We start from the raw sequence: 56376 nt of genomic DNA on the forward strand, positions 1-56376 counted from the left end.
CGGCTGGGCGCCGGCGAACTCCGCGCGCGTCGCCATAAGGCCGGGCATCTCGTGCTCGGCGAGCTGGATCTCCTTGCGGCCGAACGCCGCGAGGCCGATGTCGGCGACCTTGTAGTCGAGGGTCGGGGTGGCGGTCATACGGTCTCCGGGGTGGGGGTCAATGCGGCGAGGAGGCGCTGATGCTTCTCCTTCTCGAAGCTCAGCCAGTCGCCCGCCGCGATGCCGGCTGGGAGCTGTGCCTCGGCATCCAGCCAGGCGTCGGTCGCCTGGCGCAGGCCCGGCTCGCGGTTCAGCCGCAGCGCGAACGCGAGGTCGGAGAGCCCGATCTCGTGCTCGTCCAGCAGTTCGCGCAGCGTGCGCAGGCGCTGGAGCTCGGCGGGACCGTAGAGGCGATAGCCGGACGCGGAGCGCGCCGGCTCGACGAGCCCGACGCGCTCGACGTAGCGCAGCATCCGCGGGCTCCAGCCCGTGGTCTCCGCCGCCTCCTGGATCGTCAGCGCGTCCATCTGGACGCCAGTGTAGCGCTACCCTGACACAACTGTGTCAAGGTTGGCGGCGCTGTCTCGCCGAGACGAGCTCTGATCCGGTCATGATGGGCAGATGACCGCCGTCGCCGAGCCCGAGCATCACGTCGAGTCCGAGCAGAGGGTCACGCCGCTCGAGCTGTTCTTCGACCTGGTGTTCGTGTTCGCGATCACGCAGGTCACGACGATGCTCGCCGCCGACCCGACGTGGGCCGGGCTCGCGCGTGGGATGCTCGTCTTCTCCGCCCTCTGGTGGGCATGGGCGGCGTTCTCGTGGCTGACGAACTCGGTCGACGCCGAGGAGGGCCCGACGCGTGCGGCGATGATCGCGGCGATGGCGGCGGCGCTGGTCGCGTCGCTGGCGGTGCCGGGCGCGTTCGGGGACGAGGCGCTCGTGTTCGCGCTCGCCTACACCGCGTTGCGGCTGCTGCACATCGTCGTCTACGTGCTCGCGGCGCCGTCGGCCGACGTGCGCGGCGCGATCGCGCGGATGGCGCCCGGGTTCGTCATCTTCTGCGGGCTGCTGCTCCTGGCTTCGGCGTTCGACGGCTGGGTCCAGGGCGCGATCTGGTGCCTGGCGCTGCTGGTGCACATCCTCGGGCTGGTCGTGGTCGGCGTGCGCGGGTGGCAGGTCTCGCCGGCCCACTTCGCCGAGCGCCACGGGCTGATCGTGATCATCGCGCTCGGCGAGTCGATCGTGTCGATCGGCGTCGGCGCGGCGGGGCTGGAGGTCGACGGCGGCGTGATCGCCGCCGCGGCGCTCGGGATCCTCGCGACCTCGGCGCTGTGGTGGGCGTACTTCGACGTCGTCGCCCCGGTGGCGCAGCGGCGGCTGGAGCAGGCGCGCGGCGATGCGCGGACGCGCATGGCGCGCGACTCCTACACGTTCCTGCACCTGCCGATGCTCGCGGGGATCGTCCTGCTCGCGCTCGGCATCAAGAAGACGGTCTCGCACTACGACGAGGAGCTGAAGCTCGTCCCGGCGGTCGCGCTGTGCGGCGGCGTGGCGCTGTACCTGCTCGCACTCGTCGCGTTCAGGCTGCGCAACGTCCACACGTGGAACACGCAGCGCACGGTCGCCGGAGTCGTGTGCCTGGCGCTGATCCCCGCGGCGACCGCGGTGCCGGCGCTCGCCGCGCTGGCGCTGGTGACCGCGCTGCTCTGCGCGCTGATCGCCTACGAGGCGATCCACTTCGCCGAGGCCAGGGCGCGCGTCCGCCACGCCGGGCGGTAGGTTGCGGCCGCATGTCGCCGGGAGCCGCAGTCATGGTCGAGGAGCTGGAACGGGCGGGGGTCGAGGTCGCCTTCGGGCTCCCCGGCGTGCACAACCTCGCGTTGTGGGAGGCGCTGCGCTCGTCCTCCATCCGGCTCGTGGGCGTGCGCCACGAGCAGACGGCGGCGTACGCGGCGGACGGGTATGCGCGGGCGACAGGCCGCCTCGGCGTGGCGCTCACGACGACAGGTCCGGGCGCGGCGAACACGCTGGCGGGGGTCGGCGAGGCGTGGGCGTCGCGGTCGCCGATCCTCGTGATCGCGACCGACATTCCCTCCGGGCTGCGGCGGGAGGGCGCCTACCGCGGCATCCTGCACGAGACCGCGGGCCAGGCGGACATGTTCGCGCCGGTCGTGAAGGCGACGCACGTGGCGCACACGGCCGGCGCGGTGGCGGGGGCCGCGGCGGCCGCGATCCGCGACGCGCTCGCCGCCCCCACGCGGCCCGTGTACCTCGAGATCTCGACCGATCTGCTCGCCGCGGACGTCCCGGACGGCCGTCACGACGCCGGGGCCGGCGTCGCGCACGCGCCGGTGGCCGCGGGCGCCGCGCTCGCGGCCTCGACGTCGTCGCCGGCCGCCGGGCCGGCGATCGCGCTCGCCCCGCTCGACGGCGCGCTCGAGCAGGCGGTCGCGCGGATCGACGCTGCGGCGCGGCCGCTGATCTGGGCCGGCGGCGGCGCCCGCGACGCGGGCGATGAGGTCGCGCGGCTGGCCGGCAAGCTCGGCGCGCCGGTCCTCACCACCTACGGCGCCGCCGGGATCCTCTCCGGGCACCGCTGCCTCGTCGGGCTTCCGCCGCACGCCGAGCCTGCCGGGCGCCTGTGGGACGAGGCCGACCTCGTGCTCGCGATCGGGTCCGACCTCGACGGCGTGCAGACGCAGAACTTCGCCCAGCCGCAGCCGCCGGCGCTGATCGCGGTGTCGCTGGAGCCGGTCGGCAACTACCGCGTCGACGTCGCGCTGACCGGTGAAGCAGCGGCGGTCACCGCCGCGCTCGCCGACCGGGTGACGGCCCGCGACGCGGACCCCCGCGAGCGCATCGCCGCCGTCCGCGCCGAGGCGTGCGGCGCGCTCGACGCCACGGCGCTGCGCTTCCTCGACGCGATCCGGTTCGCGCTGCCGGGCGACGCCGTGCTCGTCGCCGACATGTGCATCCCCGGCTACTGGCTGGCCGGCTTCTACACCCCGGCCGTCCCGCGGCGCCTGCAGGTCCCGCTCGGCTGGGGGACGCTGGGCTACGCGTTCCCCGCCTCGCTCGGCCCGGCGCTCGCCGGCGGCGGCCCCGTCGTGTCGGTCTCCGGCGACGGCGGCTTCCTGTACGCCTGCGGCGAGCTCGCCACGGTCGCGCAGGAGCGCATCCCGCTCACCGCGGTCGTGGTCGACGACGGCGGCTACGGGATGCTCCGCTACGACCAGGCCAAGGCCGGCGGGACGAGCTACGGCGTGGACCTGCTCACGCCCGACTTCGCGGCCCTCGCGGCGTCCTTCGGGATCCGCGCCGAGACCGTCGAGGGGCTCGACGACGAGTTCGGCGAGGCGCTCGCCCGGCACGTGGCCGATCCCGAGCCCAGCCTGCTGGTCGCCAAGACGCCGGTGCCCCTGGTTCCGCCGCCGAACACCTCGCCTAATTGGTACCGGCGCACGTAACGTCGCACGGAGGTCAGCGGTGCCCGGCAACCGGCCACGCCCGACCCGGCAACACCGGCAACGATGACCGGAGGGCGAAACCCTAAATCCTGAAGTCTGGACTCCCCGGGAGCTCCACTACGTCCATCTGGGCCTTCTGGAGCTTCCCCGCGTAGTCCCAGTTCATCGACTGCCAGCGGGTGAACTGGTCGAGCACCCAGATGCCCGACTGGCGCGAGCCGTTGCCGGACTTCCCGTTGCCGCCGAAGGGCAGGTGCGCCTCGGCGCCCGAGGTCGAGTTGTTGACCGAGACCATGCCGGCGCTGATGCGCTCGCGGAAGCGGAACGCGTGCTCGCCGGAGCGCGTGTAGATCGCCGACGACAGCCCGTACCCGTGCCCGTTGGCCAGCTCCATCGCCTCGTCGAAGCTGCTGAACCGCGCGACGCCGACGATCGGGCCGAAGGTCTCGGTCGAGTAGAGGGCGTCCCCGGCCGTCACGCCGACGACCAGCGACGGGTGGTAGAAGAGCCCCGCCTCGGGGTCGCCGACGAAGCCCTCGCGCGGGTTTGCGGCGTCGATCCGCCCGCGCGCGGTCGAGCCGTGGACGGTGTGGTGGTCCTCGATCAGGTCCAGCCAGTCCTCGAAGCGCTCCGCGAAGCGCTCGTGGATCATCGGGCCGTAGAGGACGTCCCGGGTCGGGTCGCCGACGGCCGACGCGCGCAGCCGCTCGTCGAGCCGGCGGACGAACTCGTCATGGACGGACTCGTGGACGATCGCGGTGCCGAGCGACGTGCAGCGCTGGCCGGCGGTGCCGAAGCCGCCGAACAGCGCGCCCTCGACGGCGAGCGCGACGTCGGCGTCGTCCATCACGACCATCGGGTTCTTGCCGCCGAGCTCCAGGCACGGCGACTGCAGGTGGCGCCCGCACAGCTCGCCGACCTTCGATCCGACGGCGCTCGACCCGGTGAATCCGACCTTGTCGACGAGCCCTTCCTCGAGCGCCTGCGAGAGGCCCTTGAACGTCTCCTCGCCGCTCGCCTGCACCAGGTTCAGCACGCCCGCGGGGACGCCGCCAGCGTGGAAGAGCTTGACCATCGCGTCGCCGAGCGCGGCCGCGTACTCGGCCGGCTTCCAGACGACGGCGTTGCCGCACAGGATCGCCGGGACGAGGTACCACGCGGGGACGGCCACGGGGAAGTTGCCCGCGGTGATGATCGCCGCCACGCCGACCGGCATGCGGAAGGTGAACAGCTGCTTCTCGGGCATCTCCGACGGGACCGTCTGGCCGTACAGCCGCCGCCCCTCGCCGAGGAAGAAGTCGCACGTGTCGACGATCTCCTGCACCTCGCCGAGCGACTCGGCGTACGGCTTGCCGACCTCCTGCGTCACCAGCCGGGCGAGCGCCTCCTTGTTGGCCTCCACGAGCCGCCCGACCTGCGCGATCACGCGGCCGCGCGCCGGCGCCGGGACCTTCGCCCACTCGCGCTGCGCGGCCCGCGCGGCGCGCGCGGCGCCGGCGAACGTCGCCGCGTCGCCGAGCGCGATCTCCGCCACCACCTCCGCGGTCCGTGCCGGGTTCGTCGAGGTCAGGACGCCGCCCGGAGCGTCGCGCCGGACGTCGCCGCCGATGATCGAGCCCAGCATGGTGTCGGTGACGGTGGAGGACATGCGCATCACGCTACCGGGCCACGGCGCCGCCCGTCCGGGCCGGCTCCGCCGTCTCGTCGGCCGAACCGTCGTCGACGACGATCACCTCCGCGAGGTCGGGGTCTCCGAGCAGGCCGTCCAGGCAGGGGCCGATGCGCGGGGCTTCGTCGCGCGCCCGCGTCCGAGCAGTGATCGCCTTCAGAACGCCCGATGCGTCCAGCGACCGCGGGCGACGGTGCCGATGACCCGGGCGCCCTCGAGATCCGTACGCGGATCCCGGTCGAGGACGACGAGGTCCGCGGCGCACCCGGGCGCGAGACGGCCGTGGGTGGCCTCGCGCCCCTCGAGCCAGGCGGGCACCTCGGTCCAGGCACGCAGCGCGGTGTCGAGGTCGAGCGCTTCGTCCGGGCGCCAGTCGCGCAGGACGGCGGCGCGGATGCCGTCGAGCGGGTCGAGCGCCTCGACGGGTGCGTCCGAGCCGCCCGCGAGCCGCACGCCGGCGCGGTGCAGCGTCCCGTAGGCGTAGGAGCGCTCGATGCGGTCGCCCCACAGGCGCTCGGCGACGGCCTGGTCGGTGATCGCCATCGCGGGCTGGATCGAGGCGGTGACGCCGAGCGCGGCGAAGCGCGGGACGTCGTCGGGGTGCACGCACTGGGCATGCTCGATGCGTGGGCGCAGGCCGGCCCACGCGTCGCGCGTCGCCTCGAAGGCGTCCAGCGCGTCGCGCGCCGCCTGGTCGCCGATCGCGTGCACCGCCGTCGGCAGTCCGCGCGCCGCCGCGGCCCGGACGATCTCCTCGAACGCCTCGCGCGACGTCACCTCGACGCCGCCCCCGCCGATCATCCTCGCGGTGCGGGAGCCGAGCGTGCCGTCCATGAACGCCTTGACGTAGCCGGCGCCCGGCTCGTCCATCCGGTTGGCCGGGGTCGAGTGCCAGATCCGCAGCGGGAGCTCGCCGTCGGACGCCCGCAGCTCGCGCACCACGGCGATGCAGTCGAGCCACCCGTCCTTGTCGTGGATGGCCGTCACGCCGCGGCGCGAGAGCTCGGGAAGCGCCGCGCGCACCGCGTCGAGCTGCTCGGCACGGCTCGGAAGCGCGTAGCGGTCGCGGAACGCCCACGCGGCCTCCTCGCGCAGCATTCCGACCGGGCGCCCGTCCGCGTCGCGCTCCACGACGCCGCCGGGGACCTCCAGCGTCCGGTCCGCCAGCGCCAGCGCGGCGGAGTTGACCCACAGCGAGTGGAAGTCGTGCGCGAGCAGCGTGACCGGCACATCGCCGGAGACGGCGTCGAGCGTCTCCCGCGTCAGCGTGCTGTCGTCGTCGACGGCCCATCCGAAGCCGCGGACGAAGCCGCCCGCGGCTGCCTCGCGCACCAGCTCCAGCACGCGTTCCGGCGACGCGCCGCCGAGCTGGAGCTCGTGCAGCGACGACGACCAGGTCAACAGGTGCACGTGCGAGTCGGTGAACCCGGGCAGGATCACGGCGCCGTCCGGCAGCCGCTCGCCGCCCTCGCCGTCGAGCGCGGCGATCGCGCCGTCGCGGATGGTGACGCCGCTCGCGGCGGGAGCGCCCAGCAGGGTCCCACGCAGGATCATCGCGTCATCCTGCCAGCCCGGCCGCCTTCGGCGGCGCCTGCCACGAGTCGAGCACCCGGGACGGCCGCGGCGAGCAGGAGGGCGGCGGCGAGGATCAACGTCATGGCGCCCGCGTCGCGCGGCGCGAGCACACCTAGGTCGACGTCGCGCTCCACCCCGGCAGCAGCCGCTCGACCGCGCCGGGCAGCTCCGCCGGCGCCTCGGCGAACGCGTCCGCCGCCGCGAGCTCGTCCGCGTCGCCGATCCCCCACGCCACGGCGATCACCGGGATGCCGTTGGCGCGCGCGCCCTCGATGTCGTGCGAGCGGTCGCCGACCATCACCGCGGGCGGCCCGCCGACGCGCCCCAGCGCGTCGCGGACCGTCTGCGCCTTCGGCTCCATCTGCGAATCCAGCTCCGGGCCGGCGATCCACGCGAAGTGCCGGCTGAGCCCGAGCACGTCGAGCAGCGGGACGGCGAACGCGCGCGGCTTGGACGTCGCGACGGCCAGCCTGTGCCGGGCGCCGAGCGCCTCCAGCACCGGCTCGATGCCCTCGACCATCAGGCTGTCGCGCAGCGAGGCGACGGCGTAGCGCTCCCGATAGGCGGTCACCAGCGCGGCGACCTCGGGCGACCCGACGGGCTCGCCGGTCAGGTCCGAGAACGCCTCGAACAGCGGCGGGCCGATGTAGCGGTGCAGCAGCGCCTCGTCGCGCTCAGGATGGCCGCGCGAGACCAGCGCGTGGTTCATGCTCGCGCCGATCGCGGCGCGGGAGTCGACGAGCACACCGTCGAGATCGAACAGGACGGCGCCCGTCATGGGTGAGCATTCCAGCATGCGCTCGGCGGCGATCAGGTTCGACCGGCCTCGACTAGCGCGACGCGAGCTGGGTCTTCAGCCAGGCGATCGGCTCGATCTCGACCGGGTCGGCGCCGCGCAGGACCGCGACGTAGAGCGAGACGAGGTCGCCGAGCATGACCAGCGAGACGAGGCGCTCGAGCCGCGTCTCGCCGCGCGCGCTGACCTGGATCACGACCTCCGCGCCGGCCTCGGCGATCTCGGCCGTGAGCTCGGTGCGCAGCCGGTTGCGCGGCTGCGCCCCCGGATCATCGAGCAGGACCACGCCGAAGCGCCCGAGCTCGCGCGCCGCCGCCCAGCCGACGACCTCGTTGTGGCCGGCCTCCGGCAGCGCGAACGAGAACGCCGGCAGCGAGCTGTTCTCGTTGAACTGGCACTTCCAGCGATACGCCGCCGCGGCGGCGAGCTCGGCGCCGCCGATCACCGGCACGGTGCCGTCCAGCGCCCGCGCGAGCGCCTTGGCCTCGGAGTCCTCCGGGCCGTCCGGTCCCCACTCCGCCGCAAGCGTCTCGGCGAGGGCCGCCGCCGCCTCGACCTCGCCCTCCAGCCCAGGCGCGGCACCCGCCAGCGCGGCGGCCGCGAGCGCCGAGACGAGCGCGTAGCCGACCGCCGCCCGCGGCTGGAAGCCGCCCGGGACCGGGATCACCGGCACGCGGTCGCGCCGCGCGCGCTCGGCGAGCGAGCCGCCGGTGGTGGCGACGATCCGCGGCGCGCCGCGCTCGGCCGCGTCGTCGTAGCAGGCCAGCGTCTCCTCGGTCTCGCCCGAGTAGCTCGAGCACAGCACGAGCGTCTGCGGGCCGGCCCAGGCGGGCAGCTCGTAGCCGTCGGCGATCGAGAACGGGCGTGTCAGCCGCGGGCCGAGCGCAGCGGCGGCGAGCCTGCCGCCGACCGCCGAGCCGCCCATGCCGGCGACGATCACGCCGTCCGGCGCGTCGACCCGCGCCGCGCCGGCGGACTCGACCCGCCACAGCGCGTCGCGCAGGTGCGCGGCGAGATCGAGGGCCTCTGCCATCTGCGCGGTGCTGTCCACGGCGGCGACGCTGTCGCGGTCCAGGTTCATCAGAACAGCAGCGCCCGGTCGGGGAGCGTGACGCCCGGGAACACGCGCGCGCCGTTGGACACGACGTTGCCCGCGCCGAGCGTGACGCCTTCGCCGAGCACGCTCATGCCGTCCACGACGCAGTGGTCGCCGATCCGCACGCCGCCCGCGACGATGCAGCCGCGCAGCGTGCAGTTGGCGCCGATCTCCGCGCCGCGCATGACGACCGCGCTCTCGATCGTCGTGTTCTCGCCGACCGTCACGCCGTGCTCGAGCACGGCGCGGCCGCCGATGCGCGCGCCGTCGGCGATCCGGCAGCCGCTCTCGACCAGCGCCGACGGGACGATGCGCCCCTCGTTCTCCACGCCGTGCTCCACGCACAGGTACGAGGAGCCCATGCGCTCGGCGACCTGCGTGCCGACCGATCCCTCGAGGATGTCGAACGTGCCCTGCAGGTAGCGCTCGGGGGTGCCGATGTCCAGCCAGTAGCCGCGCGAGACGCAGCCGTACAGGCCGTCGCCCACCAGCCGCGGGAACACGTCGCGCTCGATCGACGCGGGCTCGCCGGCCTCCAGCAGGTCCAGGACGGAGCGCTCGAGCACGTAGACGCCGGCGGAGATGTTGTTCGTGTCGATCTCGTCCGGCGCCGGCTTCTCGACGAACTCGGTCACCGAGTTGTCGTCCGCCAACCGCACGAGGCCGTAGGGCGTCGGGTCCTCGACCGGCGTGAGCGCCAGCGTCGCCACCGCGCCGGTGCGCGTGTGCTGGTCGATCTGGGCGCTGACGTCGAGGTCGGTCAGCGTGTCGCCGTTGAGCATCAGGAAGCGCTCGTCCAGCAGTCGCTCGGCGAACTTCAGCGCACCGCCCGTGCCCAGGGGCCGCGGCTCCTCGACGTAGCGCAGGCGGATCCCCAGCGCATCGCCGTCGCCGAGCACGTTGCGCACGCCCGCGGCCAGGTGGCCGCACGACATCACGACGTCGTCGACGCCGTGCGAGCGCAGCCAGTCGATCATGAACGCGATGAACGGCCGGTCGACCAGCGGGACGACCGGCTTGGGCACCGTCGACGTGAGCGGTCGCAGCCGCGTGCCCTCGCCACCCGCCAGGATGAGCGCCTGCACGTGGCTCAGACCTCGCTGAGGTAGCTGACGGCGCGGCCCGCCGCCCGGCCGATCCCCTCATACACGAGTCCGGCTTCGCGCACGCGCTCGGGAGCGAGGAAGTTGCGCCCGTCGACCAGCAGGTTGCCGCGCATCGTGGCGGCCAGCTCGGCGAGGTCCAGCTCGCCGAACTCCGGCCATTCCGTGACCAGCACCAGCGCGTCCGCGCCCTCGGCGACCTCCGCGGCGGAGGACTTGAAGTCCACGCCGCGCGGGATCAGCTTGCGCGCCTCCTCCTCGGCCACCGGGTCATAGGCGCGCACGCTGGCGCCGACGCCCTGCAGACGGGCGGAGAGCACGAGCGAGGACGCCTCGCGCATGTCGTCGGTGTTCGGCTTGAACGCGAGCCCGAGCAGGCCGATCTCCTTGCCGACCAGCGTGCCAAGGTGCCGCTCCAGCTTGGCCAGCACGCGCCGCTTCTGCAGCTCGTTGACCTCGATCACCGAGTTGAGCAGCTGGAAGTGGTAGCCCGAGTTGCCGGCGAGCTGCTTGAGCGCCGTGACGTCCTTGGGGAAGCAGGAGCCGCCGAAGCCGATCCCGGCCTGCAGGAACCTCGGGCCGATCCGGGCGTCCAGCCCCATCCCCTTCGCGACCTCGACGACGTCGGCGCCGGTCTCCTCGCACACGTTGGCGATCTCGTTGATGAACGAGATCTTCGTCGCCAGGAACGCGTTGGACGCGAGCTTGACCATCTCGGCGCTGCGGATGTCGGTGCGCACCAGCGGCGCCTCGAGCGGCGCGTAGAGCTCCACCACCGCGTCGCCGGCCCAGTCGCCGTCGTCGCCCACGACCACGCGATCGGGCTTGAGGAAGTCCGAGATCGCGGAGCCCTCCTTGAGGAACTCCGGGCAGGAGACGTAGCGGAAGCCCTTCTCCTGCTCGGCGAAGACGCGCTTGATCGTCTCGCCGGTGCCGACCGGCACGGTGGACTTCATCACCAGCGCGTGGGCGTCGGACGCGGGCATCGCGTCGACGACGGCGTGGACGGCCGAGAGGTCGGCGTCGCCGGAGTAGGTCGGCGGTGTGCCGACGGCCACGAACAGCAGCCGCGCGTGCTCCAGCGCGTCCGCGAGGTCGGTGGAGAAGTGCAGCCGGTCGCGATGGCGGGCGACCAGCTCCTCCAGCCCTGGCTCCCAGATCGGGATCCGGCCCTGCTTGAGACCCTCGATCTTGGCCTCGTCGATGTCGATGCAGTAGACCTCGTTGCCGAGCTCCGCGAAGCCGGCCGCGGTCACCAGTCCGACGTAGCCCGTCCCGATGACGCCGATCGGTTCTCGATTCGAGTTCATGAAGGCGGTTCAGGTTACTGCGACCGTGCCGATGACCGGGCCATGCGCGCCCGGATCTCCGCTCTCACGGCCATGGTCGTGACGCTCCTGCTGCTCTCGACCGCCGTCGCGACCGCGAAGACGCCAACGAACGCGGCGGAGTCCCTCACGGGGACCGAGGGGGCCGACACGATCCACGGCCTCGGCGGCGCCGACCGGATCCGCGGCCTGGGCGGGAACGACGTCCTGACCGGCGACACGGGTCCCGACGACGTCGGCGGCGGGGCCGGGGACGACGACCTCGACGGCGGCTCGGGCGACGACGTGCTCGACGGCGGCGACGGCAACGACAAGGCGGCCGGCGGCTTCGGCCATGACACGCTGAGCGGCGGCGCGGGCGACGACGAGCTCGACGGCGGCGCGGCTCCCGACCGCCTCGACGGCGGCGACGGCAGCGACATCCTGCACGGCGGCTCGGGCGCCGACGACATCGCCGGCGGCCCGGGGAACGACACGATCTTCTACGACAGCGGCCCCGACCGGATCGACGCGGGCGACGGCGACGACGCGGTCTACGTCAACGGCGACACGGCGGTCGACACCGTCGACTGCGGCGCGGGCGTCGACACCCTCTACGTCCCGCCGGGGAACCTGCGTTACAACGCCAACCACCGGTACGGCGCCTACGACGGCCGGATCCGCAACTGCGAGAACGTCGTCGCGCAGGCGCCGGCGGAGGATCCGGCCAAGGGCATCAGCGACTCGGTCGGCGCCCACGGCGGCACGCGCCGCGGCACCGAGCGCAACGACAACCTGCGCGGCCAGCACGGCTCGGACACGATCTTCGGCCTCGGCGGCGACGACGTCCTGTGGGGCGACCAGAACCACGACAGCGGCGGCACGGCGGCCCGCCGGCAGCGCGACAGGCTCGACGGCGGCGCGGGCAACGACACGATCTACGGCGGCCGCGGAACGAACGCGATCAGCGGCGGCGACGGCGACGACTACCTGCAGGGCGGCGGCACGACCTCGAAGATCGCGGGCGGCGCCGGCAACGACACCATCCGCGTGACCTCAGGCGCCCGCACGACGGTCGACGCCGGCGCGGGCGACGACAAGATCACCGCGGTGATCCTGCGCGGCGGCGCGACGGTCTCCTGCGGTCCGGGCGACGACACCGTGTTCGTCTCCAAGTGGCCCGGCAATCGCAAGCGGGTCAAGGTCGCCTCCGACTGCGAGCACCGCGCGAAGCAGTAGCGCGCTACTGCTTCAGGCGCTTCAGGGAGCCGGCGATCGCGATCAGGCGGCTGTTCGGGATCGACTGCGTCAGCGTGTTCGTGACCCAGTAGACCGCGTTGCCGGTGCGCCACGCGACCAGGCGCAGGTGCGAGCCGTCGTAGTAGAGCCGGAGCCGGCGCCCGTCGACCCTGCGCGTGGCGTCGGGGTCGTCGAGCACCGGCGGGTCCTTCCAGGTCATCCCCTGGACGCCGTAGTACTCGCCGTAGGCGCCCGCGTAGAGCACGAGCCGGTAAGCCTGGTGCTTGTGCCCCTGCTCGTCCTCGATGTCGTAGAGCCGCGGCTCGTCGGACGCGTAGCGCGAGCCGGTCTTGCGCAGCGTGGGGTAGTAGAACGGGAAGTCGAGCTTCGGATCGGCGAGCACGGCCATGTTCTCGCCCTCGGTCGTGGTCTTCTCCAGCCCGGCGATCGAGGACGGCTTGTTGGTCTTGCGCTCGGACTTGCGGAACGGCGTGTCGGGCTGGCTCTTGGCCGCCTTGGGGCTCGCCGAGCCGGCGCCCGTCATGAACTCGCGATACGCCCGCTCGATCCCGCTCTTCGTGTAGTACAGGTACGTGTCGACCGCGGGGTTGTCGCTCTCGGTGGCCGGGAAGCGCACCTCGTTGACCGGTGCCTTGGAGCCCATCAGGAACAGGCCGGTCTTCGCCAGCCCGATCAGGTTCGAGGTCTTCAGGAAGCTCTTGTCGACCTCGAAGTAATGCCCGAAGATCCGCGCCAGCTCGTCGCGATTGCCGAAGTCCAGCAGCTTGCGCACGCCGTCCTGGTGGGAGATCTGGCGCAGGAAGTCCTGCTGGCGCGCGGCGCGGAAGAAGTCGCTGTCGCCGTGGCGGTAGCGGACGTAGTCCAGCGCATCCTGGCCCTTGAGCTTCTGGTAGCCGGGCTGCACGTCGATCGTCGCGTACTGCTCGCCTGGTCTGGCGGTCGTGTTGTCGTTGTAGTAGCGGCGGTCGACGTCGACGTAGACGCCGCCGACGTAGTTGACCGCGCGCCGGAAGCCGCCGAAGTTGACGTTGATCACGCCGTTGATCTCGAACGGCAGATCGGTCGCGTCGGAGAACAGCTTCTTGACGGTGGCGACCGTCTTGCGCGGCCCGCCGTCGGCGTAGGCGGCATTGATCTTGCCCGTCCCGATGCCCGGGATCGTCACCTTGAGGTCGCGCGGCAGCGACATCACGGCGACGCGCTTGGTGTCGGGGTCCACGCGGACGAGCATCAGCGTGTCCGAGCGCGGCTTGGCGCCGCTCTGCTTGTCGCTGTAGCGGGCGTCGGAGCCGAGGATCAGGAACGTGCGCGGGTCGCCGGCGTCGGCCGGCGAGATCTCCGGGATGGTGACGGCCGTGCGGCCGTCCTTGTTGAGGTTGTCCGTGAAGGACTTGACGTCCAGCAGCACCGCCGAGGCGACCGCGGTGGCCGACAGGCTGATCGTCAGCACGGCGGCGAGCAGCGCACGCCAGAGCACGCCGCGCCCGGGGCGCGGAGGACGATCGGGGTCTCTCACGCGAGGCCGCCGTCCACGGCGCGCAGGTCGGTCACGGTGTCCGCGAAGCGCTCCGGGACGCCGCGCGCGAAGTCCACCAGCGCCCGCCGGTAGAGCGCCAGGGAGTCGATCGAGACCCACTCGTCCGGGCCGTGATGGCCGCCGCCGGCGGGTCCGAACTCGACGGCCGGCACGCCGGCCTTCTGGAACGCGACGGCGTCCGACGCCCCGTCGCGGCCGACGCTCACAGACTCCCCGTCGGTGAGCCGCGAGGCGGCCTGGCAGAGCGCCAGCACGTACTCGTTGCGCGGCGAGACGCGCGCGGGCGGCCAGATGAACGCGCGCGCGACATTGACGTCCGGCAGCGCGCGGATCTGGGCCAGCAGCACGCCCGGGTCCTGCTCAGGGAGATAGCGGATGTCGACGTCCATGGCGCATTCCTCGGGCACCTTGTTCGGTGCGTCGCCTCCCACGATCCGGCCGAGGTTGACCGACGGCCGGTCGAACAGCTCCGAAGACTCCAGCGTGAACGGCATCGACTCGATTCGGCGGAAGACGTCGATCGCCTTCAAGACCGCGTTGTCCCCGAGCCAGGGCGTCGAGCCATGCGCGGAGGTCCCGAAGACCTGGATCCGGACCATCAGCACGCCCTTGGCCTGGACGCCGACGTGCAGGTCGGTCGGCTCGCCCGTGATCGCGAAGTCGCCGACGTGGCCGGCCTTCACGAGCGCGTCGGAGGTGCGCGAGTCGATCTCCTCGGACTCCTCGTCGGGCACGCACATGAAGCGCACGCGGACCTCGTCCTGGTCGGTCAGGTCGTGCAGCGCGCACATCATCGCCGCGAGGCCGCCCTTCATGTCATACGCGCCGCGGCCGATCAGGCGGTCGCCCTGCACGCGCGGCTCGAACTGCTCCTCGCGCGCGGGGACGACGTCGTAGTGGCCGTGGAAGACCAGCGTCGGCCCCTCCTTCGGCCCGACCTCGGCGGTCAGCGCGTACCGCTCGCCGTACTGGTGAGCGGTCACCGCGATCTCGCGGGCCTCCAGCCAGCCCTTGATGAACCCGGCCGCGCCGCGCAGGCCCTCGACGTTCGACGTGTCGTAGGTGATCAGCCGCTCCGCGAGGACCCGCTCGTCCATCCGCAGGAGAGTAGAGATCTCCACGTTCGGCGAGTTGACACGGGCCCCGCCGCACCGGAAAGTACCGGACGGGGGTGTCCGCTCGCAGGCATGGCGGGCGAATCCCAGGGTTGCTGTCTCAAACGGAGGGTCAGGGCTTATGAAGCCATGGATGGTCGCGCGCTCGCGAAGCGCGTGTCTCGGCGGAGCCGTCGCGCTCGCGCTGCTCGCGGCGCCGGCGATCGCGAGCGCCGACGACGGCTCCTCGGTGGTCACGTTCCGGCTTCCGAGCCGGGCCGCCATCGAGCAGCTCCAGAACCAGGGCGCGGATCTCACCGAGCGGGTGAAGCCGAACGCCGACGGCACCGTCGACGTCGACGCCGTCGTCTCGCCGGCGGAGCAGGCGCAGTTCGAAGCCCAGGGCTTCAAGGCGGTCGACACGATCGCCGGCCCGGACAACGGCGACGCGCTGCGCGCCGAGCGCAACGCGACGCTCGCGCAGGAGAAGGCCGCGCAGGAGAACGCCCAGGCGGGTCGCGCGGTCGCGAAGGTCAACGCCAAGAGCGCCGGCGCCACCGGCCTCGTCCGCGCCCAGCGCGCCGACTACTGGGAGAACTACGCCGGCCGCTTCCTCTCGATCGAGGGCTACTCGCCGGACGCGAAGTACACGAACTGCGTCGTCGCCAACGGCCGCGTCACGACATGCACCTACTCCGGCCCCTCGCTGTCGGCGAGCTGGCTGGACGCTGCGGGCAACGTGATCGGCACCACGAACATGAGCATCTTCCGCGACACGGACGCGAGCCTGAACCCGTGGGCGTACATGTACCACGACGCGTTCGTCCGGCTCGGCGACCAGGGCAGCGGCACGATGCCCAAGACGGTCCGGATCGCGAGCTCCGACGGCAGCGTCGACGAGATCGCCGTCAAGCAGTGGGTCAGCAAGGACGGGAGCCACCCGTACCCGCAGGGGTTCATCAAGGACTTCAACACCCACTACGTGGACCCGCAGGAGGGCTACAAGAAGATCTCCGACCTGGCGGCCGAGTTCCCGAACATCGCCAAGGTCATGGATCTCCCGAACAAGACGCCGGGCTACCAGCGCAAGGCGATGGGCCTGCTCGGCCTCAAGACCCCGTACGCGGGTGAGGTCGGCAGCCTCGCCGCGGTCGCCGGCAAGCCGGACGAGACCGCCGCGGCCCGCCAGGCGCAGGCCGTGGGCCTCACCACCAAGCTCTGGGGCCAGGACGGCGGCAACAACATCACCGCCCAGCTGAAGGACCCGGGCGCGCCCAGCTCGCCGCTGAGCGTGTCGGTCGCCGGCCCGGCCATCACGGTCAACCTGGCCACCGACGCCACCGGCGCGATCACCAGCACGGCCGGCCAGGTCGTCGACGCCATCAACGCGTCGCCGGCGGCCTCGTCGCTCGTCACGGCCCAGCGCTACCGCACCAACGCGGGCAACGGCGTCGTCGCCCCGGGCGCCGCGCCGGCCAAGCTGAGCGACTACCTGAAGGCCCCGGACACGTATCCGCGCGGTCCGCAGACGGTGAAGATGCTTCGCATCGGCACCCACCAGGACGGCTCCAAGACCGGCGTCTTCATCTACTGCCAGGAGCACGCCCGCGAGTGGGCCACCCCGCTGGTGTGCCTCGAGACCGCCGAGCGCCTACTGCGCAACTACGCGACCGATCCGGAGACGAAGAGCCTCGTCGACAACCTCGACATCTTCATCATCCCGACCATCAACGCCGACGGCGCCGCGTACTCGATGTACGACTTCAACAACCAGCGCCGCAACATGGTCAACTACTGCGCGAGCAATCCGCAGGGCAACAACGACCCGCTGGCGCGCAACACCTGGGGCGTCGACCTGAACCGCAACTTCTCGGCCGGCTCCTACTTCGACGGCTTCGTCGGCGGCGGCAACAGCTGCACCGGCGACACCTACTCGGGCCCGTTCGAGTTCTCGGAGCCTGAGACGCGCAACGAGAAGTGGGTGCAGGACACGTTCCCGAACATCAAGTTCGCGATGAACGTGCACTCCTCCGGCGGCCTCTTCATGTGGCCCCCGGGCGCCTACAAGCCGGGCGCGCGCGAGCCGCTGCCGTACCCCGCGTACGGCACCCTGAAGTACTTCGACCAGACCGCCGCCGGCGTGCTGGACCGGATCCAGAACTTCCGCGGCACCAGCATCCTGCCGTCCCAGACCGGTCCCGTGATCGACGTCCTGTACTCCGCCGCCGGCAACTCCGCCGACGAGGCGTACTACAACCACGGGATCATCGGCTACGACTTCGAGGTCGGCGCCGACCACTACTACTTCGACCAGGCCACGCAGACCTACAAGACGGCCGGACCGGGCTTCCAGCCGCCGTTCGCCGTTCCCGCAGCCGGCCAGAACCAGAACCTGCCCAACGAGGGCCATGACGAGGGGATGGAGTTCGCCAACGGCAACTACGCGCTGCTCGCCTCGGCTCTGGACTACCAGAACGACACCCAGGGCCCGCAGGTGGGCCTGACCGGCTCGGACATCTCGCCGACGCCGTTCGACGTCCGCTTCACCGAGAACGAGGCGGCGCAGATCTACTACACGACCGACGGCTCCACGCCGACGGAGAGCTCGACCGTCTACCAGCCGCCGCGCCCGCGGGCGCTGCCCGAGCCGATCCACATCGGCGGCACGACCACGATCAAGTGGCTGGCGAAGGACTTCAAGGGCAACACGTCCACGGGGTCCAAGACGATCACGATCGGCACGCGGGCCGACGGCGGCGTCGGCGGCACCGTGCCGCCGACCCTGTCGCTGACCCTGGGCGCGCCCGCCGCCTTCGGCGCGTTCACCCCGGGCAGCGACAAGTCCTACACGGCGCAGACCACCGCCAACGTCGTCTCGACGGCGGCCAACGCGGCGCTGAGCGTGTCCGATCCGGGCCATCTCACCAACGGCGCGTTCTCGCTCGCCGAGCCGCTGTCGGTGACCACGACCCCGTTCTCCTGGAACGCGCCGGTCTCCAACGCCACAGTCACGATCGGGTTCAGCCAGCACATCGGCGCCAACGAGGCGCTGCGCACCGGCACCTACTCGAAGACGCTGACGTTCACCCTGTCCACGACCAACCCGTAAGCAAGACGAACGTCAGTTGACGAAATCCGGCGCCGACGCAATAGTCGGCGCCGGGTTTCGGGTCACCAAGCAAGGGGTCGAAGGAAGATGAAGAGGCCATGGATGGGCGTCGTGGGGGTTGCCGCGGTCTTCGCGGCGCTGCCGGCGGCGGGCGTCGCGCAGACCGCGCCGGCGGACACCACGCCGCCGGTCATCACGATCGTGTCCCCCGTCGAGGGCGCGACCTACGTGAAGGACTCGCCATTGGCGGCCTCCTTCAACTGCACGGACGAGACCGATCCGGTCGTCTCCGACTGCGCCGGCACGGTCGCCAACGGCGCCGCGATCGACACGTCGGTCGCCGGGCCGGGCACCTTCACGGTGACCGCGCACGACGCGGCCGGCAACGCGCAGACCAAGACCGTGCACTACAGCGTCGTGGTATCGCAGCCGACCGACCCCGGCGGCGAGGCGCCGGCCACGCTGAACCTCACGCTCGGCGCCGCAACGCCGTTCGCGCCGTTCATCCCGGCCGTCCCGCAGAGCTACACGACGAGCATGAGCGCGCGCGTGGTCTCGACCGCCGCCGACGCGACACTGACGGTCGCCGACCCGAGCCCGACCGCCACCGGCCACCTGGTCAACGGCGCGTACGTGCTCCCGCAGGCGCTACAGGCCGCGGCCGCGAGCCAGAACGGCACGGGCTTCCCGTCCGCCGCGATCGGCGGCATCGCGAGCCCTACGAGCCTGCTCACCTGGAACGGGCCGGCCAACGACGACGTGACCGTCACGTTCACGCAGGCGATCGGCGCCACCGACGCACTGCGCAGCGGCGGCTACGCCAAGACCCTCACCTTCACGCTCTCGACGACCACGCCGTAGGCGCCGAGCCGCCGGGGCCTGGCCAACTAGCCCCCGGCGAGCTTGAGGAAGGCCTCGTAGCGGCGCTTGTCGCGTGCCGCCGCGCGGGCCTCCTCGGAGTTCTCCTCGGCGTTGGACAGCTCGTCCTCGGCGCGCTTGAGCCGGTCGCGCAGCTCGGAGGCGTCGAGGTCGTCGACCGCGAAGACCTCGTCGACGAGCACGAGGGCGCGCTCGCCGGTCATCTGCAGGAACCCCTCGCCCTGCGCATAGCGGACGACCTCGGACTCCGACTTGTAGAGCCGCAGCTCCGTCGGGTTGAGCATCGCCAGCAGCGGCTGGTGGTGCGCGAGGATGCCGATGGAGCCCACGGTCGTGATCGTGGACACCATCTCGACATCGTCGTTGAAGACCTCCCCCTCGGGGGTGAGGACCTCGACCTTGAAGGTCGTGCGCGCCACTAGCGGTCCTTCTTCGCGGCCTCGACGACGTCCTCGATCTTGCCCTTGAGCAGGAACGCCGACTCGGGCAGGTCGTCGTGGCGGCCCTCGAGGATCTCCTTGAAGGAGCGGACCGTGTCCCCGATCGCCACGTAGGCGCCCGGCGTGCCGGTGAACTGCTCGGCGACGTGGAACGGCTGCGACAGGAAGCGCTCGATCTTGCGCGCGCGCTGGACGAGCACGCGGTCCTCGTCGGAGAGCTCGTCGATGCCGAGGATGGCGATGATGTCCTGCAGCTCGCGGTAGCGCTGCAGCACCGACTTGACCTCGTTGGCGACGTTGTAGTGCTCCTCGCCGACGATCTCCGGCTTGAGGATCGTCGACGTCGAGTCGAGCGGGTCCACCGCGGGGTAGATGCCCTTCTCGGAGATCGAGCGCGAGAGCACCGTCGTCGCGTTGAGGTGCGCGAACACCGAGGCCGGCGCCGGGTCGGTGAGGTCATCGGCGGGCACGTAGATCGCCTGCACCGAGGTCACCGAGCCCTTGCGGGTCGAGGTGATGCGCTCCTGCAGCTGGCCCATCTCGGACTCCAGCGTCGGCTGGTAGCCCACCTGCGACGGCATGCGGCCGAGCAGCGCGGACACCTCTGAGCCGGCCTGCACGAAGCGGAAGATGTTGTCGATGAACAGCAGCACGTCCTGGCCGCGCTCGTCGCGGAAGTACTCGGCCATCGTGAGGCCGGTCAGCGCGACGCGCATGCGGGCCCCGGGCGGCTCGTTCATCTGGCCGAACACGAGGATGGTCTTGTCGATCACGCCCGACTCGGTCATCTCGAGCCAGAGGTCGTTGCCCTCACGCGAGCGCTCGCCCACGCCGCAGAAGGCCGACAGGCCGCCGTGCTCCTGCGCGAGGTTGTTGATCAGCTCCTGGATGAGCACCGTCTTGCCCACGCCGGCGCCGCCGAACAGGCCGACCTTGCCGCCCTGCGCGTAGGGCGCGAGCAGGTCCACGACCTTGATGCCCGTCTCGAACATCTCGGTCGTCGGCGTCAGGTCCTCGACGGTCGGGGCGGGCCGGTGGATCGGCCAGCGCTCCTTGACCTCGATGTCGGCGCCCTGGTCGATCGGCTCGCCGAGCAGGTTGAAGATGCGCCCGAGCGTGACGTCGCCGACCGGCACCGTGATCGGGCCGCCGGTGTCGATCACCTCGGTGCCGCGGGAGAGGCCGTCGGTGGTGTCCATCGCGACCGCGCGCACGCGATCGTCGCCGAGGTGCTGCTGGACCTCGCACACGAGGTGCGTGCCGGTGCCGGAGCTGATTCCCTCGGCCTCCTCCGGGTTGTCCTTGCGCTCGACGACGATCGCCGAGTTGATCTCGGGCAGCTTGTCGGGGAAGACGGCCTCGATGACGACGCCCTGGATCTCCTCGATCCGGCCGACGTTCCGAGTCTCGGTATCAGCAGTCGCAGCCATTGGTCTCCTTAGACGAGCGACTCCGCGCCCGCAACAACTTCCATGATCTCCTGGGTGATCGCGGCCTGGCGCTCGCGATTGAACTCCAGCGTGAGGTCCTTGATGATGTCCCCGGCGTTCTCGGAGGCGTTGCGCATCGCCGTCATGCGCGCCCCGTGCTCGGACGCCGTGGACTCCAGCAGCGCGCGGTAGATGGAGATCTCCACGTAGGCGGGGATCAGGCGCTCGAGGATCGCGTCGGGATCGGGCTCGTACTCGACCAGCGCGTGCTTGCCGTGGTCCTGACCCTCCTCCTCCCCGGCCGCGCGGCCGCCGAGGCCCTCGCCGCCCTCGAGGATCGTCGCGTGCTGCAGCGGCAGCAGCGTCTCGCGCGTGACCTCCTGGGTCAGCGGCGAGATGTAGCGGTTGTAGATGATCTCGACGCGATCGACCTCGCCGTCCACGTAGGCGGCCATCAGGTCGGACGCGATCTCGCGCGCGTTGGCGTAGGCGGGACGGTCGGTGAAGCCCGTGTAGGCGCCCTTGGCGTCGCGCCCGCGGAACGTCAGCGACGACACGCCGCGGCGACCGGAGGCGTACCAGACCGTGCTCTTGCCCTCGGTCTCGTACTGCGAGCCGGCACGGACGCCGGCGCGCACGATCTGCGAGTTGAACGCGCCCGCGAGGCCGCGATCGCCGGTGACGAGCAGCAGCGCGATCGTGTCCTCGGACTCGTGCTCGTTGAGGATCGGCAGGCTCGGCACGTTCCCGGCCGCCTCCGCGGCCTGGCGCGTCATCCGGCGGATCGCCCCCGCGTAGGGCCGAAGCGCCTCGATGCGCTGCTCGGCCCGGCGCAGGCGCGCGGCCGCGACCATCTCCATCGCGCGCGTGATCTTCTGGATGTTCTTGACCGAGGAGATCCGGTTCTTGACGTCCTTGAGCGCCATGGCGTCAGTGGTTCCTCTCGTGCGTCATGGCGTCCCTGGGCGGCCGCCGGCGCCGCCTGGCAAGGACGCAGTCCCGCAGGAAACCCTCTGGGATTTCAAGGGTCGAGGACGCCGCCAGGCGGTGATCAGCGGCCGATCCAGGGGCGTCAGGGCGTGCGGGTGGGGCCACAGGCTAGGCCTCCGCCCCGACGGCCTCGGCCTCGGGCTCGCGCTCCTGCTCCTCCGGCTGCTCGCGCCGGCGGCGCTCCTCGTCGCGGATCGTGTCCTCCTCGGTGAGCGGGTGGCCCTCCTCGTCGAGGTCGTAGCCGAAGTCGTCGGCGAACTGCTCGATCGCGTTGCGCAGCGCCTCCTGGGTCCCGTCGGACCAGTCGCCGGAGCGCATCTTGTCCAGCGCGTCGGAGGCGTCGGCGTGCAGGCGCTCGACCAGCTGCTGGTTGAACTCGGGCACGCGGTCGACGCTGATGCGGTCCAGGAACCCGTTCGTCGCGGCGTACACCACGGCGACCTGGTCCTCGACGGCGAGCGGGTCGCGCTCATTCTGGTTGAGCGACTTCACGAGCCGCTCGCCGCGCGCCAGCGTGCGCTGCGTGTCCGGGTCCAGGTCAGAGCCGAACTGCGCGAACGCCTCGAGGTCGCGGTACTGCGACAGCTCGATCTTCAGGCGGCCGGCGACGCGCTTCATCGGCGCGATCTGGGCCGAGGAGCCCACGCGCGACACCGAGATGCCGACGTTGATGGCCGGGCGCACGCCGGAGAAGAAGAGGTTCGGCTCGAGGAAGATCTGGCCGTCGGTGATCGAGATCACGTTCGTCGGGATGTAGGCCGACACGTCGCCGGCCTGCGTCTCGATGATCGGAAGCGCGGTCAGCGAGCCGCCACCGAGCTCGTCGTTGAGCTTGACGGCGCGCTCCAGCAGGCGGCTGTGCAGGTAGAAGACGTCGCCCGGGTACGCCTCGCGCCCCGGCGGGCGGCGCAGCAGCAGCGACATCTGGCGGTACGCGTACGCGTGCTTGGTGAGGTCGTCGTACACGCATAGCGCGTGTTCGCCCTTGTAGAGGAAGTACTCGGCCATCGCGCAGCCGGCGTAGGGCGCCATGTACTTGATCGGCGCCGCCTCGTCGGCCGGAGCGGCGACGATGATCGTGCGATCCAGCGCGCCGGCGTCCTCGAGCGTCTTGGCGATGCCGACCACCGTGGACATGCGCTGCCCGATCGCGACGTACACGGAGATGACGCCCGTGTCCTTGTTGTTGATGATCGTGTCGATCGCGATCGCCGTCTTGCCGGTCTGGCGGTCGCCGATGATCAGCTCGCGCTGGCCGCGGCCGATCGGGATCATCGCGTCGATCGCCTTCAGGCCGGTCTGCAGCGGCTCCTTCACCGGCTGGCGCTGGACCACGCCGGGCGCCTTGAACTCGGCCGGGCGGAACTCGCTCGTGTCGATCTCGCCCTTGCCGTCCAGCGGCGCGCCGAGCGGGGACACGATGCGGCCGAGCAGCTGCTCGCCGACGGGGATCTCGAGCAGGCGGCCCGAGCGCTTGACCGTGTCGCCCTCGGAGATGTGCTCCCACGGGCCGAAGAGCACGGCGCCGACGTTGTCGGACTCGAGGTTGAGCGCGAGGCCGGTCACGTCGTGCGGCAGCTCGAGCATCTCGAACGCCTCGCAGTTCTCGAGGCCGTGGATGCGGGCGATGCCGTCGCCCACCGAGAGCACCGTGCCGACCTCGGTCAGCTCGGCGGAGCCGGCGTCGAGGCCCTCGATGCGGGACTTGAGGATGGAGGTGATCTCGTCGGGCTTGATCTGCATGAAGTTCCTTACGCTCGAGCGACCTGCTTGCGCAGGCTCTCCAGTCGGTTACGGATTGAGGCGTCGAGAATGGAGTTGCCGACGCGCACGACGATTCCGCCGAGGATGTCGGGGTCGACCTGCGACGAGAGGTCGACCTTGCGGCCGGTCTGCTCGGCGATCCGGTCGCCGATCTGGTTCACGGTGCCCTCGTCGAGCTCGACGGCGGACGTCACGCGCACGGGCAGGAGCTGGTTCTCCTCCTCCCACAGCCGGTCGAGCTCCCGCCGCACGCGGAAGATGACGGGCATGCGGTGGTTCTCGATCAGGAGCTTGAGGAAGTTGACGACCACCGGGTCGGCGTCCGTGACGGCGCGGTCCAGCCCGTCCTGCTTCTCCTGCGTGGAGAAGTAGGGCGAGAAGAAGAACACCTGGAGCTCGCGCGTCTCGTCGAGGGCGTCCGTGAACGCGCCCAGCTGCTCGCGTACGAGGTCGAGCTTGTCCTGCTCCTTCGCCACCTCGAACAGCGAGCGGGCGTAGACCGCGGCGATCTCCTCCATGGCCTAGCCGCGCTCCTCGGAGGCGAGGGCGGCGAAGTCGAGCTCGGAGAGCGCCTCCTCGACGAGCCGCCTCTGGTCGGCGGAGTCGAGCGTCTTGCGCGTGACCTTCTCGGTCGCGAGCACGGTCAGATCCGCCACTTCGGCGCGGATCTCCTGGATGGCGCGGCGCGTCTCGGCCTCGATGTCGCGGCGCGTCTGCTCCATCATCTCCTCGCGCTTGCGGCGCGCCTCGGCGAGGGTCTCGGACTCGGCGACGTCCGCGGTGCGGCGGGCGCGGGCGACGATGTCGTCGGCCTGGCCGCGCGCCTCCGACAGGCGCTCGCGGTACTCGCGCAGCAGCTCGTCGGCCTCCTGGCGCACCTTCGCCGCGTGGTCGAGCGACTCCTCGATCGCCCTCTGGCGCTTGTCCAGCGCCTCGGCGATGCGGGGGAACGCGACCTTCCAGAGGATGATCAGCGTGAGGCCGAAGATGATCAGCGTCCAGATCATCACGCCCACGACGGGGCTGACGAGCTGGTTGCCGCTGCCGCTCTCGGCTGCAAGCAGGGGGTGCATCGTCCTAGAGGAAGAAGGCGATCAGGCCCGCCACGAGGCCGTAGAAGAAGCAGGCCTCGGTGAGCGCGAACCCGAGCCACTGGATTGAAGTGATCTCGTCGCGCATCTCCGGCTGGCGGGTGACGGACTCGATCACCTTGCCGAAGATGATGCCGATGCCGACGCCGGCGCCCACGGCACCAAGGCCGCCGCCGACGCCGAGGGCGATCGCCCGGCCTGCCTTCTGACCGTCATCAGCGGCGGCGAAGATGAAGCTGAGGATCAGGGTCGCAGCGTGCACTGGGTGGACTCCTTCTAGTGGGACTCGGCGACCGCGCCGCCGAGGTAGATCGCGGACAGGGTGGCGAAGATGAACGCCTGAAGCGTGGCCACCAGGCCGACCTCGAAGAGGTAGAGGATGAGGCCGAGCGGAAGCAGGAACACGCCGATGCCGGCGAGCCCGAGGAGCACGGCCAGACCACCGGCCATGAAGAGGATGATCAGGTGGCCGGCGAGCATGTTCGCGAAGAGACGAACGGAGAGCGAGATGATCCGCATCACGTTCGACAGCAGCTCGAGTACGAAGATGAAGCCGGCCATCGCACCCGTCACCCCGGCCGGGATGAGGCTCTTGAAGTAGCCGCCGAGACCCTTGGCGCGGATGCCTTCGAACGTGTACGAGAAGAACACGATCAGCGAGAGCACGAGCGGGACCGACACGTTCGCCGTCGCCGCGTAGATCGCGAAGGTCGGGATGCGCAAGCCGAACAGCGAGAACTTCTCGTGCGACGTGGGCAGCGGTATGAACCCGATCAGGTTCGAGAACCAGATGAAGAGGAAGAGCGCCCCGATGAACGGGAACCACTTCGCGGCCATCCGGTCATCCATGTTGCCGCGCGTGATGTTGTCGCGCATCAGCGTAAAGAGCGTCTCCACGGCGGTCTGCACGCGGTTCGGCCGCTGCTGCATCCGGCGCGCGACGTAGGTCATCGTCCAGCAGGTCAGGACGCCGGCGATGAAGAGGTAGAGGACCGCCTTGTTGATGTCCAGCGACCCCGGGAGGTTGATCCAGGTGTCGAGGTTGAACTCGTCCTGCGGCCTGAAGCTCTCGTTCTTGCCCGCGGAGCCGAAGACGATGAACGCGAGCGCCGTCAACAGCAGGTAGCCGAGGAGCGAGCCGAGGACGATCTTCCGGGTCTTGCTCATGAAGGTGGCGCGTTCCTCTCCATCGGGCGCAGAAGCAGCGAAGTTGCGAAATAGACCGTGAAGGCGACCAGGGTGAGCAGCGCAGCCATCAGGCCGTCCTCGCGCTCCCCCTTCAGGCCGACGAGCAGGATGGTAAGCCCGAGCAGCCAGACACGTGCCATGAGCACGGCGAAGCCGATGCCGACCTGCGCGCGCGCATCCTTGTTGGTGCGTGCCCAGCGCTCTACCCAGACGCCGAGTACGCGACCCACGATCCAGGCGGCGCCGCCGGCGACATAGCCGAGCACGGGCGCGCCCATCAGGATCACGAACGGCGCCGCGAGCACGACGATCACGACGTCCAGATAACGGACGGCGACCAATGGATCGGAAGTGGGCATCGCGGCAGAGCTCATCGCTGGCGGAGTCGCCGTACCAGGCCATCCCCGCGCGGGCTCGCGCGGCGGGAGAGGGACGGAATTACTCCCCGGCCGGTTCGGCGACGGCCATAGTAGCGGCTTCTCAGAGTTTGTAACAACTTTGTGACACCCGCCTCTAGCGGACGCCGGTGAGCGCCCGATGAGGTCGAACCGGACGACGCGCCGCAGAGGCTAGCCGTACAGTGGCCGCGCACGCAGTCCGACCCGGAGGAAAGACATGCCGACACGGATCGCCAATGCCCATTGGGAGGGCGACTTCAAGCGTGGCGGTGGCACCGTCGCGCTCAGCTCGGGAGCGTTCGAAGGCCCGTACAACTTCAGCGGGCGGTTCGAGGACGGCGCCGGCACCAACCCGGAGGAGCTGCTGGGCGCCGCCCACGCCGCCTGCTTCGCGATGGCGCTGAGCGTCGGGCTCACGCAGGCGGGCAATCCGCCCGAGGCGCTCGACGTGGAGGCCAAGGTGACGATCGCGCAGGTCGACGACGGCTTCGCGATCACCCGGATCGACCTCGACCTGCGCGGCAAGGTGCCCGGTATCGACGAGGCGGCGTTCAGGGAGGCCGCCGACGCCGCGAAGGCCGGCTGCCCGCTCTCCAAGGCGCTTGCCGCGGTCCCGGAGATCAACCTGGAGGTCACGTTCGAGGGCTGAGCGGGCAGCCCGCGAGTTCACCCGGCGTTTCGCGCCCTGCGCGGCGCGCGTCGAACTCGCTCGAGATCCTCAGCGAGTCGCCGCAGGCGACTCCGCGAGGTATTTCGCGATCACCAGCGTGCGGTCGTTGCCCGAGCTCGCGTTGGCGACGGCCGCGATGATCCCGCGCATCGCCCGGTAGCCCGCCTTCGCGGTGGGCTGCGGGGCGCGGCCGAACGCAGCGCGGAAGCGGGCGTCGAAGTCCGGCGGCACGGCAGCCGGCGGGGGCGGCGCGAGCGTCGGGTGCCCGGACGGGTTCGCCTGCGCGTCGTGCGCGAGGCCGGTGTCGCCGGCCGGCGCGACCTGCAGGATCCCCGCGGCGTTGAACAGCGGGACCGTCACCGGCGTGGCGTCGGCGACTGCGGCGATGATCTGCGGGTCGTTGATCGCCCGCCGCGCGGCCGCGGCGGCCTGCTCGTCGGAGCCGTCGCCGGCGTCGAGCGAGCTGAAGTTGACGCTCAGCGCGCCGGCGCGCCCGTGCGCCTCCGACAGCGCGAGCTTCTCGCCGTCCACGAGGTCGCGCTGCGCACCTGAGGGATCGGGCGCGATCGAGTACACGGTCACCGTGCGGCCGATCACCTTGCCGCCGCCGGAGATGCCCTCGTCCTTGCTGCCGCATGCGGTCACGGCGAGCGCGGCGGCCGCGAGCAGCGCTAGATGCCGAGCCGGGCGAGCCACTTCTTGAGCACATCGTAGGCGGGGCGCGGGCGGTCGCGCGAGTCGACCAGGGCGGAGTCCCAGGTCGGGTTCGGGCCGGGCGGCGGCGTCCAGTGGTAGAGGTACACCCGCCGCACCCGCGAGGACAGCTCGGCGAGCCTGAAGACCTGGTTGGTCGCCTGCGCCGCGTGCCGCGTCGAGCCTGGGAACACGACGGTCGAGCCGTTGTTGCGACGCACCAGGCCGCCCGTCTCGGTGAACCACACGTCGCCCTTGACCGCCTTCAGCAGCGCCTTCGTCCCCCTGCTGCGGAAGCGGTTGGCGTCGATGTAGTTGTGCAGGCCCCAGATCACCTTCGTCGTTCCCACCGTGCTCGCGAACCGCCGGACCCACCCGACCATCTTCGAGCCGTCCAGGACGTCGGCGGCCACGACCCGGCACCCCCGGCAGTGACGGCGGATCGCCTTGTAGAAGCTCGCGGCCCGCTCGGGATGGCGGCACGTCGGCTGGCTGCAGTGGTTGGCCTCGTTCCACGTCAGGTAGTCCTTCACCCACGGATAGCGGGCGCGGAATGCGAGGAACTCGTTGGTGAACGTCGCCACCGTCGGCAGGTGGTGCTCCTTGCCGGGCATGCGCGAGTGGCCGAAGCCGAGCAGCACGCGGGCGCCGGCGGCGTGTGCGGCCGTCATGTAGGCGTCGAGGTCGGCGAGCTGCCACGGCGAGTGCAGCGCGTCGTAGGCGGCGACGACCCGGACGTCCTTGAGGCCGAGAGCCTTCCACTTGGCGTCGGAGAAGATCGACGGGTTCTGCTCGCCGATGCCGACGAGCGGCGGCGCGGCCGCCGCGGCCCGGGCAGGCCCGGCCACCACCGCGAGCGCGGCGCACACGAGCGAGATGACGAGGCGCGCGCGCAAGCGCGAAGACCATATCGGCAGGGTGCGCCGGGAATGTGAGGGCCATCGACGGGCGCCCCTCAGGGCGCCCGTCGCAGGCGAACTCGCGGGTCGTGCTCGCGCTTAGACGACCGCGCGGCGCGCCATCTCGCGGTCCAGCCGGCGCGCCAGCCTTCCCGCGGCGTACGCGGCGCGGCCGCGCATGGGCGGCGAGGGCGGTCGTTCCGGCCTGCCGCGCCGCAACGCACGGCGCGTGGTCCGGCCTCCGCGCTCAGCGGCGGTGACGCTGGCGAGCACGGCGTGATTGAGCGAATGCATGGTGTTGGCTCCCATGTGGGTTGGATGGAAGCCGCCCGCGAGTCATTCGCGAGGGGAGATCGTCACGGGCGGCAGTTGACTGCCCGCGACGGAGGGAGACGACCTACGGCGCGAGCAGGGTGGCGCGATTGACCGCGCCGAAGGCGGGCAGGCGCCCGCGCGTCACGTGCCTATAAATCGTCATCAAAGCCCTGCTCACCTCCTCGAGGGGTCGTGTGGTCACGGCAAAGTACCAGCGCACCCCGCGACGGCGCCAGTGCGGCTAGCCACACACCGGGTTCGAACCGCGCAATCTGTCAGCTCAGCGACGAGAACTCGCCGGTCTCGAGCTCCTTGCGCACCTGCTCGTCGATCTCGTGCTCGGACGTGCCGGGATCGGTGCGCCGCAACTGCCACGCGCGCAGCCGGCGCAGCTTGAGGATCTCGAGCACCCAGACGAGGTACACGCTGGCCGCGACGCCGAGCACCAGCAGCGCCGCCATCAGGGCGGCCCAGCCGGCGTTGAGGTGACCGCTCGTCTTCGAGTAGGGCACGAACCGCAGCGCGACCGCGTCACCCGCCATCACGATCGACCAGGCGTAGAGGTAGAGCACCGTCCGCCGCTGCGAGAAGCCGATCCGGTAGAAGCGGTGGTGGAAGTGGTTGGAGTCGCCACGGTAGATCGGCCGGCGGTACTTGATCCGCTTGGCGACCACGAAGCTGGTGTCCAGGAACGGCACGGCGAGCACGACCAGCGGGCCGACCAGCGCGATCAGGGCGTTCGTCTTGAGCGTGCCCTCGACGATCACGGCGCCGAGCAGCAGCCCGAGCAGGTTCGAGCCGCAGTCGCCCATGAAGACCGATGCCGGGTGGAAGTTGAACATCAGGAACCCGAGCGCCGCGCCGCAGACGATCCCGGCGAGCACGCCGGCGGTGTCGCGCCCGAGGTCGAACGCGATGATCGCGAACGCGACCGCGGAGATCGCGCATACCCCCGCCGCCAGCCCGTCGACGCCGTCTGAGAAGTTGACGACGTTCATCAGCAGCACGAGGCCGAGCACGGTGATCGCGCCGCCGAGCTGATCCAGGTCCACATGACCGACGAACGGGAACGTGAACGTGCTGACCTCGACGCCGGCGTTGACGAGGACGACCGCCGCGGCCGCCTGCCCGAGCAGCTTCACCAGCGGGTGCAGGTCCAGCGCGTCGTCGGCCGCGCCGACCACCGTGATCAGCGCCGCCGCCTCGAGGATCCCGCGCGTGCGCTCGTTGTCGGGGAGGAACAGCAGGCCGGCCACGAGCGCGCCGGCGAAGATCGCCAGGCCGCCGAGCAGCGGCGTCGCGTCGCGCGCGAGCCCGCGCGCCTTGATGTCGTCGACCGCGCCGATGCGGCGCGCGAGGCGCGCGACGACGGGCGTCAGCAGCGCCGCCACCGCGAACGCGACCAGCCCGGCGTAGACGGCTTTGAGCTCCATGGCGAGACGCAAGGATCGCAGGGGCGCGGGACGCCGCGCCCGTCAATACGGCGAGACACGCGATCGGCGCGACCCCCGCGGATCTCCGCCGCGCGCCGGTGCAGCCCGCGTCGCCGTCGCGTGAAACCTGATTGCGGTGCGGCTCCAGCGGGCATTCCCCCTCGCGACGCCGGCCGTACCCGTGCCGGTCCCCATGACGTCCTCCCAGCCTCTTGCCCACGCCTTCCTGGCCCTCGCCGACGACGGTCGCGAGCCGACCAGGCGCTCCCCCGGAGTCGCCGTCGCCGCGGCGCTCGCCGCCGTGACGCTCGCGCTCGCCGCGCCGCTCGGCTGGATCGCGCAGCACCCGGTCGCGGTGCTCGGCTCCAAGACGCACGCCGCGCTGCTGCTCGGCGACGAGGCTTCGTGAGCCCCGACGACTCGACGGTCGCCTTCGCGCCGCCGTGGGCGGCCCGCGACCGTCCGACGTGGGGCTTCGCCGAGGGCGACCCGATCGCGCCGGGGCGCACCATCCTGCGCCGCATCGGCGGCGGCCGGCGCTTCGAGACGTTCCTCGTCTGGGACGATCACCGGCTCGCCGTGCTCGTCGCGAAGGTCCTGCGTCCTGACCAGGCGAGCGACGGGGCGGCGCTGCGCGAGCTCGCGGCCGAGGCGGAGCTGCTCGCGCGGCTCGCGCACCCGGTCGTCATGCGCAGCTTCGGCGCGGTCACCGCGGGGCGCTTCCCCCACCTCGTCCTCGAGCACCTCGACGGCCCGACGCTCGCCGAGCTGCTGGAGCACCATGGGCCGCTCGCGCTCGAGCAGCTGCTGCCGCTCGGCATGCACCTCGCGTCGGCGCTGCACTACCTCGCCGCCGAGCGGGTCGTGCACCTCGACGTCAAGCCGTCCAACGTCGTCATGGGCGCGCCGCCGCGGCTGATCGACTTCAGCGTCGCGCGCACGCACGAGCAGGCCGGGCGCGTGCGCGTGCCGATCGGCACCGACGCCTACATGGCGCCCGAGCAGGCCGAGCCCGACGGGCGCCTCGGCGCGCCGGCCGACGTCTACGGCCTCTGCGCGACCGTCTACACCGCGGCCGCCGGCGCCCGCGCGCCCACCCCGTTGCCGCGCCGCACGCCGCCCGCGCTGGCGGAGATCCTGCGCGCGGGGCTGGACCCGGACCCCGGGAGCCGGCCGGCAGCCGCCGACGTCGCCCTCGCGCTCGAGCCGCTCGTCGCCGCCCAGCCGCACAAACTCACGCTCGGCCGCCGTTAGGCGCCGCTCGAGGACCGGCGCAGGCCCTCGACCATCCCCGCCGGGGCGTCGAGCACCTCGCGCACCTTGCGCGCCAGCGCGCGCTCCGTGAACGGCTTCTCCAGGAACGCCGCCGTCGCGGTGATCTGGCCGTGGCGGTGGACGGCCTCGTCGGAGTAGCCGGACATGAACAGCACGCGCATCCCAGGCGCGAGCCGGCCCAGGCGCTCGGCCAGCGCGCGCCCGTTCACGCCGGGCATGACGACGTCGGTGAGCAGCAGGTCGACCCGATCCGGTCGCTCGGCGCACACGCGCGTCGCCTCGGCGGCGTCCTCGACGGTGAGGACCTCGTAGCCGTTGGCCTCGAGCATCAGCCGCACGAGCTCGCGCACCCCGGCGTCGTCCTCGACGACCATGATCGTCTCGCTGCCGCGGGCCGCCGCGCCGCCGGCGCCGTCGACCTCCGGCTCGGGCTGCGCGCCCGCCCGCGCCGGCAGGTAGATCTTGAACGTCGTCCCGCGCCCGGGCTCGCTGTAGACGTAGATCCCGCCGCCGCTCTGCTTGACGACGCCGAACACCGTCGCGAGCCCGAGGCCGGTGCCCTGGCCGGACGGCTTGGTCGTGTAGAAGGGCTCGAAGAGGTGGCGGCGGACGTCCTCGTCCATGCCGATGCCGGTGTCGCTGACGGCGAGCAGGACGTGGGGGCCGGCGGGGACGTCGCCATGGCCGGCGTCCAGCATCACGTCCGCCGTCTCGATCGTGAGCGCGCCGCCGGCGGGCATCGCGTCGCGCGCGTTGGCGGCGAGGTTGAGGATCACGCGCTCGATCTGCGCCCGGTCGGCCTCGACCGGCGAGAGCTCGTCGGCGAGCTTGACCGCGACGCAGATGTCGTCGCCGATGATGCGCTGGAGCATCCCCTCCATCCCGGCGACGATCTCGTTCAGGTCGAGCACGCGCGGGTGCAGCACCTGGCGGCGGCTGAAGGCGAGCAGCTGGCGCGTGAGCTGCGACGCCTGCTCGGCGGCGCGCGCGATCTCCTCCAGCTCGTCGCGGCCGCTCTGCTGCTGGAGCAGGATCTCGGCGTAGCCGCCGATCACGGTCAGGAGGTTGTTGAAGTCGTGCGCCACGCCGCCCGCGAGGCGGCCGACCGCCTCCATCTTCTCGGCCTCGCTCAGGCGCCGCTCGAGCCGCATGCGCTCGCTCACGTCGTTGGCGAGCACGAGCGCCGCGCGCCGGCCATCGAACTCGATCCGCCCGGCGGTGATCTCGACGTCGATCACGCGGCCGTCCTTGGTCAGGTGCCGCCATGTGCCCGGATTCGGGGAGCCGGGACCGCCGTCGCCCCGCACGTTGACCAGCAGCTGCGGGACGTCCTCAGGCGGCCGGATCTCGCGGAGCGTCATCCCGAGGAACTCCTCGCGGGAGTAGCCGTAGTGGCGGACCGCGGCGTCGTTGACGGCAAGGAAGGCGAGCGTCTCGGCGTCGTAGACCCACATCGGCAGCGGGCTCGCCTCGAACAGCATGCGGTAGCGCTCCGCCGAGCGCTCCATCTCGAGCGCGGACGCGGTGCGGCGGGCGAGCTCGCACGCCAGCTCGAGCTCTTCGCGCCCGTACGCGCGAATCGTCGAGAGCAGCGTGATCGCCCCGAGGACGCCCTCACGCGCGGTCAGCGGGACGGTCAGCGCGGACGTCAGGCCGAGCTGCCGGAGCTCGGCGAGCCGCTCCTGGTCGCCGCGGGCGGCGGCGAACAGCATGTCGTCGGTGACGCGCGGGAGCAGCTCGGGCTCGCCGGTGCGGACGACGATCGCCGAGCCGTGCGGCGCGTCAGGCGCGAACGGGAAGCCGCCGGGCTCGGCGATCTGGCGGACCACCGCGCCGCGCTCATCCACGAGGTCGATCGCGCACCACGACGCCAGCGACGGGACCAGCAGCTTCGTCAGCCGCTCCAGCCGCGCGTCGCGGCTCAGGCCCGAGGACAGGATGTCCCCGGCGCGCGCGAGGAGCGTGACCCGTGCCATCGGGGCCGAGCGTACACCCGGCCCCGCGCGCCCGCGTCACACCGTGGCGGGCGAGCCCAGGTGCGTATAGAGCGGGTAGCGGTCGACGATCGCGCCGACGCGCTCGGCGAGCTCAGCGCGCGCGTCCTCGAAGCCCGGCTCGAGCGCCTTGGCGACGATCCGGCCGAGCTCGCGGAAGTCGTCCACCTGCAGGCCGCGCGTTGCCAGAGCGGGCGTCCCGATGCGCAGGCCGCTCGTCACCATCGGCGGACGCGGGTCGAACGGGACGGCGTTGCGGTTGACCGTGATCCCGATCTCGTGCAGCCGGTCCTCGGCCTGCTGGCCGTCGAGCTCGGACTCGCGCAGGTCGGCGAGCACGAGATGGACGTCGGTGCCGCCGGTCAGCACGTTGACCTTGTCCGCCGAGAGCAGCTCCTCGCCGAACGCCTTCGCCCCCGCGACGGTCCGCTCCTGACGCTCCTTGAAGAGGTCGGAGGCGGCAATCTTGAACGCGACCGCCTTGGCCGCGATCGCGTGCTCGAGCGGGCCGCCCTGCTGGCCCGGGAAGACCGCGCTGTTGATCTTCTTCGCGTACTCCTCGCGGCACAGGATCACGCCGGAGCGGGGGCCGCCGAGCGTCTTGTGCACGGTGCTCGTGACCACGTCGGCGTACGGCACCGGACTGGGGTGCACGCCCGCCGCGACGAGCCCGGCGAAGTGCGCCATGTCGACCATCAGCAGGGCGCCGACCTCGTCGGCGATCGCGCGGAAGCGCTCGAAGTCGAGGAAGCGCGGGTAGGCGCTCCAGCCGGCGAGCAGCAGCTTCGGACGATGCTCCTTGGCGAGCCGCTCGACCTCGTCCATGTCGATCCGGTGGTCCTCCGGCGAGACCTCGTACGGGACGATCTCGTAGAGCTTGCCGGAGACGTTGATCTTCATCCCGTGGCTGAGGTGGCCGCCATGGGCCAGCGCGAGCCCCATGATGCGATCTCCGGGGTTCAGCAGCGCGTGGTAGACGGCCGTGTTGGCCTGCGCGCCGGCGTGCGGCTGGACGTTCGCGTGCTCGGCGCCGAAGAGGGCCTTCGCGCGATCGATCGCAAGCTGCTCGATCACGTCGATCCACTCGCAGCCGCCGTAGTAGCGCTTGCCGGGATAGCCCTCCGCGTACTTGTTGGTCAGCACGCTGCCCTGGCACTCCAGGACGGCCTGGGGGACGAAGTTCTCGCTCGCGATCATCTCGAGCGTGCGCTGCTGGCGCTCGAGCTCCTTGCCGATCGCCTCCGCGACCTCGGGGTCGACTTCAGCCAGCGGTCGCTCGAAGTAGTCGGGCTGCAGTGCGGTCATCGGCGTCGTCTCCTGGCGGGGGTAATTGACCGTAGCGAATCAGCGCGCGCGGAACAGGTAGGCACGGCCGGCGTGGGTGTAGCCGGCGAAGACGCGCGTGCCGTCGGTGGCGAGCAGGGGTCCGCCGCCCGCGGCGATGCGGGCGCCGCCGAGGCGGACGGCGCCGTTGCGCGCGTAGGCGACGTAGGTGGTGCTCCCGGCCCGGGCGACCGCCGGGCGGCCGCTCGTGCCGCTCGCGATGCGGCGGGTGGTCCAGCCGTCGCCGCGCTGGGTGGCTAGCAGCGTGCTGCCGCCGATCGCGTAGGCGACGTAGGCGGTGTGCCCGGAGATCGCGAGCGACGCCTCGACGTCGGCGAGGCGCGAGACGCTGAGGATGGGGCGGCTCGGACCGCCGAGGAGCCGCAGCTCGGTGTGGGTGCGCTGCTGGTCGAGGTCGAGCACGAGGCCTCCGGCGGCGTCGAGCGGGAGGTGCCGGTGCTCCGGCGCGTCGTCCGTGAGCGGGCGGCCGGCGAGCGTGGCGTTGCCGACGCGGTCCGGGTACGCGAGCTCGCCCGCCGCGTCGAGCTGCGGCGGTCCGGTGCCGAAGCCGGCGCTCTCGGGATCGGCGAGGCGCTGCGCGGGGGCGACGAAGTACTCGAACGCCGAGCTGATCGTCCGCGACCACGCGATGCGGACGCCCTCGGCGCCCGCCGCCATGTCCACGTTCTCGGCGCCGGGACCCCCGAACGCGGCGGGGCGGCCGGCGGAGCTGCCACTGGAGCGCACGAGCGCGAGCGGCGTGGAGGCGCTGTCGCGCTCGAACACGACGAAAGCGGCGCCGCCGCGCGCGGCGAGCCCCAGCAGCGGACCGTCGCCGACCTTCACCGGGGCGGCCGCATCCGCCGCCGCCGGCACGGCGAGCGACACCAGCAGCACGAGCGCCCACCGCCACACGCGGCCGAATCCTAGCCACCCAAACCACCTCAACCGTCTGGAGCGTGCAGCCCTAGCGCGGGTCCTCGAGCAGCCACCGGCCGGCCTCGCGGACGGCGAAGAGCTGGAGGCGGGTCCGCTCGGCGCCGCGCTGGACCATGTCCACGCCGGCGCGATCGCCGTCGATCCGCACGCGGCCGGCGACGGTGCCGGAGAGCAGCGCGAGGTCCTTGCCCTTGAACGCGAGCTCGAGCGCGCGCTCGCACGTCCCGGCCTCGCGGGCGAGCGCGAGGTGGTCGTCGTAGGAGCGCGTCGCGCAGGCCGCCGCCCAGTCGTCGCGGCCGAGCGCGTGCACGAAGCGCTCGGCGACGTCGGCGACCTCGCGCTGGGCGGGCGTGAGCTCCGGCGCCGCCGGCTTCGGGGCCTCGGCGCCGCAGCCGGCCGCGAAGAGGAGCGCGAGCGCCGCTAGGACGCGCACGCCGCGATCTCCGCCTCCGGGACCGCGCCGTGCCGGACGATGCGCCACGCACCTTGCTCGTAGCCGCGGAGGTCGATCACGGTCGACGGCGTGCCGCCGAGCTCGCCGCCGTCGAGCACGAGGTCGGCGGCCTCGCGGATCGTGGCCGGGACCTCGTCGAGCCGCCGCGCGTCCGGGCCGCCGGCCACGTTCGCCGAGGACTGCAGCACGGGCCGCGCGACCGCGCGCAGGGCGGGGACGTCGGGCACGCGCAGGCCGAGCGTCGCGGGGTCCGGCCCACACGCCAGCGGGAACCGCCCGCGCGAGTTCGGCAGCAGCGCGGTCACGCCGCCGGGAAGCAGCCGCTCCAGCAGCGCGCGGGTCCGCGGTCCGAGCTCCGGCAGCGCGGCGAACGCGGCCTCGCGGTCGAAGAACATGACCGCCGCCGGCTTGTCCGGCGGGCGCCCCTTGAGCGCGTACAGACGCGCGACCGCCGCGGCGTCCTCGGGGTCGCACGCGAGCCCGTACACGGTGTCGGCGGGAAACACGACGACCCCGCCGGCGGCGAGCGCGCGCGAGAACGCCGCCGCGTCGCTCACGGTCTCCGCCCGGCCGGCGCGCGCCGCCCCAGCGCCACGCGCTCGATCCCCGCCAGGTCGCGGACGCGCTCCACGTCGGCGAACCCCGCGTCGCGCAGGATCGCCTCGACGGCGTCGCCCTGGCCCTCGCCGTGCTCGAGCGCGAGCAACGGCGCCGTCGTCGCGGCCGTCAGCCGCCGGATCACGGCGAGGCCGTCGGGACCCGCGAAGAGCGCCTCATGCGGCTCGTAGCGGGACACCTCCGGCATGACCGGCTCGCCGTCCGCGATGTACGGCGGGTTGGAGACGACGGCGTCCACGTCCTCGACGCCCGCCAGCAGGTCGCCGAGCGCGAACGTCACGTCGAGGCCGAGCCGCGACGCGTTCCCGCGCGCGACGTCCAGGGCGCCGGAGGAGACGTCGGTGCCGAAGACGACCAGGTCCGGGCGTTCCTGCTTCAACGCGAGCGCGATCGCGCCCGAGCCGGTCCCGACGTCGACGACACGGGCGCCCGCCGGCAGGCCCAGCGCCGCCTCGACGACGTGCTCGGTCTCCGGCCGCGGCACGAGCACGCGGCGGTCGACCGCCAGCTCGAGGAAGCGGAAGCCCTTCGAGCCCACGATGTAGGCGACCGGCTCGCGCTCGCGCCGCCGCCGCACGGCGTCCTGGAACCACCGCGCCTCCGACGGCTCGAGCTCCCGCCCCGGGTGGGCGATCAGCATGCCGCGGTCGACGCCCAGGGCGTGAGCGAGCAGGACCTCGGCGTCGAGCCGCGGCGTGTCGACGCCCGCCGCCGTCAGCGGGATCGCGGCGGAGTCGAGCGCGTCGCGGACGCTGGTCGCCGCCAGCGGGCGGCGCGCCATCAGGCCTCCGCCTGATCCTCGAGGCGCTTGCGCTTCTCGGCGTCCTGCAGCGTCGCCGTGATCTCGTCGAGCGAGCCCGCGAGCACCTCGTCGAGGTTGTGCCACGTGACGCTCGCCTCGCGCGACGCCAGCCCACGCGAGCCGATGTGGTCGGTCACGCGCCGCTGCGGGAAGTTGTACGTGCGGATCTTCTCCGCGCGCTCGCCGGTGCCGACCTGCGACTTGCGGTCCGCCGACAGCGCCTCCTGCTGCTCGCGCACCTTGGCCTCGTAGAGCCGCGCGCGCAGCACCTTCATCGCCCGCTCGCGGTTCTGCAGCTGCGACTTCTCGTCCTGCATCGAGACCACGACGCCCGTCGGCCTGTGCGTGATCCGCACGGCCGAGTCGGTCGTGTTGACCGACTGGCCTCCCGGCCCGGATGAGCGGTAGACGTCGATCTGGAGGTCGTTCGGGTCGATCTCGACCTCCACGTCCTCGGCCTCGGGCAGCACCGCGACCGTCGCGGTCGACGTGTGGATGCGCCCCTGCGACTCGGTCTCCGGCACGCGCTGCACGCGGTGCGTGCCGCCCTCGAACTTGAACACCGAGTACGCGCCGTCGCCCTTGATCTCGAACGTGTAGGAGCCGTCGGAGGCCGCCATCGTCTCGGCCCTGTACCCCAGCCGCTCGGCGTAGCGGTTGTACATCCGGTAGAGGTCGCCGGCCCAGATGCCGGCCTCGTCGCCTCCCGCGCCGCCGCGGATCTCGACGATCACGTTCTTCTCGTCGTTGGGGTCGCGCTCGACCATCGCGAGGCGGATCTCCTCCTCGAGGCGCTCGATCCGCTCGAGCGCGTCGTTGAGCTCCGCGCGCATCTCGGGATCCTCGCCCTCGGCGAGCAGCTCCTCGGCGCCCTCGGCGTCCGACACCGCCCGGCGCCACTCCTCGGCCAGCTTGGCCGCCGGCGCGAGGTGGTTGAACAGCCGCCCGGCGTCGGCGAAGCGCTGCCGGTCCGAGATCACCTCGGGGTCGGCCATCTGCGCCTGCGCGTCGGCAAAGCGCGCCTCGATCTGCTCCACCAAAGACTCGATCACAAGGCGATCGAGTCTAGGAGTTAGGCGACGACCTCCATGCCGAGCAGGTCCTCGCCGGACGCCTCGCGCGGGTCCTCGACGTCGAGCACCGCCTGCAACGCCGCGATCGCGACCGTCAGCTGCGCGAGATCGGGCTCGCGCGTCGTCAGCTTCTGCAACTGCATCCCAGGCCACATGATCGCCTGCACCCAGCCCTTCGCGCGGTTGCGGCCGGCCCACTTGATCAGCTCGAACGAGATGCCGGCGATCAGCGGGACGCCGAGGATGCGCGTCGCGACGAGCAGGTACCAGGCCGGCAGACCGAGCGGGGCGAAGACGAAGATCGCGACGATCATGACGACGAGCAGGAAGCTCGTGCCGCAGCGCGGGTGCAGGCGGGAGAAGCGCCGGGCGGTCTCGGGCTCGAGCGCAAGGCCCGCCTCGTAGCAGGCGATCACCTTGTGCTCGGCGCCGTGGTACTCGAACACGCGCCGCAGCTCGCGCTGGCGCGAGAGCACGGCGAGGTAGCCGAGGAAGATCCCAGTCCGGAGCACGCCCTCCACGAGCCAGAAGAGGAAGGCGGAGTCCAGCCGGTCCTTGATCAGGCTGGTCAGCGCGACGGGCACCACGAAGAACAGGCCGACCGCCAGTGCCAGGGCCGCCGCGATCGTCGCCGCCCACGCCGCGCCGCCGAGCTCCTTCTGCTCCTCCCCCAGCTGCGCGTTGGCCGAGATCGAGAGCGCGTTGAAGCCGATGTTCAGCGACTGCCCGAGCGCGACCACGCCGCGCACGACCGGCCGGCGCAGCACAGGCGACCGGCGCGTCCAGGACACGACCGGAAGGGACTCGACCGCGATCTCGCCCTCAGGAAGCGAAGAGCGCGGCAGCTTGCCGTCGACGAGCTGCTCCGGCGCCGGCTTGCGGACCGCGACCGCCCAGGTGGAGACGCCGCGCATCATCACGCCCTCGAGGACGGCCTGCCCGCCGACCGGGGCGTCGCGCTGTGCGGTCAGCGGGCTCTCGCTCACGAGCTATGTAGTCGGCAGGGCCGACGGAATACTTCAGCCGCGGGCGCGCTTGGCGGCGCGACGCTGGAAGCGCTCGACGCGGCCGCCGGTGTCGACCAGCTTCTGCTTGCCGGTGTAGAACGGGTGGCAGTTCGAGCAGATCTCGACGTGCAGGTCGCCCTTCGTCGAGCGAGTCACGAACTCGTTGCCACACGTGCAGCGGACCGTCACGTCCGCGTACGCGGGATGGATTTCAGTCTTCATGGTTCATCTCAGTGTAGGCAGCGGCTCAACACGTTACGCTCAGCACGTTTCCGTCCTCGTCGGCCTCGTCGACGGTGTCGAGCGAGTCGGCCTGCGCGGCGATCAGCTCCCCCGCCGTGCACGCCGGGGCCGACAGCGACGCGGTCGTGTGGCCGCCGGCCGCAAGGCCCTGCACGTCGACGCTTCCAAGCGGCTCGCCGTTGCGCGTGAACGCGACCTTGAAGGGCCCGGCGGCGCCGCGGCCGTCGTTGCTGACGACCGCGACGTAGCGGTCGCCGACGTTCAGCGAGGCGATCGCGAGGTCTGGGCGCGGATCGGGCTGGCGGCAGACCCTCGTGTACGCGCGGTCGCCGCGGACCGTGCGCCCGCGCGCGTCGCGCCAGCGGAACTCCACCAGCGCGCGGTACTCCCCCGGCGCCAGCAGCTGCTCGACGGTCTTGTCGTACAGGTAGCGGCCGGCCCGCGGCGCGGTGATCCAGGTCCTGAAGCCGGGCGCCGGCACGCGCGTCCACTCCGGGTCGTCAGGCGTGCGCGCCTGCAGCGTGAAGCGCAATTGCGTCCTGACGGCGCGCCGCAGCGGCGTCACGCGCCCCTCGAACGTCGCGACGCCCTGGTCGCAGCGCACGAGGACCGCCTGACCGAGCGTGGTCGCGGCGTGCGCGGGTTGGGCCGCCGCTCCCAGCGCGACGGCGACGATGACAAGGATCCAGCGCCACATCAGTGCGCAAAGAACCCCTCGACCGCCCGCGAGTTTCGCCCTCTGGGCGAATACCCGCAGCGAGACGAGCGCGCAGCGCGGGGCCGCGACTTCGCCTATCGTTCCGCCCGGTGCCGGAATTCGATCCCCAGCGCCCGCTGGCCGACCTGCGCGAGCTCGCCGAGCTGACCGGCGGGGAGGGCGGCGCTCGCCGCCTCGCGTGGTCCGACGACTGGGCCAGGGCGCGCGAATGGCTGCTCGCGAAGATCGAACAGACGGGCGCCACCGTCGAGCGCGACGCCGCCGGGAACCTGTGGGCGACCAAGCCCGGCGAGAGCGACGAGGTGCTCGTCGTCGGCTCGCACATCGACGCCGTCCCGCACGGCGGCTGGCTGGACGGCGCGCTCGGCATCGCCGCCGCGCTCGAGTGCCTGCGCGCACATGACGGCAAGGTCACGCTCAAGCTCGTCGACTGGGCCGACGAGGAGGGCGCGCGCTTCGGCCGCAGCCTGCTGGGCTCCTCGGCCGCCGCCGGGACGCTGGACCCCGACGCCGTCCGCACCCTCACCGATGCGCAGGGCACGACGCTCCCCGACGCGTTGAAGGCCCACGGCGTGGACCTGGACGCCATGGGCGAGGCGACGCTCGACGGCATCGACGCCTACCTGGAGCTGCACATCGAGCAGGGCCCGCGGCTCGAGGAGGCCGGCAAGCCCGCCGCCGCCGTGATCGGCTGCTACGGCGTCGAGCGCCACGCGATCGCGTTCACCGGCAGGGCCAGCCACGCGGGCTCGACGCCGATGGACCTGCGCCACGACGCGTTCCTCGCGGCCGCCAAGTTCGGCCTCGCCGCGCGCGACAGCGCGATCGCGCGCGGCGGGGTCGCGACGATCGGCACCGTGAAGGCGGAGCCCGGCATCCCGACGATCATCAACGAGCGCTGCGAGGTCACGCTCGACCAGCGCGCGTTCACGCCCGAGCAGCTGCGCGACATGCTCGCCGACGTCAAGGCCGCCGCCGACCGGATCGCGGCCGAGGAAGGCGTCGAGGTCGAGTGGACGCGGATCTGGCAGATCGATCCAGTGCCGTTCGACGAGCACCTGGTCGAGCTCGCTGCCCAGGCCGTCGCGGAGACCACCGGCGACGAGGCGCCGCGGCTGCCGAGCGGCGCGCTGCACGACTGCGCCGAGGTCGCGCGCGTGCTCCCCGCGGTGATGGTCTTCTCCAGCTCCACCGGCGGGGTCAGCCACTCGCCCGTCGAGGACACGCCGGAGGAGGACCTCCTGGTCGCGCTGCGGGCGTTCGGGCGGCTCTACGAGCTGGCGAGCGCCGGGATCACGTCGCGGCCGTAGGCCTCGAGCGTCTCCTCCTGGTCGTGCGTCATCAGGTAGACGATCCACTCGTCTACGCCGATCGACTCCAGCTCGCGCAGCTTCTCCGTCACCTGCGCGACTGAGCCGATCACGCAGAAGCGGTCGCAGATCTCGTCGGTCACGAACGAGCCGTGCTGCGCGCCCACCCGCGAGTGCTCGCTGTAGTCGTAGGAGTCCCGGTCGCGGATGTAGTCGGTCAGCGCGTGCGGGATGTTCCCGCCTTCGCCGTGCACGCGGATGATGTCGGCGACGTGGTTGCCGACCATCGCGGGGAACCAGCGCACCTCGTCGCGCGCCTGCGCGATGTCGCCGGACACCTTCGAGGGCGCGCAGACCAGGCACTTCAGCGCGGCCGGATCGCGCCCGGCCTCCTCGGCGGCCTGCCGCGCCGTCGCCATCGTCCACTGGATGATCTCGGGGTCGGCGAGCTGGATGATCACGCCGTCGGCGACGCGGCCCGCCACGCCCAGCGCGCGCGGCCCGTAGGCGGCGACGTACAGCGGCACCTCGGGCAGGCCGGCGGCCCACTTGAGCCTGATCGGCGTGCCCTCCCACTCCACCTCGCGGCCGTTGGTGAAGTCCTTGATCATCGTCACCCGCTCTTCGAAGAGCTTGATCGGCGTCGGCTTGCGGCCCATCACGCGCACGGCCGAGTCGCCGCGGCCGATGCCCATCAGCATCCGCCCGCCGGAGATGTCCTGCAGCGTCGCGTACGCGCTCGCGGTCACCGCCGGCTCGCGCGTGACCGGGTTGGTCACGCACAGGCCGAGCCGCATCCGCGAGGTCTGCTGGACCATCAGCGTCAGCAGCGGGTACGGCTCCTGCCACAGGATCGGCGAGTCGTACGTCCAGCCGCTGTCGAAGCCGTGTTGCTCGGCGAGCCCGATCAGCTCGACGACCCGCTGCCACGGCGGGTCGGGAAGGACCGTGACGCCGAACCTCACGCCGGCACCGGCTGGCGTCCGGGGGGCGCGAACAGCGAGCGCTTGACGTAGCGCCCGTAGCCCGGCTTGGAGACCACCTCCCCGTCGTCGAAGACCGTCGTCCCGCGGCACAGCACGGTTCGGGGCGCGCCGCGGACCTCCCAGCCCTCGAACGGGTCGTAGTCGACGTTCATGTGGTGCGTCGCGGCCGAGATCGTCTGCGTCCTCTCGGGATCGAAGATCACGATGTCGGCGTCGTAGCCGGGCGCGATCGTGCCCTTGCGATCCAGGCCGAAGATGCGCGCCGGGCCGTGCGAGGTGAGCGCGACCAGCTCGGTCTCGGAGAGCTTCCCGGTCCGCACGGCGCCGTCGTAGAGCAGCGAGAGCCGGTGCTCGATCGCGGGCAGTCCGTTCGGGATCTTCGTGAAGTCGCCCAGCCCGAGCTCCTTCTGGCCGCTGTAGTTGAACGGGCAGTGGTCGGTCGAGATGCCCTGCAGCGCGCCCTGGCGCAGCGCCTTGTAGAGGACCTCCTGGTGGCGCTTCTCGCGCAGCGGGGGCGAGCAGACGAACTTCGCGCCCTCGAACCCCGGCCGCGCCAGCTCGTCGACCGTCAGGAAGAGGTACTGCAGGCACGTCTCGCCGTAGATCGGCAGACCACGGTCGCGCGCCGCCTGGATCTCGACGACCGCGTCCTCGCAGGTGACGTGCACGACGAACAGCGGTCGCTTGGTCCACTCGGCGAGCCGGATCGCGCGCCCCGTCGCCTCGCCTTCGACCTCCGGCGGCCGCGACCAGGCGTGGAATCGCGGGTCCGTGTTGCCCGCCTCCATGGCCTCCTTCTGGTAGCGCACGACGGCGTCGCCGTTCTCGCAGTGCACCATCACGAGGCCGCCGGTCCTGCCCGTCTGCTCGAGCACGGCGAGGAACTGCTCGTCGTCGACCATCAGCGCGCCCTTGTAGGCCATGAAGACCTTGAAGCTCGACACGCCCTCGGCGACGCACCGCTCCATCTCGGCCACGACCTCCGGCCGGGCGTCGGTGATCGCGACATGGAAGCCGTAGTCGATGTGCGCGGCGCCGTCGGCGCGGCCGTGCCACTCCTCGAGCGCGTCGGCGAGCGTGCCGCCGACGTACTGGATGCAGAAGTCGACGATGCACGTCGTCCCGCCGGCCGCGGCCGCCGCCGTGCCCGTGTCGTAGTCGTCGCAGCTCCAGGTACCGCCGAACGGCATCGAGAGGTGCGTGTGGTTGTCGATCAGCCCCGGGAGGACCAGGCAACCGGAGGCGTCGATGACGTCGTCGGCCTCGAGGCCGGAGCCCACGGCCACGACGGACTCGCCGTCGATCAGCACGTCGGCGTCGAACGCGTCGGCGGCGGTGACGACCCGCCCGCCGCGGATGAGCCGTGTCATGGGCGGAGCTTACGTGATCTGGTAGACCGGGCCGTCGCCGCCCTCGGGGGGCGTGAGGCGGCCGCCCTTGGCCGTGATCGCCCCGCACTGCACGCAGTTGGACGGGTTCACGATCAGGTCGACGAAGCCGTCCTCCGGGGCGTCCTCGGGCAGCTCGTAGACGCCGGCCGGGCACATCCAGGCCCAGCCTTCGGCGATCTCGCGCGGCACCTTGCGCTCGATCCGGATGTGCGACGGCGCGTCGTCGCGCGTCGCGTTGCCGGTGAGGAAGACGCCCGAGAGCTTGTCGAACGTGTACTTGCCGTCGGGCTTCGGATAGCGCTTGTGGCGATCGCTCAGCGTCAGCGGCGCCTCGGAGTCGCGATGCGTCGCCCAGTGCCCGCCCGGGAAGCGGCCCTTCGTGACCACCATCGCGTTGGTGATCGCGCCGCCGAGGACCAGGCCCTTGCCGAACGGCTGCTTCATGTTGCGCGACTCGTAGAGGTCCTTCCCGATCGGGGAGTTCAGGACGGAGGTCTCGTAGGACGAGAAGTCCGACGAGCCGGCCTTGAGCTGCCGGTAGATCGTGTCCGCGGCCATCCGGCCGGACTCGATCGCGTAGTGGATCCCCTTCAGCCGCGGCACGTTGACCATGCCGCCCGCGTCGCCGGCGATCACCATGCCCGGCGCGTGCAGCCTGGGCAGCGCCCAGTAGCCGCCCTCGGGGATCGCCTTCGCGCCCCACGCGACGCGCTTGCCGTCGGCGAGGAACCTCCGGACGAGCGGGTGCAGCTTGAACTCCTGCAGGACGTCGTGGACGCTGAAGCGCGCGTCGGTGTAGTCGAGGCCGGTGACGAACCCGATCGACACCTTCGGCGCCTCGCCCTCGCGGTTCATGCCGTAGATCCAGGAGCCGCCGAACTCCTTCCACTTCGCCCCGCCGCGCAGCGGCCAGCCGAGCGTGTGGACGATCTTCTCGAACGGCTTCGGGACCTCCCAGACCTCCTTGACCCCGAGCGCCCACACCTGCGGGTCCTGCGGCGCGAGCTCGAGCGCCTTCATCGCCGCGCCCGTGAGATGGCCCCAGCAGCCCTCGGCCAGCACGGTGGCCTGCGCGATCACGTCCGAGCCCGGCTCGAAGTTGGACTTCTCGCCGCCGTTCTTGTCGCGCCCCTTGTCGCCCGTGCGCACGCCGACGACCCTGTCGTCCTGCACGAGCAGCTTCTGCCCGACGGTCTCGGCGAGGATGTAGGCGCCCGCCTCCTCGGCCTTCTCCGCGAGCCAGCGGTTGAGCTCCGCGACGCTGACCACGTAGTTGCCGTGGTTGCGGAACGGCGGCGGCGTCGGCTTCAGCGGCACCGCGCGCTTGCGGTTGAGCATGAAGTAGACGGTCTCGCGCTTGACCTCGCCCCAGTGCGGCCACGAGTCGTCCTCGGGCAGCAGCGTGCGGATCGCCGACGGGTTCATCACGCCGCCGGAGAGCTGGTGCGCTCCGGCGACGCGGCCCTTCTCGATCACGGCGACCGGTACCTCGCCGAGCCGCTCCGCCAGCTCGGGATCGTCCTCGAGCAGCTGCATCAGGCGGATGGCGCACGCCATCCCGGCTTGGCCGCCGCCGACGATCGCGACCCCGACCTCGATGCGCTCGTCCTCGGCGTCCGCCGGCGGACCGACGAACTCGGCGGCCGAATCGACCGGCGGCGGGAACTGGCTCGGAGCGGCTGACATGGGTTACGCCCCCTTCTTCGCCTTCACGGCCTCCGTGAGCTTCGGGACGATCTTGTGCAGGTCGCCCACGACGCCCAGGTCGGAGAACTCGAAGATCGGGGCGTTGGAGTCCTTGTTGATCGCCACGATGTTCTCGGACGCCTGCATGCCCACCTTGTGCTGGATCGCGCCGGAGATGCCGGCGGCGAGGTAGAGCTTCGGCGCGACGGTCTTGCCCGTCTGGCCGATCTGGGCGGAGTACGAGTACCAGCCGGCGTCGACGACGGCGCGGGTGGCCGCGACGGCGCCGCCGAGCGCGCCCGCGAGCTGCTCGAGCTGCTCGAAGCCTTCGGCCTTGCCCAAGCCGCGTCCGCCCGCGACGAGGATGTCGGCATCTTCGATGTTCACGTCGGCGCCGCGCTGCTCGCCGCGCTGGACCATCGTGGCCTTCAGCGAGTGCGGGCGGAACTCGACGCTCAGGTCTTCGACGGTCGCGGTCCCGCCGGTCTCCTGCGCCTCGAAGGCATTGAGCCGGCCGATGATCACGCCCAGTCCGGAGCGGTAGTGCACGCTCGAGATCTGCGAGTCCTGCAGGATCGGGCGCTCGGCGACGAGCTTGCCGTCCTGGACGCGGACGTTGGTGACCTCCATGCAGACGCCGCCGTCCATCCGTGCGGCGAGGCCGGCGCCGATCTCGAAGCCGAGCAGGCCGCCGCCGAAGAGCGCGTAGTCGTGGCCGCCGGCCTCGATCGCCGCGGCCATCGCGTCGACGACCGGCTGCGCGAGGCCCTCGGGGCCTTCGACGCGGTAGACCTTCGAGGCGCCGTAGGTGCCGAGCTGGGCCGCGAGGTCGTCGCCGATGCCCTCGCCGACCACGATCGCGTGGCACTCGGTGCCGAGCTCGCCGGCCAGGCGGGCGCCCTCGGACACGGCGCCGAGCGAGTTCTTGTTGAACGCGCCCTCGTAGTGGAGCGCGTACACGAGGATGCCGCTCATGCCAGGAGCTTCCTTTCGTCCAGCCAGGCGACGATCTTCTCGACCGTCTCGTTGGTGTCCTCGTCCTCGATGATCTGGCCCGCGGACTTGGCGGGCGGCGCGGCGAAGTCCGTGCAGTGCGCGCGGGCGTTGTCGTAGCCGACGCGGTCGGCCTCGATGCCGACGGCAGCGGCCGACTTGGCGTCGAGCGGCTTCTTCTTGGCGCCCATGATCGCCTTCAGCGACGGGTAGCGCGGCTCGTTGATCGCGTCGCCGACGGAGATGACGGCGGGAAGCTCGACCTGGACGGTGTCGTAGCCGTACTCGGCCTGGCGCTCGCAGCGCAGGCCGCCGTCCTGGACGTCGATCTTGATCACCTGCGTGAGCGACGGCATGCCGAGGTGGTCGGCGACGACGGCGCCGATCGTGTAGCACTCGCCGTCGTCGGACTGCTGGCCGAGCAGGACCAGGTCGGGCGACTCGCTCTCGAGCACCTTGGCCAGCGCGTAGCCGGTGCCGTTGACATCGGAGCCGGCCAGCGCCTCGTCGGTGAGGTGCACCGAGCGGTCGGCGCCCAGGGACACGGCCTTGGTCAATGCCCGGACGGCACTTTCGGGCCCCATCGTGACCGCGACCACCTCGTCGACGGCGAGCGCCCCGCCCTCCTTGAGCTGCATCGCCGCCTCGATGGCATGCGTGTCGAACGGGTTGAGGTTCTTCTCCCCGCTCCGGTCCAGGCGCCCCGTCGTGGCGTTGATGCGCTTCTCGACGGCGGCGTCCGGCACCTCTTTGACCAGGACGCAGATCTTCACTGAGTCACCTCTTCGCAAGAACGGACGTTCGAGATCGTAGCGTGTTGACTGACGAGTCAATCGCCAGGGCCGGCCAACTCGAGCAATCGGGTCAGCACCTGCTCCCGCAGCCTTCCCCGCGGGGGCGCCATGCCCAGCAGCTCGGCGAGCCAGAGCCCGTCCGCGGCCAGCCGGGCCACGGTCGCGTCGACGGGATCGCTCCCCTCGCGCTCGACGCGATCCTGCCAGATCGCGTAGCGCTCGCGCACCGTACGCAGCACGGCGGGATCGGCGACGAGCGCCGCCAGCAGGCCGAGCTCGTCGGCGACCTCGCCCGCGGGGTCCGAGGCGCGTACGTACCCGCGCACGAAGTGGGGGTCGGCGGCGTCGATGTCGTGCTGGAAGTCGGCGAGCCAGCGGGCGACGAGCGCCTCGATCAGCTCCTGCTTGGTGCCGTAGTGGTACAGCAGGCCGCCCTTGGAGACGCCGGCCTCGGCGGCGACGGCGTCGAGCGTCAGCGCCTGCGGGCCATCGCGGCGCACGACGGCCCCGGCGGCGTCGAGCAGCTTGGACTTAGTGCGTTCCCGCGGCATTCAGCCCGACCACGCCCAGCACGATGAGGCCGAGCGAGGCGATCTTGAGGGCGTTGGCCGTCTCGCCGTAGGCGATGACGCCGATGACCGCGATGGCGGCGGTCCCGACGGCCGACCAGACGGCGTACGTCGTGCCGACCGAGAGATGCTTGAGGACCAGCGCGAGCAGCCAGAAGGAGACCCCGTAACCCACGACGACGATCGCCGCGGGCAAGGGTCTGGACAAGCCGTCGGATGCCTTGAGGGCAAGAGTCGCGGCGACTTCGGAGGAGATGGCAAAGGCCAGGAGGAACGCGGTCATGATGCCAGTAAGTATACCGTCCAGACGGTACAGTTACGGCGTCACCGCGCCCTTGATGAAATCGATGATGTCCTGGGTCGGGGCACCCGGCGTGAACACCGCGGCCACGCCGAGCTCCTTCAACTGCGGGATGTCCTGGTTCGGGATCGTCCCGCCGACGGTGACGAGCACGTCGCCCGCGTCCTGCTCGCGCAGCAGCTCCACCACGCGCGGGACGAGCGTCATGTGAGCGCCGGAGAGGATCGAGAGCCCGACGGCGTCGGCGTCCTCCTGCAGCACCGTCTCGACGATCTGCTCCGGCGTCTGGTGCAGGCCGGTGTAGATCACCTCCATGCCCGCGTCGCGCAGCGCGCGGGCGATGATCTTGGCGCCGCGGTCGTGGCCGTCGAGGCCGGGCTTGGCCACCACGACGCGGATCTTGCGGTTCGAAGTGGCCATTGCCGCGGATGATAGTCGGACGTCCGACTAAGTGGCGCGGAGAGCCACGCCGATCCGGCGTGCCCGGGCCGGATACGGTCTGCCTCCGATGGCCCAAGCCGCCACGCTCTTGCGCACCCTCCAAGCGGTCGAGCACGTGCTCGCGCACGCCGAGAGCGAGGCGGACGCGTACCCGGCGCTGATCGCCGCGATCGGCGGCGCGCTGGGCTGGAGCACCGGGCTGTGGTGGACGCCGGAGCGCGACGGCCCGCAGGTCGCCGCGGGCGACGGCGTGACGGTGGTCGTGCCCGTGCGCGCGCACGGCCGCACGCTCGCGGTGCTCGAGTTCGCGGCGACCGAGCCCGACGAGGACACCTACGCCGCGCTGGAGACGATCGGCTCGCAGATCGGGCGCTTCGCCGCGCACTGCCGCGCCCGGCGCGCGCTGCGCGAGTCGGCGGCGCGGCGCGCGGCGATGCTCGACGTCGCGTTCGACTGCGTCTTCACGATGGACTCGAGCCGGCGCATCCTCGAGGTCAACCGCGCCGCTGAGCGCACGTTCGGGCGCCCCGCCGCGGACATGATCGGGCGCGAGATCGGCGATCTCGTCGTCCCCCCGCGCGGCGGGCTGGTCGTCGGCGGCGGCGCGGAGCTGACCGCCAAGCGGGCCGACGGCAGCGAGTTCCCCGTCGAGCTCGTCGTCACGCGTCCCGAGCTGCCGGGGCCGCCGCTGTTCTACGGCTACCTGCGCGACGTCAGCGAGCGCCACGCGGTCGAGCGCCGGCTGCGCCGCCTGGCGGCCGAGCAGTCGGCGCTGCGGCGCGTCGCGACGGCGGTCGCGGCCGAGGCCGATCCGGCCGAGCTGTTCGGGATCGTGGTCGAGGAGGCGGCGCGCCTGCTCGAGGCGCAGACCGCGCACCTGGTCCGCTACGAGGGCGAAGGCGAGCGCGTGCTGATGGTCGCCGGCTGGGCGCGCAACCCCGATCACTCGATCGCGACGGGGACGGTGCTGCCGCTCGACAGCGAGTCCGCGACGCTCCGGGTCTGGCGCACCGGCCGGCCGGCGCGGGTCGACACCTACGAGGGGACCACCGGCGAGCTGGCCGAGACGCTGCGCTCGCTCGGCTACCGCTCGGCGATCGCGGCGCCGATCGTGCTCGGCGGCCGGCTCTGGGGCGCCGTGGCGCTCACCAGCGTCGACGTCGAGCCGTTCCCAGAGGGCGCCGAGCAGCGCGTCGGCGACTTCGCCGAGCTGGCCGCGCAGGCGCTCGCGAACGCCGAGGCGCGCGCGCAGCTCGCCGCCTCGCGGGCTCGCATCGTGCAGGCCGGCGACGCCGCGCGACGGCGGCTGGAGCGCAACCTCCACGACGGCGCGCAGCAGCGCCTCGTCTCGCTCTCGCTGACCCTGCGGCTCGCGGCGCGCCGCCACGGCGACGACGAGGAGCTCGTGCGCGCGGGCGAGGAGCTCTCGCAGGCGCTCGAGGAGCTGCGCGAGCTGGCGCGCGGCATCCACCCCGCGGTGCTGACCGAGTACGGGCTCGAGCCGGCGCTGCGCGCGCTGGCGGCCCGCTCGACGCTGCCGGTCGAGCTCGGCTACGGGCTCCAGGAGCGGCTTCCGCCGTCGGTCGAGGCCGCCGCCTACTACGTCATCTCCGAGGCGCTGGCCAACGTCGCCAAGCATGCCGAGGCGAGCGCGGTGGGCGTGCGCGTGTTCGCCGAGGACGGCCGTGCGGTCGTCGAGGTCGCCGACGACGGCCGCGGCGGCGCCGACTCGGCCGGATCGGGGCTGCGCGGGCTCGCCGACCGCGTCGAGGCGCTCTTCGGCCGCCTCACGGTCACGAGCCCGGCCGGCGCGGGGACCACGCTGCGCGCCGAGATGCCGTGCGGCGAGGTCGCCCCGCCGCGCGCGGGGTGAGAACCTTCTCGCAGTGCGCGCGCACGCCGTTCCCGATGCCGCGGTCCTGCTCCAGACCGAGCACGCGGTCGTCCGTGTCCTCGCGTCCACGGAGGGCGAGGAGGAGGTCTACCCCGCGCTGCTGAAGGCCATCGGCGGCTCGCTCGGGTGGACCGGCGGCGAGGTGCTCGAAGGCGCGATCCCGCGCGCGGTCGCGGAGAGCGGCACGGTCGCCTTCCCGGCCGGCGCGCGCACGCTGCGCTTCAGCGGGCCCGACCCGGGCCCCGCGACGCTCGCCACGCTCGACTCCCTCGGCTCTCAGATCGGCGTCTTCGTCGAACGCTGCCGCGCGCAGGCCGCCGTGCGCGCGAGCGACGCGCGCAAGGGCGCGATCCTCGAGGCCGCCTTCGACGCGATCGTGACGATGGACCACGAGGGCAACGTCGTCGAGGCCAACCGCGCGGCGGAGGCGATGTTCGGCTACACGTTCGCCGAGATGGCCGGCGGCGAGCTGGCCGAGCTGATCGTGCCGCCGAGCCTGCGCGAAGCGCACCGGCACGGCGTGCGCCGCTTGCTGGAGCTCGGCGAGCGCCACGTACTGAGCCATCCCACGGAGCTGACCGGCATGCGCTCGGACGGCTCCGAGTTCCCGGTGGAGGTGATCGTCACCCAGCCCGACCTCCCCGGTCCGCCGGTGTTCGTCGGGCACCTGCGCGACGTCACCGAGCGCCACGCCGCCGAGGCCGCGCTGCGCCGGCTCGCCGACGAGCAGGCGGCGCTGCGGCGCGTCGCGACCGCGGTGGCGGCCGAGACCGAGCCGCGCACGCTCTTCGGCCTCGTGATCGAGGAGGTCGGCCGGCTGATGGAGGCCCAGAGCGCGAACATGATCCGCTACGACGGCGAGGCGCTCGCGACGGTGATCGGCGCCTGGAACGCCGAAGGCGTGCGCAGCGTGCCGGTCGGCGCCACCGTGCGCGTCGACGGCGACACGGCGTCGGCGCGCGTGTGGCGCACCGGGCTCCCGTCGCGCGTCGACACCTATGAAGGGCAGGAGGGCGAGCTCGCCGACACGCTGCGCGAGCTCGGGTTCCGCAGCGCGATCGCCGCGCCGGTCGTCTTCGGCGGCCGCCTGTGGGGCGCGGTGATCGTCTCCAGCGTCGATCCCGAGCCGTTCCCCGAGGGCGCCGAGCAGCGCATCGCGGACTTCGCCGAGCTCGTCGCGCAGGCGCTCGCCAACGCCGAGGCGCGGGCCCAGCTCGCCGCGTCGCGCGCCCGCATCGTCCAGGCCGGGGACGCCGAGCGGCGGCGGCTGGAGCGCAACCTCCACGACGGCGCGCAGCAGCGGCTCGTCTCGCTCTCGCTCACGCTGCGGCTCGCCGCGCGCCGCCACGGCGGCGACCCGGAGCTCCTGCGCGCCGGCGAGGAGCTCGCCCAGGCGCTCGAGGAGCTGCGCGAGCTGGCCCGCGGCATCCATCCCGCCGTCCTGACCGAGTACGGGCTCGAGCCGGCGATCCGGGCGCTCGCGACGCGCGCGACGGTGCCCGTCGACCTCGACGTCGAGCTCGACGAGCGCCTGCCGGCGCCGGTGGAGGCGGCCGCGTACTACGTCGTCGCGGAGGCGCTGACCAACGTGGCGAAGTACGCGCAGGCCTCCGGGGCGCACGTGCACGTGTTCCGCGACGAGCGAAGCGGTGACGAGGCCTCCGGCCGCGGCAGGCGCCGGGCGGTCGTCGAGGTGCGCGACGACGGCGTCGGCGGCGCCCAGGAGTCGGGCTCCGGGCTGCGCGGCCTGGCCGACCGCGTAGAGGCGCTCGGCGGCGCGCTGTGGCTCAACAGCCCGGCCGGGGAGGGCACGACCCTGCTGGCGGAGATGCCGGTCGAGCCATGAGCCTGCGGATCGTCATCGGAGAGGACCAGGCGCTCCTGCGGGAAGGGATCGTGCGGCTGCTCGAGGACGCCGGCTTCGAGGTCGTCGCCGAGGCGTCCGACGCGCGCGAGCTGGTGCGCCAGGTCGGCGAGCAGCGGCCCGACGTGGCCATCGTCGACGTGCAGATGCCCCCGGACAACACCGACGATGGACTGCGCGCGGCGCTCGCGATCCGCGCCGCGCAGCCCGGCGTCGGCGTGCTGGTCCTGTCGCAGTTCACCGAGGAGCGCTACGCGATCGACCTGATCGGCGAGAGCGCGGAGGGCGTCGGCTACCTGCTCAAGGACCGCGTGACCGACTTCGCGGGCTTCGCCGACGCCGTGCGGCGCGTCGCGGCGGGCGGCTCGGTGCTCGACCCGGCGGTCGTCTCGAGCCTGCTCGGCCGCAAGCGCCGCGACGACCCGCTCGACGACCTCACGCCGCGCGAGCGCGAGGTGCTGGAGCTGATGGCCGAGGGCCGCTCCAACAAGGGCATCGCCCAGGCCCTCTTCGTCTCCGCCCCCGCGATCGAGAAGCACATCACCGCGATCCTCGCCAAGCTCGGCATCAGTGCGGAGTCGGCCGACCACCGGCGCGTCCTAGCCGTGCTCGCGTTCCTGCGCCGGTAGCGGGATCGTCGCGCGCACGCGCGTCCCGGCGCCGGGCGGGCTGTCGACCCGCAGCGTGCCGTCGAGCGCGCCGACGCGGTCCTCGAGGCCGCGCAGGCCGGAGCCCGAGGCGGCGTCGGCGCCGCCGCGGCCGTCGTCGCGCACCTCGACGACCGCGGTCGTGCCCTCGACGCGGGCGCTGACCGCGGCGTAGGTCGCGCCGGCGTACTTGGCGACGTTCGTCAGCGCCTCGGCGACGACGAAGTAGGCCGCCGTCTCGACCGGCAGCGGCAGCCGCTCCTCGATCCGCGATTCGAGCTCGACCGGCAGCGACGCGCGCGTCGCCAGCGTCTCCAGCGCCGCGTCGAGGCCGCGCTGGGAGAGCACGGCGGAATGGATGCCGGCGGCGAGGTCGCGCAGCTCCTCGACCGCCGCGCGCGCGTTGGCGAGCGCGGAGTCGACGAGCCGGAGCGAGAGGTCCGGGTCGGTGGCGAAGCGGTCGCGCGCGAGCTTGAGCTCGAGCGCGAGCGACACCAGCCGCTGCTGCGCGCCGTCGTGCAGATCGCGCGTGAGGCGCCGGCGCTCCGCGTCGCCGGCCTCGACGATGCGGGCGCGCGACGCGCGCAGCGCCTCGAGCCGCGCGCGCAGCTCGACCTCGAGGCGGCCGTTCTCGATCGCCAGCGCCGCCGCCGCAGCCGCCTCGTCGAGCAGCTCCGGCGCCTCGCACACCGACGGGTCGTGCACGAGCGCGCCGACGCGCCGGCCGCAATGGCTGATCTCGGTCGTCACGCGGCCCGCGGTCTCGGGCTCGCGGCCGTCGCGCTCGACATAGGCGCCGAGCTCGGGCAGCCAGTACGCGACCGTCAGCCGCGGGTCGTCCAGCGCGGTGCGCAGCGAGTCCTGCAGCGCGCCGGGGTCCAGGCTCAGCCGCTGGATCAGCCGGCCCACGGTGGACGCGCGGAAGAAGCGCGTGCGCACGAGGCCGGCCAGGAAGGCCCAGGGCAGCAGGGCGAACGTCGCGATGAACGCGTTCTGGACCGCCCCGCCGAGCGCCGTCTCGCGCACGACCGCCTGCACGATCGCGAGCACGAGGATCACGGCGCCCAGCCCCACGACGGGCTCCAGCCCCCGTCGCCGGACCCGGCTCGCCCGCAGCCGGCGGCGGACCAGGACGGTGACGGCCACGATCACGCCGGCGAGCAGCAGCAGCGCCTGGAGGGTGCCGAAGACGCCGGCGAGGACGTCGCTGCGGACGAGCAGCAGCAGGTTGCGCGGGCACGTCGCGCACGACTGGTCGTCGCTGACCATGATCACCGGGATCTGGAGCACGCCGGCCGCATAGATCAGCCCGACGCCGATCCGCGCCGCGCGCCCCTCGAGCCTCCCGGACGGGAACGCGAGCACGAGGTGCGCGAGCGGGCCGAGGATGAGCGAGTCCGTCGCCAGCCCGATCGTGTACAGCAGCGCCGTGTCGCTGAACTGCATGCCCGTCGCGAGCATGGTCAACCCGGTCAGCACCATCAGGGCGCCGGTGCGGCTCTCCGGCCGCCGCTGCCAGGCATAGGAGCCGACGCCGACGAAGCCCCAGCCGAGCAGCGTGCCCAGGATCAGCGTCGCGCGGCCGCCGACCGGCAGCCGCTCCGCCTGGTTCGGCCAGCCGAGCACCGCGATGCCGACGACGAGCGCGAGCGTGCGCGCGGCGATGACGCGGGTCACGTCGCGACACTACGCCTGCCGCGTCAGCCGCGCATTGCGTCCCCCAGCAGCGCCCGGGCGATGACGAGCCGCTGGATCTCGCTCGTGCCCTCGTAGATCTCCGTCACCTTGGCGTCGCGGTAGTAGCGCTCGGCCGGGAACTCCTTCGTGTAGCCGTACCCGCCGAGGATCTGGATCGCCTCCCCGGTCTGCCGCCGCGCGACCGCCGAGGCGAACAGCTTCGCCTGCGCCCCTTCGATCCCGTGCGGGAGCCCGGCCTGCTTGAGCCGCGCCGCGCGCCACGTCAGCGCCCGCGCCGCCTCGATCTCGGTGTGCATCTCCGCCAGCTTCTCCTGGATCGCGCCGAGCCGCGCGATCGGGCCGCCGAACGCGTTGCGCTCCTTCGCGTAGCCGGTCGCCAGCTCGAACGCCGCCTGCGCGATCCCGACCGCCTGCGCCGCGATCCCGATCCGCCCGCCGTCGAGCGTCCGCAGCGCCACGCGCATGCCGTTGCCGGGCTCGCCGAGCCGCTCGGCCGGCGTCGAGTCGAAGGCGAGATCCGCGGTGGAGGAGGAGTTCAGCCCGAGCTTCTCCTCCTCGCGCGTGACCGCGAAGCCGTCGGCCCCCGCGCGCACGAGGAACGCGCTCGGACGCCCGTCCTCCTTCGCGAAGACGACGAACGACGACGCGTACGACCCGTTCGTGATCCACTGCTTGGCGCCGCTGATCCGCTCGTCCACCGCGCGCGTGCGCATCGCGCCGGCATCCGAGCCCGAGCCGGACTCCGTGAGCGCGAACGCCGCGAGCTCCTCGCCCGACGCCAGCTTCGGGACGTGCTCGTCGATCTGGTCCTCGCGCCCGTGGTTGAGGATCGGCAGCGTCCCCGCGCTGGTATGCACCGCGACCGTGACGCCGACGCCCGCGTCGGCGCGGCTCAGCTCCTCGAGCACCAGCACGTAGGCGAGGAAGTCCGCGCCCGCGCCGCCGTGCTCCTCCGGCACGCACACGCCCATCAGGCCCAGCTCGCCGAGCTCGGTGAACAGCTCGCGCGGGAAGTGGTGCTCGCGATCCCAGCGCGACGCGTTCGGCACGATCCGCTCGTCGGCGAACCGGCGCGCGAGATCCCGGATCGCGCGCTGATCGTCCGTCAGCTCGTGGTAGCTCAACGGTGACCACCGCCGCTTGCGCCGAGGGCCGCGCTCACGGTCGCTTCGCG

At 72.3% G+C, this 56376-nt stretch carries 55 protein-coding genes (1 of these 55 running past the window's edge); 12 read left to right on the forward strand and 43 right to left on the reverse strand.

Translation table 11 applies throughout. The features are described 5' to 3' along the window. Positions 1 to 138, reverse strand: the 5' portion of a protein-coding gene (gene ahcY / locus H958_RS0132305; protein WP_028061676.1) for an adenosylhomocysteinase. It extends 1284 nt beyond the left edge of the window; only the first 138 of its 1422 coding nucleotides appear in the window; the start codon lies at positions 136 to 138; its stop codon lies off the left edge, out of view. Then, complete coding sequence (locus tag H958_RS0132310) at positions 135 to 506, reverse strand: MerR family transcriptional regulator (RefSeq protein WP_028061677.1); 372 nt, start codon at positions 504 to 506, stop codon at positions 135 to 137. Before H958_RS0132310 ends, ahcY begins: the two co-directional genes overlap by 4 nt. Before the next feature lie 94 nt (positions 507 to 600). Here H958_RS0132310 and H958_RS0132315 point away from each other — a divergent pair, with 94 nt between their 5' ends. Continuing rightward, positions 601 to 1758: a low temperature requirement protein A gene (locus tag H958_RS0132315; RefSeq protein ID WP_028061678.1), complete on the forward strand. Its 1158-nt coding sequence runs from the start codon at positions 601 to 603 to the stop codon at positions 1756 to 1758. Positions 1759 to 1769: 11 nt separating this feature from the next. Then, a complete protein-coding gene (locus H958_RS0132320) occupies positions 1770 to 3446 on the forward strand; it encodes a thiamine pyrophosphate-binding protein (protein ID WP_028061679.1) in 1677 nt (558 codons plus the stop codon). Between the two features lie 82 nt (positions 3447 to 3528). Here H958_RS0132320 and H958_RS0132325 read toward each other — a convergent pair whose 3' ends face one another. The 7 genes from H958_RS0132325 to H958_RS0132355 form a co-directional block, all read right to left on the reverse strand. Next, a complete protein-coding gene (locus H958_RS0132325; RefSeq protein WP_028061680.1) occupies positions 3529 to 5094 on the reverse strand; it encodes an aldehyde dehydrogenase family protein in 1566 nt (521 codons plus the stop codon). A gap of 177 nt (positions 5095 to 5271) precedes the next feature. Then, entirely contained in the window at positions 5272 to 6669 is a 1398-nt protein-coding gene (locus tag H958_RS44535) for an amidohydrolase (RefSeq protein WP_051325111.1), read from the reverse strand. After that, positions 6666 to 6824, reverse strand: coding sequence for a hypothetical protein (locus H958_RS47130; RefSeq protein ID WP_156028454.1), 159 nt, complete (start codon positions 6822 to 6824; stop codon positions 6666 to 6668). The genes H958_RS44535 and H958_RS47130 overlap by 4 nt, the downstream gene beginning before the upstream one ends. Further along, the gene (locus H958_RS0132340; RefSeq protein ID WP_051325112.1) at positions 6803 to 7468 is read right to left on the reverse strand and encodes an HAD hydrolase-like protein; all 666 of its coding nucleotides are present in this window, start codon (positions 7466 to 7468) and stop codon (positions 6803 to 6805) included. The genes H958_RS47130 and H958_RS0132340 overlap by 22 nt, the downstream gene beginning before the upstream one ends. Before the next feature lie 52 nt (positions 7469 to 7520). Then, positions 7521 to 8567 carry a bifunctional phosphoglucose/phosphomannose isomerase gene (locus H958_RS0132345; RefSeq protein ID WP_231379417.1) on the reverse strand — a complete coding sequence of 349 codons (1047 nt, stop codon included), beginning with the start codon at positions 8565 to 8567 and terminating at the stop codon, positions 7521 to 7523. Then, positions 8567 to 9667, reverse strand: a complete 1101-nt coding sequence (locus tag H958_RS0132350) for a sugar phosphate nucleotidyltransferase (protein ID WP_028061683.1) — start codon at positions 9665 to 9667, stop codon at positions 8567 to 8569. The genes H958_RS0132345 and H958_RS0132350 overlap by 1 nt, the downstream gene beginning before the upstream one ends. 5 nt (positions 9668 to 9672) lie before the next feature. Further along, entirely contained in the window at positions 9673 to 10995 is a 1323-nt protein-coding gene (locus H958_RS0132355; RefSeq protein ID WP_028061684.1) for a UDP-glucose dehydrogenase family protein, read from the reverse strand. A 72-nt stretch (positions 10996 to 11067) separates the two neighbouring features. Between H958_RS0132355 and H958_RS42035 the strand changes: the two genes are divergently transcribed. Then, positions 11068 to 12231: a calcium-binding protein gene (locus tag H958_RS42035; RefSeq protein WP_231379418.1), complete on the forward strand. Its 1164-nt coding sequence runs from the start codon at positions 11068 to 11070 to the stop codon at positions 12229 to 12231. A 4-nt stretch (positions 12232 to 12235) separates the two neighbouring features. Here H958_RS42035 and H958_RS44540 read toward each other — a convergent pair whose 3' ends face one another. Then, on the reverse strand, positions 12236 to 13729 hold the full coding sequence (locus H958_RS44540) for an LCP family protein (protein ID WP_051325114.1): 1494 nt from the start codon (positions 13727 to 13729) through the stop codon (positions 12236 to 12238). Positions 13730 to 13764: 35 nt separating this feature from the next. Then, positions 13765 to 14886: a M20 family metallopeptidase gene (locus H958_RS0132370; protein ID WP_028061685.1), complete on the reverse strand. Its 1122-nt coding sequence runs from the start codon at positions 14884 to 14886 to the stop codon at positions 13765 to 13767. A gap of 139 nt (positions 14887 to 15025) precedes the next feature. Here H958_RS0132370 and H958_RS44545 point away from each other — a divergent pair, with 139 nt between their 5' ends. Further along, a complete protein-coding gene (locus tag H958_RS44545) occupies positions 15026 to 17992 on the forward strand; it encodes a M14 family metallopeptidase (RefSeq protein ID WP_051325115.1) in 2967 nt (988 codons plus the stop codon). 87 nt (positions 17993 to 18079) lie between these two features. Further along, a complete protein-coding gene (locus H958_RS0132380; protein WP_231379419.1) occupies positions 18080 to 18853 on the forward strand; it encodes a hypothetical protein in 774 nt (257 codons plus the stop codon). 26 nt (positions 18854 to 18879) lie between these two features. On the opposite strand, the gene atpC is transcribed toward H958_RS0132380, so the two are convergent. The 9 genes from atpC to H958_RS0132425 form a co-directional block, all read right to left on the reverse strand. After that, positions 18880 to 19290, reverse strand: coding sequence for an ATP synthase F1 subunit epsilon (atpC, locus tag H958_RS42050; protein WP_051325116.1), 411 nt, complete (start codon positions 19288 to 19290; stop codon positions 18880 to 18882). After that, positions 19290 to 20741, reverse strand: coding sequence for a F0F1 ATP synthase subunit beta (atpD, locus tag H958_RS0132390; RefSeq protein ID WP_028061687.1), 1452 nt, complete (start codon positions 20739 to 20741; stop codon positions 19290 to 19292). Before atpD ends, atpC begins: the two co-directional genes overlap by 1 nt. An 8-nt stretch (positions 20742 to 20749) precedes the next feature. After that, entirely contained in the window at positions 20750 to 21667 is a 918-nt protein-coding gene (gene atpG, locus H958_RS0132395) for an ATP synthase F1 subunit gamma (RefSeq protein WP_028061688.1), read from the reverse strand. Positions 21668 to 21839: 172 nt separating this feature from the next. Continuing rightward, positions 21840 to 23474 carry a F0F1 ATP synthase subunit alpha gene (gene atpA, locus H958_RS42055; protein WP_081686509.1) on the reverse strand — a complete coding sequence of 545 codons (1635 nt, stop codon included), beginning with the start codon at positions 23472 to 23474 and terminating at the stop codon, positions 21840 to 21842. A gap of 8 nt (positions 23475 to 23482) precedes the next feature. Further along, the gene (atpH, locus tag H958_RS0132405) at positions 23483 to 24013 is read right to left on the reverse strand and encodes an ATP synthase F1 subunit delta (RefSeq protein ID WP_028061689.1); all 531 of its coding nucleotides are present in this window, start codon (positions 24011 to 24013) and stop codon (positions 23483 to 23485) included. Between the two features lie 3 nt (positions 24014 to 24016). Beyond that, positions 24017 to 24568, reverse strand: coding sequence for a F0F1 ATP synthase subunit B (gene atpF, locus H958_RS42060; protein WP_037412241.1), 552 nt, complete (start codon positions 24566 to 24568; stop codon positions 24017 to 24019). Positions 24569 to 24572: 4 nt separating this feature from the next. After that, entirely contained in the window at positions 24573 to 24848 is a 276-nt protein-coding gene (atpE, locus tag H958_RS0132415; RefSeq protein ID WP_231379420.1) for an ATP synthase F0 subunit C, read from the reverse strand. A gap of 14 nt (positions 24849 to 24862) precedes the next feature. Next, the gene (gene atpB / locus H958_RS0132420; protein ID WP_028061691.1) at positions 24863 to 25753 is read right to left on the reverse strand and encodes a F0F1 ATP synthase subunit A; all 891 of its coding nucleotides are present in this window, start codon (positions 25751 to 25753) and stop codon (positions 24863 to 24865) included. Beyond that, positions 25750 to 26133, reverse strand: coding sequence for a hypothetical protein (locus tag H958_RS0132425; RefSeq protein WP_196807673.1), 384 nt, complete (start codon positions 26131 to 26133; stop codon positions 25750 to 25752). The genes atpB and H958_RS0132425 overlap by 4 nt, the downstream gene beginning before the upstream one ends. A 256-nt stretch (positions 26134 to 26389) precedes the next feature. On the opposite strand from H958_RS0132425, the gene H958_RS0132430 reads away from it, so the two are divergent. After that, complete coding sequence (locus tag H958_RS0132430; RefSeq protein ID WP_028061693.1) at positions 26390 to 26821, forward strand: OsmC family peroxiredoxin; 432 nt, start codon at positions 26390 to 26392, stop codon at positions 26819 to 26821. A gap of 69 nt (positions 26822 to 26890) precedes the next feature. Here the strand turns inward: H958_RS0132430 and H958_RS0132435 are convergent, their stop codons facing one another. From H958_RS0132435 to H958_RS42065, 3 genes are all read right to left on the reverse strand, one after another. Continuing rightward, positions 26891 to 27538 (reverse strand): hypothetical protein, encoded by a 648-nt coding sequence (locus tag H958_RS0132435; protein WP_028061694.1) that lies wholly within the window; start codon positions 27536 to 27538, stop codon positions 26891 to 26893. Continuing rightward, entirely contained in the window at positions 27514 to 28431 is a 918-nt protein-coding gene (locus tag H958_RS0132440) for a hypothetical protein (RefSeq protein WP_028061695.1), read from the reverse strand. Before H958_RS0132440 ends, H958_RS0132435 begins: the two co-directional genes overlap by 25 nt. Positions 28432 to 29024: 593 nt before the next feature. After that, positions 29025 to 30182, reverse strand: coding sequence for a glycosyltransferase family 4 protein (locus tag H958_RS42065; protein WP_051325117.1), 1158 nt, complete (start codon positions 30180 to 30182; stop codon positions 29025 to 29027). Between the two features lie 193 nt (positions 30183 to 30375). On the opposite strand from H958_RS42065, the gene H958_RS0132460 reads away from it, so the two are divergent. Further along, complete coding sequence (locus H958_RS0132460; RefSeq protein ID WP_028061696.1) at positions 30376 to 30591, forward strand: hypothetical protein; 216 nt, start codon at positions 30376 to 30378, stop codon at positions 30589 to 30591. Continuing rightward, positions 30588 to 31436, forward strand: coding sequence for a protein kinase domain-containing protein (locus tag H958_RS42070; protein ID WP_051325118.1), 849 nt, complete (start codon positions 30588 to 30590; stop codon positions 31434 to 31436). Before H958_RS0132460 ends, H958_RS42070 begins: the two co-directional genes overlap by 4 nt. Here the strand turns inward: H958_RS42070 and H958_RS0132470 are convergent. The 10 genes from H958_RS0132470 to H958_RS0132515 are packed head-to-tail and all read right to left on the reverse strand — an operon-like array spanning position 31433 to position 40607. Continuing rightward, on the reverse strand, positions 31433 to 33433 hold the full coding sequence (locus H958_RS0132470; RefSeq protein WP_051325119.1) for a hybrid sensor histidine kinase/response regulator: 2001 nt from the start codon (positions 33431 to 33433) through the stop codon (positions 31433 to 31435). The genes H958_RS42070 and H958_RS0132470 overlap by 4 nt on opposite strands. Before the next feature lie 36 nt (positions 33434 to 33469). Then, the gene (glyA, locus tag H958_RS0132475) at positions 33470 to 34756 is read right to left on the reverse strand and encodes a serine hydroxymethyltransferase (protein WP_028061698.1); all 1287 of its coding nucleotides are present in this window, start codon (positions 34754 to 34756) and stop codon (positions 33470 to 33472) included. Positions 34757 to 34795: 39 nt separating this feature from the next. Further along, on the reverse strand, positions 34796 to 35689 hold the full coding sequence (locus H958_RS0132480; protein ID WP_028061699.1) for a hypothetical protein: 894 nt from the start codon (positions 35687 to 35689) through the stop codon (positions 34796 to 34798). Between the two features lie 52 nt (positions 35690 to 35741). After that, a complete protein-coding gene (locus tag H958_RS0132485) occupies positions 35742 to 36146 on the reverse strand; it encodes a hypothetical protein (RefSeq protein WP_028061700.1) in 405 nt (134 codons plus the stop codon). Then, on the reverse strand, positions 36134 to 36724 hold the full coding sequence (locus H958_RS0132490) for an L-threonylcarbamoyladenylate synthase (protein WP_028061701.1): 591 nt from the start codon (positions 36722 to 36724) through the stop codon (positions 36134 to 36136). Before H958_RS0132490 ends, H958_RS0132485 begins: the two co-directional genes overlap by 13 nt. Continuing rightward, positions 36721 to 37566, reverse strand: a complete 846-nt coding sequence (gene prmC / locus H958_RS0132495) for a peptide chain release factor N(5)-glutamine methyltransferase (protein ID WP_081686510.1) — start codon at positions 37564 to 37566, stop codon at positions 36721 to 36723. The genes H958_RS0132490 and prmC overlap by 4 nt, the downstream gene beginning before the upstream one ends. Beyond that, a complete protein-coding gene (gene prfA / locus H958_RS0132500) occupies positions 37566 to 38639 on the reverse strand; it encodes a peptide chain release factor 1 (RefSeq protein ID WP_028061703.1) in 1074 nt (357 codons plus the stop codon). The genes prmC and prfA overlap by 1 nt, the downstream gene beginning before the upstream one ends. Positions 38640 to 38659: 20 nt before the next feature. After that, positions 38660 to 39646 (reverse strand): DUF1385 domain-containing protein, encoded by a 987-nt coding sequence (locus tag H958_RS0132505; protein WP_051325120.1) that lies wholly within the window; start codon positions 39644 to 39646, stop codon positions 38660 to 38662. Positions 39647 to 39679: 33 nt separating this feature from the next. Further along, positions 39680 to 39889, reverse strand: a complete 210-nt coding sequence (rpmE, locus tag H958_RS0132510) for a 50S ribosomal protein L31 (RefSeq protein ID WP_028061705.1) — start codon at positions 39887 to 39889, stop codon at positions 39680 to 39682. Between the two features lie 25 nt (positions 39890 to 39914). After that, entirely contained in the window at positions 39915 to 40607 is a 693-nt protein-coding gene (locus tag H958_RS0132515; protein ID WP_028061706.1) for a CARDB domain-containing protein, read from the reverse strand. A gap of 110 nt (positions 40608 to 40717) precedes the next feature. Between H958_RS0132515 and H958_RS42075 the strand changes: the two genes are divergently transcribed. Then, positions 40718 to 41938 carry a Zn-dependent hydrolase gene (locus tag H958_RS42075; protein WP_037412244.1) on the forward strand — a complete coding sequence of 407 codons (1221 nt, stop codon included), beginning with the start codon at positions 40718 to 40720 and terminating at the stop codon, positions 41936 to 41938. On the opposite strand, the gene H958_RS0132525 is transcribed toward H958_RS42075, so the two are convergent. From H958_RS0132525 to H958_RS0132560, 8 genes are read right to left on the reverse strand one after another with little or no spacing between them, the layout of a single operon-like run. Continuing rightward, positions 41899 to 42903 carry a TIGR03842 family LLM class F420-dependent oxidoreductase gene (locus H958_RS0132525; RefSeq protein ID WP_028061707.1) on the reverse strand — a complete coding sequence of 335 codons (1005 nt, stop codon included), beginning with the start codon at positions 42901 to 42903 and terminating at the stop codon, positions 41899 to 41901. The genes H958_RS42075 and H958_RS0132525 overlap by 40 nt on opposite strands. Next, positions 42900 to 44294 carry a dihydropyrimidinase gene (gene hydA, locus H958_RS0132530; RefSeq protein WP_028061708.1) on the reverse strand — a complete coding sequence of 465 codons (1395 nt, stop codon included), beginning with the start codon at positions 44292 to 44294 and terminating at the stop codon, positions 42900 to 42902. Before hydA ends, H958_RS0132525 begins: the two co-directional genes overlap by 4 nt. 9 nt (positions 44295 to 44303) lie before the next feature. Continuing rightward, positions 44304 to 46001: an electron transfer flavoprotein-ubiquinone oxidoreductase gene (locus tag H958_RS0132535; RefSeq protein ID WP_028061709.1), complete on the reverse strand. Its 1698-nt coding sequence runs from the start codon at positions 45999 to 46001 to the stop codon at positions 44304 to 44306. A gap of 3 nt (positions 46002 to 46004) precedes the next feature. Beyond that, the gene (locus H958_RS0132540; protein ID WP_028061710.1) at positions 46005 to 46976 is read right to left on the reverse strand and encodes an electron transfer flavoprotein subunit alpha/FixB family protein; all 972 of its coding nucleotides are present in this window, start codon (positions 46974 to 46976) and stop codon (positions 46005 to 46007) included. Further along, the gene (locus H958_RS0132545) at positions 46973 to 47767 is read right to left on the reverse strand and encodes an electron transfer flavoprotein subunit beta/FixA family protein (RefSeq protein ID WP_051325121.1); all 795 of its coding nucleotides are present in this window, start codon (positions 47765 to 47767) and stop codon (positions 46973 to 46975) included. The genes H958_RS0132540 and H958_RS0132545 overlap by 4 nt, the downstream gene beginning before the upstream one ends. Positions 47768 to 47823: 56 nt before the next feature. Continuing rightward, positions 47824 to 48339, reverse strand: coding sequence for a TetR/AcrR family transcriptional regulator (locus H958_RS0132550; RefSeq protein WP_028061712.1), 516 nt, complete (start codon positions 48337 to 48339; stop codon positions 47824 to 47826). Further along, positions 48320 to 48640 carry a DMT family transporter gene (locus H958_RS0132555; RefSeq protein ID WP_028061713.1) on the reverse strand — a complete coding sequence of 107 codons (321 nt, stop codon included), beginning with the start codon at positions 48638 to 48640 and terminating at the stop codon, positions 48320 to 48322. The genes H958_RS0132550 and H958_RS0132555 overlap by 20 nt, the downstream gene beginning before the upstream one ends. A 33-nt stretch (positions 48641 to 48673) precedes the next feature. Further along, positions 48674 to 49078 carry a cobalamin B12-binding domain-containing protein gene (locus tag H958_RS0132560; protein ID WP_028061714.1) on the reverse strand — a complete coding sequence of 135 codons (405 nt, stop codon included), beginning with the start codon at positions 49076 to 49078 and terminating at the stop codon, positions 48674 to 48676. A gap of 88 nt (positions 49079 to 49166) precedes the next feature. Here H958_RS0132560 and H958_RS42080 point away from each other — a divergent pair, with 88 nt between their 5' ends. Genes H958_RS42080 through H958_RS0132575 form a run of 3 tightly spaced genes read left to right on the forward strand, consistent with a single transcriptional unit; the run spans position 49167 to position 53486 of the window. Further along, complete coding sequence (locus tag H958_RS42080) at positions 49167 to 50972, forward strand: GAF domain-containing protein (RefSeq protein ID WP_051325122.1); 1806 nt, start codon at positions 49167 to 49169, stop codon at positions 50970 to 50972. 13 nt (positions 50973 to 50985) lie between these two features. Beyond that, the gene (locus H958_RS44550) at positions 50986 to 52839 is read left to right on the forward strand and encodes a PAS domain S-box protein (protein WP_051325123.1); all 1854 of its coding nucleotides are present in this window, start codon (positions 50986 to 50988) and stop codon (positions 52837 to 52839) included. Positions 52840 to 52841: 2 nt separating this feature from the next. Next, a complete protein-coding gene (locus tag H958_RS0132575) occupies positions 52842 to 53486 on the forward strand; it encodes a response regulator transcription factor (protein WP_028061716.1) in 645 nt (214 codons plus the stop codon). Here the strand turns inward: H958_RS0132575 and H958_RS42090 are convergent. Together H958_RS42090 and H958_RS0132585 are read right to left on the reverse strand one after the other, a co-directional pair. Then, a complete protein-coding gene (locus tag H958_RS42090; RefSeq protein WP_051325124.1) occupies positions 53457 to 55181 on the reverse strand; it encodes a sensor histidine kinase in 1725 nt (574 codons plus the stop codon). The two genes, H958_RS0132575 and H958_RS42090, sit on opposite strands and share 30 nt — an antisense overlap. Positions 55182 to 55204: 23 nt before the next feature. After that, positions 55205 to 56326: an acyl-CoA dehydrogenase family protein gene (locus H958_RS0132585; protein WP_028061717.1), complete on the reverse strand. Its 1122-nt coding sequence runs from the start codon at positions 56324 to 56326 to the stop codon at positions 55205 to 55207. Positions 56327 to 56376 lie beyond the last annotated feature (50 nt).

Origin of the sequence: Candidatus Solirubrobacter pratensis (assembly GCF_000425945.1) — a bacterium.
Lineage (GTDB): Bacteria > Actinomycetota > Thermoleophilia > Solirubrobacterales > Solirubrobacteraceae > Solirubrobacter > Solirubrobacter pratensis.

Excerpts from the sequence above, each read along its gene's own strand:
- H958_RS0132310 (WP_028061677.1), bottom strand. The coding sequence starts at position 506 with ATGGACGCGCTGACGATCCAGGAGGCGGCGGAGACCACGGGCTGGAGC.
- H958_RS0132315 (WP_028061678.1), top strand. The coding sequence starts at position 601 with ATGACCGCCGTCGCCGAGCCCGAGCATCACGTCGAGTCCGAGCAGAGG.
- H958_RS0132320 (WP_028061679.1), top strand. The coding sequence starts at position 1,770 with ATGTCGCCGGGAGCCGCAGTCATGGTCGAGGAGCTGGAACGGGCGGGG.
- H958_RS0132325 (WP_028061680.1), bottom strand. The coding sequence starts at position 5,094 with ATGTCCTCCACCGTCACCGACACCATGCTGGGCTCGATCATCGGCGGC.
- H958_RS44535 (WP_051325111.1), bottom strand. The coding sequence starts at position 6,669 with ATGATCCTGCGTGGGACCCTGCTGGGCGCTCCCGCCGCGAGCGGCGTC.
- H958_RS0132340 (WP_051325112.1), bottom strand. The coding sequence starts at position 7,468 with ATGACGGGCGCCGTCCTGTTCGATCTCGACGGTGTGCTCGTCGACTCC.
- H958_RS0132345 (WP_231379417.1), bottom strand. The coding sequence starts at position 8,567 with ATGAACCTGGACCGCGACAGCGTCGCCGCCGTGGACAGCACCGCGCAG.
- H958_RS0132355 (WP_028061684.1), bottom strand. The coding sequence starts at position 10,995 with ATGAACTCGAATCGAGAACCGATCGGCGTCATCGGGACGGGCTACGTC.
- H958_RS42035 (WP_231379418.1), top strand. The coding sequence starts at position 11,068 with ATGGTCGTGACGCTCCTGCTGCTCTCGACCGCCGTCGCGACCGCGAAG.
- H958_RS0132370 (WP_028061685.1), bottom strand. The coding sequence starts at position 14,886 with ATGGACGAGCGGGTCCTCGCGGAGCGGCTGATCACCTACGACACGTCG.
- H958_RS44545 (WP_051325115.1), top strand. The coding sequence starts at position 15,026 with ATGAAGCCATGGATGGTCGCGCGCTCGCGAAGCGCGTGTCTCGGCGGA.
- H958_RS0132380 (WP_231379419.1), top strand. The coding sequence starts at position 18,080 with ATGAAGAGGCCATGGATGGGCGTCGTGGGGGTTGCCGCGGTCTTCGCG.
- atpD (WP_028061687.1), bottom strand. The coding sequence starts at position 20,741 with ATGGCTGCGACTGCTGATACCGAGACTCGGAACGTCGGCCGGATCGAG.
- atpG (WP_028061688.1), bottom strand. The coding sequence starts at position 21,667 with ATGGCGCTCAAGGACGTCAAGAACCGGATCTCCTCGGTCAAGAACATC.
- atpA (WP_081686509.1), bottom strand. The coding sequence starts at position 23,474 with ATGCAGATCAAGCCCGACGAGATCACCTCCATCCTCAAGTCCCGCATC.
- atpH (WP_028061689.1), bottom strand. The coding sequence starts at position 24,013 with ATGGAGGAGATCGCCGCGGTCTACGCCCGCTCGCTGTTCGAGGTGGCG.
- atpF (WP_037412241.1), bottom strand. The coding sequence starts at position 24,568 with ATGCACCCCCTGCTTGCAGCCGAGAGCGGCAGCGGCAACCAGCTCGTC.
- atpB (WP_028061691.1), bottom strand. The coding sequence starts at position 25,753 with ATGAGCAAGACCCGGAAGATCGTCCTCGGCTCGCTCCTCGGCTACCTG.
- H958_RS0132425 (WP_196807673.1), bottom strand. The coding sequence starts at position 26,133 with ATGCCCACTTCCGATCCATTGGTCGCCGTCCGTTATCTGGACGTCGTG.
- H958_RS0132430 (WP_028061693.1), top strand. The coding sequence starts at position 26,390 with ATGCCGACACGGATCGCCAATGCCCATTGGGAGGGCGACTTCAAGCGT.
- H958_RS42065 (WP_051325117.1), bottom strand. The coding sequence starts at position 30,182 with ATGGAGCTCAAAGCCGTCTACGCCGGGCTGGTCGCGTTCGCGGTGGCG.
- H958_RS0132460 (WP_028061696.1), top strand. The coding sequence starts at position 30,376 with ATGACGTCCTCCCAGCCTCTTGCCCACGCCTTCCTGGCCCTCGCCGAC.
- H958_RS0132470 (WP_051325119.1), bottom strand. The coding sequence starts at position 33,433 with ATGGCACGGGTCACGCTCCTCGCGCGCGCCGGGGACATCCTGTCCTCG.
- glyA (WP_028061698.1), bottom strand. The coding sequence starts at position 34,756 with ATGACCGCACTGCAGCCCGACTACTTCGAGCGACCGCTGGCTGAAGTC.
- prmC (WP_081686510.1), bottom strand. The coding sequence starts at position 37,566 with ATGGCGCGCCGCCCGCTGGCGGCGACCAGCGTCCGCGACGCGCTCGAC.
- rpmE (WP_028061705.1), bottom strand. The coding sequence starts at position 39,889 with ATGAAGACTGAAATCCATCCCGCGTACGCGGACGTGACGGTCCGCTGC.
- H958_RS0132515 (WP_028061706.1), bottom strand. The coding sequence starts at position 40,607 with ATGTGGCGCTGGATCCTTGTCATCGTCGCCGTCGCGCTGGGAGCGGCG.
- hydA (WP_028061708.1), bottom strand. The coding sequence starts at position 44,294 with ATGACACGGCTCATCCGCGGCGGGCGGGTCGTCACCGCCGCCGACGCG.
- H958_RS0132535 (WP_028061709.1), bottom strand. The coding sequence starts at position 46,001 with ATGTCAGCCGCTCCGAGCCAGTTCCCGCCGCCGGTCGATTCGGCCGCC.
- H958_RS0132540 (WP_028061710.1), bottom strand. The coding sequence starts at position 46,976 with ATGAGCGGCATCCTCGTGTACGCGCTCCACTACGAGGGCGCGTTCAAC.
- H958_RS0132550 (WP_028061712.1), bottom strand. The coding sequence starts at position 48,339 with ATGCCGCGGGAACGCACTAAGTCCAAGCTGCTCGACGCCGCCGGGGCC.
- H958_RS0132555 (WP_028061713.1), bottom strand. The coding sequence starts at position 48,640 with ATGACCGCGTTCCTCCTGGCCTTTGCCATCTCCTCCGAAGTCGCCGCG.
- H958_RS0132560 (WP_028061714.1), bottom strand. The coding sequence starts at position 49,078 with ATGGCCACTTCGAACCGCAAGATCCGCGTCGTGGTGGCCAAGCCCGGC.
- H958_RS42080 (WP_051325122.1), top strand. The coding sequence starts at position 49,167 with ATGGCCCAAGCCGCCACGCTCTTGCGCACCCTCCAAGCGGTCGAGCAC.